The organism is Dactylosporangium sp. NPDC051087, from assembly GCF_055586325.1.
Window position 1 is genome coordinate 32,995 of the sequence record NZ_JBVJIJ010000011.1, and the last position, 53,957, is coordinate 86,951.

45 protein-coding genes and 1 pseudogene are annotated in these 53,957 nt (G+C 72.7%); 16 read left to right on the plus strand and 30 right to left on the minus strand.

Features of this window, described 5'->3' with window-relative positions; all coding sequences use genetic code 11:
* Positions 1-100: 100 nt before the first annotated feature.
* The 4 genes from ACZ6TV_RS21640 to ACZ6TV_RS21655 all read right to left on the minus strand — a co-directional run bounded on the left by ACZ6TV_RS21640 (position 101) and on the right by ACZ6TV_RS21655 (position 3,770).
* Positions 101-460, minus strand: a complete 360-nt coding sequence (locus ACZ6TV_RS21640) for a hypothetical protein (RefSeq protein WP_465299011.1) — start codon at positions 458-460, stop codon at positions 101-103.
* 16 nt (positions 461-476) lie between these two features.
* Positions 477-2,348, minus strand: coding sequence for an endonuclease/exonuclease/phosphatase family protein (locus ACZ6TV_RS21645; RefSeq protein WP_465299012.1), 1,872 nt, complete (start codon positions 2,346-2,348; stop codon positions 477-479).
* On the minus strand, positions 2,311-2,982 hold the full coding sequence (locus tag ACZ6TV_RS21650) for a winged helix-turn-helix domain-containing protein (RefSeq protein WP_465299013.1): 672 nt from the start codon (positions 2,980-2,982) through the stop codon (positions 2,311-2,313). The genes ACZ6TV_RS21645 and ACZ6TV_RS21650 overlap by 38 nt, the downstream gene beginning before the upstream one ends.
* Positions 2,983-3,356: 374 nt before the next feature.
* Positions 3,357-3,770 carry an NYN domain-containing protein gene (locus ACZ6TV_RS21655; protein WP_465299014.1) on the minus strand — a complete coding sequence of 138 codons (414 nt, stop codon included), beginning with the start codon at positions 3,768-3,770 and terminating at the stop codon, positions 3,357-3,359.
* A gap of 80 nt (positions 3,771-3,850) precedes the next feature.
* Here ACZ6TV_RS21655 and ACZ6TV_RS21660 point away from each other — a divergent pair, with 80 nt between their 5' ends.
* Positions 3,851-5,884 carry a diguanylate cyclase domain-containing protein gene (locus tag ACZ6TV_RS21660; protein WP_465299015.1) on the plus strand — a complete coding sequence of 678 codons (2,034 nt, stop codon included), beginning with the start codon at positions 3,851-3,853 and terminating at the stop codon, positions 5,882-5,884.
* Positions 5,885-6,219: 335 nt separating this feature from the next.
* Here ACZ6TV_RS21660 and ACZ6TV_RS21665 read toward each other — a convergent pair whose 3' ends face one another.
* From ACZ6TV_RS21665 to ACZ6TV_RS21720, 12 genes are all read right to left on the minus strand, one after another.
* A complete protein-coding gene (locus tag ACZ6TV_RS21665) occupies positions 6,220-7,512 on the minus strand; it encodes an AAA domain-containing protein (protein WP_465299016.1) in 1,293 nt (430 codons plus the stop codon).
* Positions 7,513-7,748: 236 nt separating this feature from the next.
* The gene (locus tag ACZ6TV_RS21670) at positions 7,749-9,236 is read right to left on the minus strand and encodes a hypothetical protein (protein WP_465299017.1); all 1,488 of its coding nucleotides are present in this window, start codon (positions 9,234-9,236) and stop codon (positions 7,749-7,751) included.
* A gap of 158 nt (positions 9,237-9,394) precedes the next feature.
* Entirely contained in the window at positions 9,395-10,522 is a 1,128-nt protein-coding gene (locus tag ACZ6TV_RS21675) for a hypothetical protein (RefSeq protein ID WP_465299018.1), read from the minus strand.
* Between the two features lie 124 nt (positions 10,523-10,646).
* Entirely contained in the window at positions 10,647-11,441 is a 795-nt protein-coding gene (locus ACZ6TV_RS21680) for a hypothetical protein (protein WP_465299019.1), read from the minus strand.
* Between the two features lie 67 nt (positions 11,442-11,508).
* Complete coding sequence (locus ACZ6TV_RS21685) at positions 11,509-12,555, minus strand: acyltransferase family protein (protein WP_465299020.1); 1,047 nt, start codon at positions 12,553-12,555, stop codon at positions 11,509-11,511.
* A gap of 130 nt (positions 12,556-12,685) precedes the next feature.
* Positions 12,686-13,174, minus strand: coding sequence for a DsbA family protein (locus ACZ6TV_RS21690; RefSeq protein ID WP_465299021.1), 489 nt, complete (start codon positions 13,172-13,174; stop codon positions 12,686-12,688).
* A 29-nt stretch (positions 13,175-13,203) separates the two neighbouring features.
* Entirely contained in the window at positions 13,204-14,391 is a 1,188-nt protein-coding gene (gene tuf / locus ACZ6TV_RS21695) for an elongation factor Tu (RefSeq protein WP_465299022.1), read from the minus strand.
* 321 nt (positions 14,392-14,712) lie between these two features.
* Entirely contained in the window at positions 14,713-15,798 is a 1,086-nt protein-coding gene (locus ACZ6TV_RS21700) for an FHA domain-containing protein (protein ID WP_465299023.1), read from the minus strand.
* A 209-nt stretch (positions 15,799-16,007) separates the two neighbouring features.
* Positions 16,008-16,508 carry a DUF2199 domain-containing protein gene (locus ACZ6TV_RS21705; protein WP_465299024.1) on the minus strand — a complete coding sequence of 167 codons (501 nt, stop codon included), beginning with the start codon at positions 16,506-16,508 and terminating at the stop codon, positions 16,008-16,010.
* 9 nt (positions 16,509-16,517) lie between these two features.
* Positions 16,518-17,324, minus strand: coding sequence for a pyrroline-5-carboxylate reductase (gene proC / locus ACZ6TV_RS21710; RefSeq protein WP_465299025.1), 807 nt, complete (start codon positions 17,322-17,324; stop codon positions 16,518-16,520).
* A 71-nt stretch (positions 17,325-17,395) separates the two neighbouring features.
* A complete protein-coding gene (locus ACZ6TV_RS21715; RefSeq protein WP_465299026.1) occupies positions 17,396-18,424 on the minus strand; it encodes a 6-phosphofructokinase in 1,029 nt (342 codons plus the stop codon).
* Between the two features lie 152 nt (positions 18,425-18,576).
* The gene (locus ACZ6TV_RS21720; RefSeq protein ID WP_465299027.1) at positions 18,577-19,215 is read right to left on the minus strand and encodes a MerR family transcriptional regulator; all 639 of its coding nucleotides are present in this window, start codon (positions 19,213-19,215) and stop codon (positions 18,577-18,579) included.
* A gap of 82 nt (positions 19,216-19,297) precedes the next feature.
* Here ACZ6TV_RS21720 and ACZ6TV_RS21725 point away from each other — a divergent pair, with 82 nt between their 5' ends.
* Together ACZ6TV_RS21725 and ACZ6TV_RS21730 are read left to right on the plus strand one after the other, a co-directional pair.
* Positions 19,298-20,263 carry a hypothetical protein gene (locus tag ACZ6TV_RS21725; RefSeq protein ID WP_465299028.1) on the plus strand — a complete coding sequence of 322 codons (966 nt, stop codon included), beginning with the start codon at positions 19,298-19,300 and terminating at the stop codon, positions 20,261-20,263.
* Positions 20,263-20,706: an ABA4-like family protein gene (locus ACZ6TV_RS21730; RefSeq protein WP_465299029.1), complete on the plus strand. Its 444-nt coding sequence runs from the start codon at positions 20,263-20,265 to the stop codon at positions 20,704-20,706. The genes ACZ6TV_RS21725 and ACZ6TV_RS21730 overlap by 1 nt, the downstream gene beginning before the upstream one ends.
* On the opposite strand, the gene ACZ6TV_RS21735 is transcribed toward ACZ6TV_RS21730, so the two are convergent.
* On the minus strand, positions 20,687-21,187 hold the full coding sequence (locus ACZ6TV_RS21735; RefSeq protein ID WP_465299030.1) for a polyadenylate-specific 3'-exoribonuclease AS: 501 nt from the start codon (positions 21,185-21,187) through the stop codon (positions 20,687-20,689). The genes ACZ6TV_RS21730 and ACZ6TV_RS21735 overlap by 20 nt on opposite strands.
* 61 nt (positions 21,188-21,248) lie before the next feature.
* Complete coding sequence (locus tag ACZ6TV_RS21740; protein WP_465299031.1) at positions 21,249-22,013, minus strand: phosphotransferase; 765 nt, start codon at positions 22,011-22,013, stop codon at positions 21,249-21,251.
* A 444-nt stretch (positions 22,014-22,457) separates the two neighbouring features.
* On the opposite strand from ACZ6TV_RS21740, the gene ACZ6TV_RS21745 reads away from it, so the two are divergent.
* The gene (locus ACZ6TV_RS21745) at positions 22,458-23,150 is read left to right on the plus strand and encodes a Crp/Fnr family transcriptional regulator (RefSeq protein ID WP_033362537.1); all 693 of its coding nucleotides are present in this window, start codon (positions 22,458-22,460) and stop codon (positions 23,148-23,150) included.
* A 127-nt stretch (positions 23,151-23,277) separates the two neighbouring features.
* On the plus strand, positions 23,278-26,838 hold the full coding sequence (locus tag ACZ6TV_RS21750) for an AAA family ATPase (protein WP_465299032.1): 3,561 nt from the start codon (positions 23,278-23,280) through the stop codon (positions 26,836-26,838).
* On the opposite strand, the gene ACZ6TV_RS21755 is transcribed toward ACZ6TV_RS21750, so the two are convergent.
* Positions 26,825-27,526 carry a lysophospholipid acyltransferase family protein gene (locus tag ACZ6TV_RS21755; RefSeq protein ID WP_465299033.1) on the minus strand — a complete coding sequence of 234 codons (702 nt, stop codon included), beginning with the start codon at positions 27,524-27,526 and terminating at the stop codon, positions 26,825-26,827. The genes ACZ6TV_RS21750 and ACZ6TV_RS21755 overlap by 14 nt on opposite strands.
* 180 nt (positions 27,527-27,706) lie before the next feature.
* Here ACZ6TV_RS21755 and ACZ6TV_RS21760 point away from each other — a divergent pair, with 180 nt between their 5' ends.
* Entirely contained in the window at positions 27,707-28,540 is an 834-nt protein-coding gene (locus ACZ6TV_RS21760; protein ID WP_465299034.1) for a DUF308 domain-containing protein, read from the plus strand.
* Between the two features lie 55 nt (positions 28,541-28,595).
* Here the strand turns inward: ACZ6TV_RS21760 and ACZ6TV_RS21765 are convergent, their stop codons facing one another.
* The 6 genes and pseudogenes from ACZ6TV_RS21765 to ACZ6TV_RS21790 all read right to left on the minus strand — a co-directional run bounded on the left by ACZ6TV_RS21765 (position 28,596) and on the right by ACZ6TV_RS21790 (position 34,235).
* Complete coding sequence (locus ACZ6TV_RS21765) at positions 28,596-29,384, minus strand: alpha/beta hydrolase (protein WP_465299278.1); 789 nt, start codon at positions 29,382-29,384, stop codon at positions 28,596-28,598.
* A gap of 11 nt (positions 29,385-29,395) precedes the next feature.
* Entirely contained in the window at positions 29,396-30,799 is a 1,404-nt protein-coding gene (locus tag ACZ6TV_RS21770) for a flavin-containing monooxygenase (protein ID WP_465299035.1), read from the minus strand.
* Positions 30,800-31,701: 902 nt separating this feature from the next.
* A complete protein-coding gene (locus ACZ6TV_RS21775) occupies positions 31,702-32,376 on the minus strand; it encodes an endonuclease/exonuclease/phosphatase family protein (protein ID WP_465299036.1) in 675 nt (224 codons plus the stop codon).
* A gap of 82 nt (positions 32,377-32,458) precedes the next feature.
* Entirely contained in the window at positions 32,459-33,403 is a 945-nt protein-coding gene (locus ACZ6TV_RS21780) for an ROK family glucokinase (protein ID WP_465299037.1), read from the minus strand.
* A gap of 71 nt (positions 33,404-33,474) precedes the next feature.
* Positions 33,475-33,792, minus strand: a pseudogene (locus tag ACZ6TV_RS21785) (hypothetical protein); the annotation flags it as partial.
* Positions 33,789-34,235 carry an SRPBCC family protein gene (locus tag ACZ6TV_RS21790; RefSeq protein WP_465299038.1) on the minus strand — a complete coding sequence of 149 codons (447 nt, stop codon included), beginning with the start codon at positions 34,233-34,235 and terminating at the stop codon, positions 33,789-33,791. The gene ACZ6TV_RS21790 and the pseudogene ACZ6TV_RS21785, both read right to left, overlap by 4 nt.
* 85 nt (positions 34,236-34,320) lie before the next feature.
* Here ACZ6TV_RS21790 and ACZ6TV_RS21795 point away from each other — a divergent pair, with 85 nt between their 5' ends.
* The 3 genes from ACZ6TV_RS21795 to ACZ6TV_RS21805 all read left to right on the plus strand — a co-directional run bounded on the left by ACZ6TV_RS21795 (position 34,321) and on the right by ACZ6TV_RS21805 (position 38,436).
* Positions 34,321-36,099: an AMP-dependent synthetase/ligase gene (locus tag ACZ6TV_RS21795; protein ID WP_465299039.1), complete on the plus strand. Its 1,779-nt coding sequence runs from the start codon at positions 34,321-34,323 to the stop codon at positions 36,097-36,099.
* Positions 36,100-36,193: 94 nt separating this feature from the next.
* The gene (locus ACZ6TV_RS21800; protein ID WP_465299279.1) at positions 36,194-37,735 is read left to right on the plus strand and encodes a sensor histidine kinase; all 1,542 of its coding nucleotides are present in this window, start codon (positions 36,194-36,196) and stop codon (positions 37,733-37,735) included.
* 32 nt (positions 37,736-37,767) lie between these two features.
* Positions 37,768-38,436 (plus strand): response regulator transcription factor, encoded by a 669-nt coding sequence (locus ACZ6TV_RS21805; RefSeq protein ID WP_033362529.1) that lies wholly within the window; start codon positions 37,768-37,770, stop codon positions 38,434-38,436.
* 843 nt (positions 38,437-39,279) lie between these two features.
* On the opposite strand, the gene ACZ6TV_RS21810 is transcribed toward ACZ6TV_RS21805, so the two are convergent.
* The 4 genes from ACZ6TV_RS21810 to ACZ6TV_RS21825 all read right to left on the minus strand — a co-directional run bounded on the left by ACZ6TV_RS21810 (position 39,280) and on the right by ACZ6TV_RS21825 (position 44,299).
* A complete protein-coding gene (locus tag ACZ6TV_RS21810) occupies positions 39,280-40,419 on the minus strand; it encodes a glycosyltransferase family 4 protein (RefSeq protein WP_465299040.1) in 1,140 nt (379 codons plus the stop codon).
* 901 nt (positions 40,420-41,320) lie between these two features.
* Positions 41,321-42,577: a M48 family metallopeptidase gene (locus ACZ6TV_RS21815; protein ID WP_465299041.1), complete on the minus strand. Its 1,257-nt coding sequence runs from the start codon at positions 42,575-42,577 to the stop codon at positions 41,321-41,323.
* Positions 42,578-42,608: 31 nt separating this feature from the next.
* Positions 42,609-42,830 (minus strand): hypothetical protein, encoded by a 222-nt coding sequence (locus ACZ6TV_RS21820; RefSeq protein WP_465299042.1) that lies wholly within the window; start codon positions 42,828-42,830, stop codon positions 42,609-42,611.
* A 71-nt stretch (positions 42,831-42,901) separates the two neighbouring features.
* Positions 42,902-44,299, minus strand: coding sequence for an NYN domain-containing protein (locus ACZ6TV_RS21825; protein ID WP_465299043.1), 1,398 nt, complete (start codon positions 44,297-44,299; stop codon positions 42,902-42,904).
* A gap of 127 nt (positions 44,300-44,426) precedes the next feature.
* On the opposite strand from ACZ6TV_RS21825, the gene ACZ6TV_RS21830 reads away from it, so the two are divergent.
* Positions 44,427-45,374 carry a GAF domain-containing sensor histidine kinase gene (locus ACZ6TV_RS21830; RefSeq protein WP_465299044.1) on the plus strand — a complete coding sequence of 316 codons (948 nt, stop codon included), beginning with the start codon at positions 44,427-44,429 and terminating at the stop codon, positions 45,372-45,374.
* 38 nt (positions 45,375-45,412) lie between these two features.
* Positions 45,413-47,146, plus strand: coding sequence for a DEDD exonuclease domain-containing protein (locus ACZ6TV_RS21835; protein WP_465299045.1), 1,734 nt, complete (start codon positions 45,413-45,415; stop codon positions 47,144-47,146).
* Positions 47,147-48,209: 1,063 nt separating this feature from the next.
* Here ACZ6TV_RS21835 and ACZ6TV_RS21840 read toward each other — a convergent pair.
* A complete protein-coding gene (locus tag ACZ6TV_RS21840; protein ID WP_465299046.1) occupies positions 48,210-48,449 on the minus strand; it encodes a hypothetical protein in 240 nt (79 codons plus the stop codon).
* A gap of 762 nt (positions 48,450-49,211) precedes the next feature.
* Here ACZ6TV_RS21840 and ACZ6TV_RS21845 point away from each other — a divergent pair.
* The 5 genes from ACZ6TV_RS21845 to ACZ6TV_RS21865 all read left to right on the plus strand — a co-directional run bounded on the left by ACZ6TV_RS21845 (position 49,212) and on the right by ACZ6TV_RS21865 (position 53,870).
* Positions 49,212-51,023, plus strand: a complete 1,812-nt coding sequence (locus ACZ6TV_RS21845; protein WP_465299280.1) for a RelA/SpoT family protein — start codon at positions 49,212-49,214, stop codon at positions 51,021-51,023.
* An 18-nt stretch (positions 51,024-51,041) separates the two neighbouring features.
* Complete coding sequence (locus tag ACZ6TV_RS21850; RefSeq protein ID WP_465299047.1) at positions 51,042-51,557, plus strand: NUDIX hydrolase; 516 nt, start codon at positions 51,042-51,044, stop codon at positions 51,555-51,557.
* Positions 51,554-52,381, plus strand: a complete 828-nt coding sequence (locus ACZ6TV_RS21855; protein WP_465299048.1) for a nucleotidyltransferase family protein — start codon at positions 51,554-51,556, stop codon at positions 52,379-52,381. Before ACZ6TV_RS21850 ends, ACZ6TV_RS21855 begins: the two co-directional genes overlap by 4 nt.
* Before the next feature lie 36 nt (positions 52,382-52,417).
* Positions 52,418-52,705 carry an Lrp/AsnC family transcriptional regulator gene (locus tag ACZ6TV_RS21860; protein ID WP_465299281.1) on the plus strand — a complete coding sequence of 96 codons (288 nt, stop codon included), beginning with the start codon at positions 52,418-52,420 and terminating at the stop codon, positions 52,703-52,705.
* A 148-nt stretch (positions 52,706-52,853) separates the two neighbouring features.
* Positions 52,854-53,870, plus strand: a complete 1,017-nt coding sequence (locus ACZ6TV_RS21865) for an aspartate-semialdehyde dehydrogenase (protein ID WP_465299049.1) — start codon at positions 52,854-52,856, stop codon at positions 53,868-53,870.
* Positions 53,871-53,957: the final 87 nt, after the last annotated feature.

Sequence of the window (53,957 nt, forward strand, 5' to 3'; positions counted from 1 at the left end):
TCACTGCGCCCCCCCCCCCGCCCCCCCCCCCCCCCCCCCCCCCGCCCCCCCCCCCCCCCCCCCCCCCCCCCCCCCCCCCCCGCGACTGTGGGAGAGGAGGTTACCGCTTGACCCGTTTTCTCACGCTCTTGCTGGTGCTCCGCCAGGCGTTGACGGCCCGCTGACGCGGCGTCGGCTTCCGGCGGCTCCGCACGACCGTGACCACCGCGACGATCACGGTGGCGACCCCGGCCGCGGCGGCGGTCACCAGCGGGACGGGCCGACGACGTGCCACGTCCTTGCCCTGCTCGGCCAGTTCGGCCGCGCGCTGCTTGGTCTTGGCGGTCATCGTGCCGACCTTGTCGCCAAGGTCCTCGCGGGTGTCGGTGGCCGTTTCCGTCGCCAGGCCGCCGATCCTGCTCCCGTTCGCATGTGTGACGCTCATCGCTGCCCCTTTCTCTCTGAGCGTCAGGTTGCCCATCCACGGGCCTGCTCAATCACCGCAATGTTGTGACGATCAACGCATGGTCGGACGTCACTGCGGTGCCGACGCTGACATCGGCGCAGGTGAGGCCGCTGACCAGGACGTGGTCGATCTCCTTGACGGGCACGTCGGCGGGGAACGTGCGGACCGGGCGGAACGCCGCGAACCCGTCGGCGTACCCGGCGGCGGCGAACGCCCGCATCGACGCGTCACCCGGCTCGATGTTGAGGTCACCGGCGATGAACGTCGGCCGGCCCGCGCCGAACCGGGTCGCGAACGCCGCGATCTCCCCCACCTGCACCAGCGGCTCGGCGTCCGGCGGCGGCTGGATGTGCGTGGACACGACCGCGATCTCCCGCCCGCCGAACCGCACGACGACACCCAGGGCCTGGGCGCCGGTCGGCGCGCCGACGGCGGACAGCGCGACCGTCTCGACCGCGCCGACGGGCAGGTTCGTCAGCACCGCGTCGCCCCAGACGGCGTCGGCGGCGGGCGCGAACCAGGACCGCATCCCGAGCTCGGCGGCGAGGACCCGCAGGTCGTCGTGGCCGCCGTTGAGCAGCCAGGCCCGGTCCACCTCGGACAGGACCACGACGTCGGGGTCGGCCGCCGCGATCGCGCGGGCCGCGGCGCGCGGCTGGTAGGTGCCGTCGAGCCCGAAGCCCATGCGGATGTTGTACGCCACGACGCGCAGCCCCCGGCCGGGTGCGTCGTGCGCCGCGACCGCCGGGGTGCCGGTGACCCCGAGCAGCGGCACCAGGAGGCAGGCGGCGAGGGCCGCGAGCCCGGACCGCCGGGTCAGCCCGGCGGCGGGCGCGCCGGTGCCGGACCGCAGCAGGATCCAGGCCGGCGCGACCGCGACCGCGACCGGCACCCACAGGTTGGGGTAGCCGAGGTCGTAGGCCGAGTAGTAGGCGACGGCGGCGACCGCGAACACGACCATCCCGGCGACGGCGGCGTACCCCGACCGCGCGCCCCGACCGGCGTCGGCCTCCGGCTGGGCGTCGGCGTCCGCGGCACGGAAGGCCCGGCCGAGGGGGACGCAGCCGAACAGCATCGCGCCGAACAGCGCGGCGGATCCGCTCATGCCGAACCCGGCGGCCGCCACGACCAGCAGCAGTGCCGCGACGACCCGGTCGGGGCGGCCGGCGAGCCGGGCGGTGGCGCCGGCGAGGAACCCGGCGACGGCCAGGCCGAGCAGCAGCTCCGGGACCGCGACCGGGGCGGTCGACGCGACGGGCTCGAAGCGGTAGGACAGCGCGACGGTCGCGACCGCCGGGGACAGGACGAACATGCCCGCGAGCAGCATCGCCGGGCCGGTCAGGAACCAGGCCGCCGCTGAGGTCCGTCCGGGTGCCGTGCGGCGCTGGTACATCAGCAGCAGCAGACACTCGACCGCGACGAGCGGCGCGGCCCACCACCACGACTGCCAGGTCAGGTCGACGGTGCGCAACGCGGCGTGCTGCAGCGCCGCCGCGGCGAGGCCGAGCGGGACGCCGGTGCCCGCCGGGCCACCGCGGACGGCCGTCGCCGCGAGCCACGACAGACCGGCGAACAGACCGAGGGAGGCGACGTAGAGCTGCGGCTGTCCACCGTGGACGAACAGCAGCGCGAAGCGGGCGGCGGCGAGCCCGGCGGCACCGGCGAGCGCGACCTTCCCCGCGTCCCAGCGGGCGGCGAGGGGCACGACCGCGAACGGGACGACGAACCACAGCAGCGCGAAGGCGCCCATGAGCTCGGCCGGCGTCGAGGCGGCCTGCCCGAAGATCGTGATGATCGACGGGAGCCAGACCCGGAGCAGGTCGACCAGCAGCAGGATCCCCACGGCGAGCGCGGGGATCCGGGGGTCAGTCCTCGCGAACGACAACCTGGACGGCGGCGTCATCGTCGAGACGATAGCCGACGCCGCGCACGGTGGCGATGATCCGTGCCGCCTCGCCGAGCTTGACCCGCAGGCGCCGCACGTGGACGTCGACGGTCCGCTCGGTGCCGACCATGTCGTAGCCCCAGACCTGGCGCAGCAGCTGCGCCCGGCTGAACACGCGGCGCGGGTGCTCGCACAGGAACAGGAACAGGTCGTATTCCCGGCGGGTCAGCGGCACGGGCGCGCCGTCGCGCAGGACGAGCCGGGATCCGGTGCACAGATACAGCGACGGGGCGTCCGGGGCGGCCGCGCCGATGCGCTTGACCCGGGTGGCCTCGGCCGCCGCGCCGGTGCCGGTGTCGGTGGTCTCGACCAGGCGCAGGTTGCGCCCGGTGTGCTGGGACGGCCCGTGCTGCAGCGTGTGCGCCGGTGCGGTCGCGCGCTGCAGGGGTGCCGGGGTCTGCGGGCCGCGCTGGATCGCCGGCTGCAGCGCCGGCTGGATCTGCTGCTTGGCCTGGCTGGCGGCGAGCGCCTCAAGGTCGCTGATCAGGCGGGACGCCTCCGGTGGGAGCTCGTCACCGTTGAGGGTGATGTGCACGGTGATGGTGACCACCGATGGCGCAGCCTCGGGAGCGCCGACGACCGAAACGGCCATTTTCATTTCCTCTCGAAAAGCCTTTGCAATGACGCCGAATCAACGAACTGTCGCTCGACAAAGGCCGTCGAAATGGTGTGCACGTCGCGAGACCCACGCCGGGTCAACGTGTACCTCATGGCACATGGGACCGACCTTACCAGCATCGTCACGCCCTGCGACAGAGCTGTAACCTGCCGCACAGAATTGATCGATGACAATTTGTCTGATGTTTTCGGCCGACATTCACCGGCCATTCACGACACGTCTACGAGTCCAGCTTTGTCACCGTACGGCAACGGGTCAATCTCTTCCCGCATGATGAGACGAAGTGGGTCTTGATGGGCGGTCGACCCATGCCGAGGTGCGCACATGTTGCCGACAAATCCTATCCACTAGATAGAATCTTGCCGTCCACCATATGGGATCGACGCGCGCAACTCGCCGGTGCTGACAATACTCGCACCGAGCTCGCGCACCCGTTCGCGGAGCTCCCGGTCGGATGTGACCACGACAACCGGCCGGCGGCCGGCATTGTCCGCGACGAGCGCGACGATGTGGTCGTCACCGGACCGCGGGGCGTCCTCGACGTGCACCCCCGCGACCGGCGGCACGCCCCGGGCGGCGCCCTCCACCACCAGGGTGACCGCACCGAGCAGCTGGACGGGCAGCGTCGCGGGATCCCTGGCGGCGAGCGCGTCCCGCAGCCGGGTCGCGGCCCCGCGCCGGTCCCGCCACCAGCCGTCGGGCACGGATCCGACGACGTTCGCGCCGTCGACCACGACCAGCGGCTCCACATCACCACGCATGTGAGCAGTCTTACCCCGTCGATGGCCCGAACATCTCAGCAGCACCCGCACCGCGCCGATGTCGAGCACCGGAGGCGCTTGTGATCCAGCCACAGAAACAGCAGCAGGAACAGATCCGCGAGACGGCCGGCGTCACCCTGCGCGCCATTGTGCGATATGTGCGCGCCCGGGGTGGCGACGGCGCGGTCGCACACATGCTCAACCTCGCCGGCGAACACGAGCCGGCCGAGGCGTACGACGACCCCCGCCGCTGGTGGTCCTTCGAGACGAAGATCAACGTGTTCGCGGCCGCCGCGCAGACGCTCGGCGACGAGTCCGTCGGGCTGCACGTCGGGCAGAGCATCCTGTCGTACTCCGTGAACACGCCGCTGCGGCTCGGCCTGCTGCTGCTCGGCGGCCCCACCCAGCTGATCCGGCTCATCGCGACCACCAGCGCCAAGTTCAACGCGTCCGCCGACATGTCCACGCTGTCCACCGGGCACGGGACGGCGCGGGTGCAGTACCGGCTGCGCGCGGGCTACCGGCCGAGCCGCTTCGACTGCGACTACACCCGCGGGCTGCTGACCCAGCTGCCCGCGCTCTTCGGGCTGCCGGCCGCCACCGTCACCCACGACGTCTGCCAGGTCCAGGGCGCCGAGGCGTGCGTCTACACCGTCCGCTGGCGGCAGCGGCGGCTGCTGTCGTGGCTGTGGCCGGGCCGCCGCCGGGCCGCCGGCGACAGCTCCGACGACATCCTCGCCGGGCGGATGGAGCTGCTGCAGCGCACCGTCGCCGAGCTCGTCGCCGCCGAGCAGCCCGAGCGGGCCCTCGCCGTCGTCGCCGACCGGGCCGGGTACGCGGTCAACGCCCAGGCCTTCCTGCTCGTCGCCTCCCCGGCGCCGGACCTGCCCCGGCAGGTGCACGGCTACGGGCTCACCGACGCGGAGATCGCGGTGCTCACCGACGCGCCGCCGACCAGCTTCGCCGGCACGCTCGTCGCCGACATCGCCTCACCCAACCGGTACTACGGCTACCTCGTCGCCTTCTGCGAGGACTTCTTCGACGCCGAACGGCGGATGCTCGACGCCTACGCGAACCTCGCCGCCGTCACGCTCGACGCGCTGTCGGCCCTCGAAACCGCCGCGGAACGGCAGCGGACCGCGGAGAGCCTGCTCGCACTGGCCCGCAAGCTGACCGTGGCCCGGACCGCGACCGAGGTGGCCGAGGTGACCGCCGAGGCCGTGCGGTCCGTCATGGGTGCGGACTCGGCGACGGTACTGCTGCACCAGCAGGGCAAGCTGCGCATGGTCGCCAACTCGGGAGCCAGCGACAGCCGGCTGCGCAAGGCGCAGAACCTCACGGTCTCCCCGCAGGACACCGACCTCTTCGCCCGCTTCCGCGCCAACTCCGGCCAGCCGCGCGTGTACGACCGCACCACCGAGGAACCGTTCATCCGCGCGATGCTCGACAGCTTCGGCCACGACATGATGATCATCGTGGACATCGCGCTGCCGGACCACCCGTTCGGCATCCTCGTCGCCGCGTACGACACCCCGCAGGGCACCGCCCGCGCCCGCGAGATCACCAACCGGATGACCGGCGTCGCCGACCAGGCCGCGACCGTCCTGCGCACCTGCGAACTGCTCGAGGAGACGTGGCGCCTGGCCCACGTCGACGCGCTCACCGGCCTGGCCAACCGCCGGGCCTTCATGGCCGCGCTCGACACCGCCCTGGCCGCCGGCGACGGCGCCGTGCTGTTCATCGACCTCGACGGCTTCAAGACCGTCAACGACACCCTCGGCCACGCCGCCGGCGACGAACTGCTCACCGCCGTCGCCGGCCGCCTCGGCGGCTGCATCCGCACCGGCGACCTCGTGGCCCGCCTCGGCGGCGACGAGTTCGTCGTCCTCACGCACGGCGCCCTGGGCGCGGGCGGCGTACCGGACCTGGCGGAACGGATCAGGGTCGCGTTCACGGAGCCGATCGCGGTCCGCGGCGACACGACGATCGCCGCCCGCGCCAGCGTCGGCGGCACCTGCTTCACCACCTGCGAAGAACCCCAGCACGTCCTCCACCGCGCCGACACCGCGATGTACGAAGCCAAGCGCACTGTTTCTCGTCTGAGCTTCGCTTAACTAACCTCCCCACGCTTCGCGCGGGGCCCGCCGGGGGGATTCTCACCCCCGGAGCCCCCCAATGCGCCGCTCCGCGACGCACTGCCAGCGCGCAGAGCGCGGCAGCTTCCTACGCATCCGCGTGCCATCCCCGGTGCCTCCCGCCGCGCCTTTTCCATGATCCGGAAGACTTATGGTCGCCAGAGCGACGAAATCTCTACCGGATCATGGGTAAGGCCGGCCGGCCGCCGACTGGGCTGGACTGGGCTGGCTGGTTTCCATGATCCGGAAGACCTTGTGCACCCCTGGCTACGCAAAGTCTTCCGGATCATGGCGGAGGGAGGGGGTGGCGGGGGTCAGGGGGTTAGGTGGGCGAGCATGGCCTGGTTGGCTTCCCAGCCGTCGGGGAAGCGGACCGGGACGTTGAGGTGGACCGGTTCGGCGGAAGGGTGGGTGTCGAGGAGCTCGGCGATGCCGGCCCTGGCGACCACGATGCACGCGTGCCGGTGCCGGGAGGCCAGGACGCACAGGCGGCCCGCCTCCAGGTGGAAGGCGCTGGCGTCGCGGCGGCCGGACAGGGGGTGGAGGATGACGGTGACGTCGTACTCGCGGCCCTGCAGGCGGTTCGCCGTGTCGACCGTGACGTCGCCGGCGGCGGTGCCGGCCAGGGCCTGGCGGATGGCGGCGACCTGGTCGCGGTGGGCGGCGCCGACGGCGATCCGGTCGACGGTGACCGGGCTGCCGGACGGGGCGTGCTCGGAGTAGGCGACCGGACCGCGCTGCAGCAGCCTGGTCACCAGGGCGGCGATCGCCGCCACCGCCTCGCGGTCGGTGCGCACCGTGTGCCGGGCGGGGAGCTCGTGCAGCGCCCAGCCGGTGCGGCGGGCCGTCTCCAGGGTCGCGTCGAGGCCCGTTTCGTGGCGGGGGCCGCCGCCGAGCGCGCGGGCGGAGAACTCCAGGCGGCGGTCGTCGGGTTTGGTGCCCGCCTCGAAGGGGGTGAAGGGGTAGAACGCCGAGGACACCACCGACGCGGCCGACGGGGGCAGGCGCCACGACACGGGCAGGCGGTGGACGGGCAGGTCGGGGTTGTGCCGCAGGAGGACGGCGACGGCGCTCTGCATCGGGTCCCAGGACAGGCCCGCCCAGCGTTCCACGGCGACGACGGAGAAGGGGTCGAGCTGGCCGGGGTCGCCGACGAAGAGGGCGCGGGAGAAGCGGCCCGCGACGCGCAGCAGCATGTCGGAGCGCATCTGGTACGCCTCGTCGACGATCGCGCGTTCCCAGCTGCCGTCGGTGACGGTGGCCCACTTGGCGGCGGTGCCGATGGTGACGGCGCTGGCGTTCATGTCGCTGACGGCGCCGCTGACGGTGACGGTGCCGTGCTTGATGACACGCTGGGCCGGCACGTAGGTCGACGCGGACAGCCTGCCGATGGCGAGGGTCGGCGCGGCCGTGGCCAGCCGGTCGATGAGGTCGTCGACCTGCTCGTTGGTCTGGGCGACCACCATCAACCGTTCCCCGGCCTCGGCGAGTGTACGAGCGGCGCGCACGACCAGCGTGGACTTCCCGGCCCCGGGCGGGGAGTCGACGACGACGCCCCGTCCGGCGGCGGACCCGAAGTCCTCGAGGATCTTCTCGATGACGGTCATGCGTCCTCACTCCGTTCCGGGCGCCTGACCACAGCCTGACTCCCTGATGACCGGCCCGAGCCGCTCCGCTGGCCGGTCATGCGTCCTCACTCCGTTCCGGGCGCATGACCCATTGCTGACCCCATGATGACCGGCCCGAGCCGCTCCGCTGGCCGGTCATGCGTCCTCACTCCGTTCCGGGCGCCTGACCACAGCCTGACTCCCTGATGACCGGCCCGAGCCGCTCCGCTGGCCGGTCATGACCAGTCCTCCACGGCGTCGTTCTCGCCGCCGCCGTACTCGACGACCGGGGGCGGGCCGCCGTGCGTCCACGGCGTGTCGTCCCGGCTCGGGAAGCGGCCCGGCGGCTGGTAGGCGTCGGTGACGGGGCCGTACGTGACGCGCTCCCCCACCTCCGGGACGGTGCCCGGCGCGGGTTGTTTCGTCGAGCGGCCCATGCCCTTGGACAGTTCCAGGACGACGTCGACGCTGGACACCGACACGACCGTGGCCTGCTGGGCGAGGCGCGCCGGGGACACGAGACCCGCGCCGGGTTCGAGGCGCACCGGGTCGTCCGTCTGCACCGTGATGTGCGGGCGCAGCGCCGCCTTCTTGCCGGAGGTGTCGACCCGGTTCGGGGACGCGGCGACGACCGTGCCGGTGAACGCCTCCCCCGACAGCCGGAACTCGGCCATGACCAGGGGGTCGTCGAGGGCCCGCTGGGCGTCGAAGCGGGCCTGCTCGCGCTCCAGCCGGTCGAGGCGGCCGGCGGCGGCGACCGCGCTGTCCCGCCTCGGCTGCGGCAGCGCGGTCCCGTCGGCGAGGGCCATGTGGTACATCGTGAACACGTCGCGATCCATGGTCCAGCGGGTCTCCACGGAGGCCCCGGCGGGGCGCCCGCGCAGGAGCCGGACGGCCTGCCAGGTGAGGTCCCAGGTGGGCCGCATCTGGTCGGCGACGGCGGCGCTGAGCGCGGCGAGGGCCCGCTCCCGGGCGAAGTCGTCGGTGTCGGAGCGGGCGACCGCCGCGAGGGCCGGGGCGAGGATCTCGTTGTCGAACGTCGGGTCGGTGCTCGGCCCGGCCGGCGGGGAGCGCAGCGGGTCCTCGGCGAGCGCGGCGGCGGCGGCCCCGTCGAGGCCGCCCGGCGGGTCGATCCAGCCGAGCAGCGCGGCGAGGTTGGCGTCCTCCAGGCCGCTCTGGCCGGTGGCCCAGTGGTTGCCGAGGACCTCCGTCATGGCGAGGAGCATCGCGGAGCCGGGGTGGTCGGCGCGTTCCCGCAGGAACGTGAACCACTGGCCGAGGATCGGCACGGTGCGGTGCACCGGGTACGGCCCGAACGGCCGGCGGAACCGGGTGGACCGGCCGAGCAGCCGCACGAACTCGATCCCGCCCCGGTTGGGCACGATGACCTGCGGCGCCTCGGCGTAACGCAGCTTGGTGCCGGACGCGCCGGAGTCGACGGCGCGGGCGCAACCGTCCACGTAGGACAGCACGACCCGGGCGAGCTCGGCGACGAAGTCGAAGCGCTGGGTGCGGTCGCGCGGGTTGGCCACGACGAGCAGCCGCGGCTGCGCCGGGTCGGTGCCGACGATCGCGGCGAGGGGCGCGGCGGCCTCACCGGCGAGGCTCAGCGGCACCAGCACCAGGGGGTGCTCGGCGATGTGGGTGTGCCGCACGGTCGTCAGCGGCTGCGCGCGGCCGGACTCGACCGCCTCGGCCCGCGCCAGCGCGGTGAGGATGCTCACGGAGCCGACTCGCTTCGCTCCCCGGCACCGCGAGGCACCGCGCACTGCACCATGGCTCGCTCGCTCCGCTCCCTCACGTCCGCGACCCGCTTTCGCTCCCCGGCACCGTGAGGCACCGCGCGCTGCACCATGGCTCGCTCGCTCAGCTCCGTCACGGTTCAGCCGATGCCGTCGAGGCACTCGGTGCGCAGCTTGTGCGCGAAACGCAGCAGGCCCGCGATCTCCTCCTGGCCGGCGCCCGGCGTCAGCGTCCCCCGGGCCAGGCCGAGGACGGTGCCGATGCTCTCCACGCCGCCGAGGTCGTCGCGGACCGAACGGCCCAGCGCGGACGTCGAACCGGCCGCCTCGTCGCGGCAGAAGAACGCCATCTCGCACGTGCCGAGGCAGTCCGGGCTGTACCGGGCGTCGATCGTGCTGACCGCCTTGCGCAGCTCGTCGGCGGGGCGGGTCGGCTGCTGGTCGGTGTCGTAGGCGAGGTCGAAGGACAGCGCGGCGGGCAGCGCGTCGAGGATCGCCTCCAGGCGGGTGAGCCGGGACAGCTGCCGGCGCAGGACCGTCAGCTGCTTGCGCACGTCGACGAGGGTGGCGGTGGGCCGGTTGGCGAAGTTCTCCGGGCACACGAGCACCACGTTGTGCGACACCGTCTCCGGCGGGTGGCCGAGCTCGGCGAGCAGCTCGCGCATGGCCATGACGTACACCGCGGACTGGGTGGCGGCCGCCGCGGTCTTGCCCGGGTCGGCCTGCCCGTCGATGACCGCGAACGACTTGATCTCCACCACGTGGAACTTGCCGCCGGCCCGGAAGGCGATGAGGTCCGGCTCCAGGTACGCGTAGTACCCGGCGATCTCCAGGCGCAGCATCGGGTGGTCGAACAGCGTCCCGGCGTCGTCACGGTCCGACGCGGCGCGGGCCAGCAGCGCCTTCGTGCGGGCGTAGCGGACCTCGCGGCTGGCGTTGCCGCCGACGTTGGACAGGTCGTCGTAGGCCACCTCGGGGATCGCCAGGCCGAGCCGCTCGCGCAGCAGCTGCAGCAGCTCGGCGGCGCCGTCGGCCTTGACCTGCGCCTCGAACGCGTTGCCGCGGGCGATCGCGAACCTGGACTGGCCGAAGCCGGCGGGGAAGCCGAGCTGCCCGGCGACGGCGCCCTTGTTGACCCCGGCGGCGTCCATCAGTCCCCGGCGGCCGCACCCCGGGTTGCTGGTGAGGGCCGCGATGGTGCGCGCGTTGTGGTTGCGCGGCGCCACCGTGCCGCGGATGCGGTCCAACCGGTCGACCAGTGGGTCCATGAGCGGTCTTCTTTCGGGGAAGCGGTTCGCGGTCTCTTGCTTCGGCGCGGCACGCCGCGGGCCGGCCGGGGGGTTCCCACCCCGGAGCCCCCCATGCGCCGCTGCGCGACGCACTCGTGCCTGTTCATGCTTTGCTCGCGGTACGACGGAGGCGCTGCAACCTGGCACCGAACAGCGCCTCGGATCCGTCCAGGCGGTCCTGTGCCCGTTCGGCCGCCGTGGCGCGGTCCGCGGTGTCGGCCTCCAGGTGCACGTCCAGCTCCGCCTGGGCCAGGCCCGCGACGGTGACCGGGGTGATCCCGGCGCCACCCGCCCCGGGGATGCTGGCGGCGAAGCGCCACAGCAGGCGCTGGGCGTCGTGGGCGTCCTCGGGCAGCTGCGCCACCCGCTCGGCCACCTTGATCGCGCCGATGAGGAAGTCGACGCGGGCACTGAGCGGCCCGACCACCCGCGTCTGCAGGGGCCAGGTGGACAGTGCGAGGAGCCCGCGCGCCGGCGACAGCAGGTCGGCGGTGAGCGCGGGACACAGGTAGTACGGCCGGCCGAACGGCTGGACGCGGAACGAGCGTTCCTCGTCGCGGCGCAGGCTGGTGAGGCGCGCCGCGACCAGTTCGCCGGGGAAGAAGGCGTCGTGGACGGCGATGATGAGCTTCGGCGCGGCCGGGACCGTGAGCAGGGTCAGCGCGTGGTGCACCTGCTCGCGGATCGACAGCATCGGCTTGTGCACGGGCTGCGGCGCGGGCCTGGCCTGGTCCTCCAGGTCGGCGAGGGCGTCGTCCCAGGCGTGCTCCGCCTGGCGCAGCTCGGCCCGCAGGGACCGGGCCAGCATCCGGTCACCGGTGGTGGCGGCCCGTCGCAGCTCGCCACGCAACCGGTCGATCCGCCGCTCGAGCATCTCGATGGTGATCGGTTCGGACACGAACGGAACGGTAGACGCTTCCAGCAAGTTCCAGCAAAGACCAGTGTCGGCGTGTCGTGTTGCATTTCTACGCCGGTACTGGTTGCGCCTGTTCCTCGAGTCGTCGCGCCGGGGTCCGGGCGGGCAGCGGGATGAGCTTCGGCTTGCGCCTGGCGGCCAGGTCCTCGACCCAGCCGAGGGCCAGCACCACCAGTGCCACCACGGCGAACACGAGCACGAGCTGCAGCAGCCCGCCGTACGGGCCGAGCAGCGACACGCCCGCCGCGACGGCCGCGAGCCGGATGGCGGTGATCACGGCCTCGTGCCAGAGGTAGATGGTCAGCGCCCGCCGGTTGACCGCCTCGACGGCCGGTTCGGCCGCGCCGAGGCTCAGCGCCGCCGGCGCCGCGTTGAGCATCACCAGCAGGAACGCGGTCGACCACAGCACGTCGGCGACCGGCAGGTCGTTCATGTCGTACCCGCGGGGGCCGGGGCTGCTGTAGAGCATGGCCAGGCCGATGCCGCCCATGACCAGGCAGGCCGGCCAGAGGACCTTCCGGGAGAACCGCTGCAGGGTGCCGTCGTGGTGGGCGAAGCCCAGCATCCACATCGGCGCGTACATGAAGAAGTCGCGGACCATGCCGCCGGTGCCGTTCCCCGTCTCCCACATCGCGACGAGGATCCCGAAGGGGACGAGCACGGCGGGGATCGGCGCCTTGCGGAAGAGCCACAGCATGACCGGCGACAGGATGATGAACCACAGGTAGGAGCGGACGTACCAGATCTGGCTGAACCAGACCCCGCCCTTCTCCGACGTGGGCGGGTCGTCCAGCGGCAGGAACCACAGGACGAGCCGCCAGGTGTGCTCCAGGCCCCCCATGGCCGTCATGAGCACCAGGGCGAACGCCCCGAGCACCCAGAACGGCACGATGATGCGGCGCATCCGGCGGCCGATCGCCTTGAGGCCGATCCCGTCGGCACGGTCGAGGGAGGCGGCCATGAGGGAGCCGCCGAGCGCGAACATGAGGCCCATGGCCGGGAACGCGACGGTCAGCCACGCGAAGCCGAGGGTGTGGTAGGTCACCACCCGGACGATCGCGACGGCTCGCAGGAGGTCTACGTACCGGTTCCGCATCCCCTACAGGTTGCCCTGCCGGCCTTAGCGGCAACCTTGGTTCAGCTCAAAATTGGCTGTGTTTATTCTCAAAGATCCTAGGGAGTGCAAGCCGTAACCCTCCCGGCAATCGCCGCTGTTCACCCCAATCTCACCCGATTGCCACTTTATCGAGCGCCTCGCGCAGCGACTCGAAGTCGAATCCGCCGTCGTGCGGCACGCCGTTCACGTAGAACGCGGGCGTCCCGCGCACCCCTGCGGCACGCCCGGCGGCGAGGTCGGCGTCGACGCGTTCGTAGTGGGCGCGGGTACCACCGGTGCCCGGCAGGCCGAACTGCCCGGCGTACCGGGCGAGGTCGGTGTCCTGGAGGCTGTCCTGGTGGGACAGCAGCAGCGCGTGCATGCCCCAGAACGACCCGGCGTCGGCGGCCGCCTCGGCGAGCAGCGCGGCCGGCATCGCCCGGGGGTGCTTGTCGACGAGCGGGAAGTGCCGGTAGGCGAAGCGCAGCCGCCCGGCGAAGTGCAGCTGGAGGCGCTCCACGACGCCGAACGCCCGGCCCGTGTACGGGCACTGGTAGTCCCCGTACTCGAGCAGGGTGAGCGGTGCGTCGGCCGGTCCTTGCACATGGTCGGTGTCCATGCCGACGCACCTGCCCACCCGTCGGTCGTCTAGTCGAGCAGTTCCGTGACCGTGCCCGCGCCGACGGTGCGGCCACCTTCGCGGATGGCGAAGCCGAGGCCGGTGGTCATGGCGACGGGCTTGCCGAGCTCGACCGTCAGGTCGACGGTGTCGCCGGGCATGACCATGCTGACCTCACCGAGGTCGACCGCGCCGACCACGTCGGTGGTGCGGAAGAAGAACTGCGGCCGGTAGTTGGCGAAGAACGGCGTGTGCCTTCCTCCTTCCTTCGTGGTGAGCGCGTAGACGTGCGCGGTGAACCGGCGGTGCGGCGACACCGAGCCGGGCAGGGCGACGACCTGGCCGCGCTGCACGTCGCCGCGGCGGATGCCGCGCAGCAGCAGCGCCGCGTTGTCGCCGGCCTCGGCCCGCTCCAGCTGCCGGCCGAACGTCTCCAGGCCGGTGACGACCGTCGACCGGGTGGGGCCCAGGCCGACGACCTCGACGGGCGCGTTGAGCTGCAGCGTGCCGCGCTCGACGGCGCCGGTGACGACGGTGCCGCGGCCGGTGATCGTGAGCACGTTCTCGATCGGCATCAGGAACGGCTCGGCGAGCACCCGCTCCGGCACGGGGACGTACCGGTCGACGGCGTCGAGCAGGTCGAGCACCGATCGCACGCCGGCCGGGTCGCCTTCGAGCGCCCGCAGCGCGGACACCCGGACCACGGGGACGTCGTCCCCGGGGAACCCGTACCCGGTGAGCAGCTCACGGATCTCCAGCTCGACGAGGTCGAGCAGCTCGTCGTCGTCGACGGCGTCCGCCTTGTTCATCGCGACCACCAGGTGCGGCACGCCGATGCGCCGCGCGAGCAGCACGTGCTCCCGCGTCTGCGGCATCACCCCGTCGACCGCGCTGACGACCAGGATCGCGCCGTCGACCTGCGCCGCGCCGGTGATCATGTTCTTCACGTAGTCGGCGTGGCCGGGCATGTCGACGTGGGCGTAGTGCCTGGTCGCGGTCTCGTACTCGACGTGGGCGATGTTGATGGTGATGCCCCGGGTGATCTCCTCCGGCGCCCGGTCGATCCCCTCGAAGGAGGTGTACCGGTTGACGCCGGGGTAGCGCTCGGCGAGGACCTTGGTGATCGCGGCGGTCAGGGTCGTCTTGCCGTGGTCGACGTGACCCATGGTGCCGATGTTGAGGTGCGGTTTGTTCCTCGTGTACGTCTGCTTGGCCATCTGACACTCCACAGTGGATGTGTGGTGGGTGTGCGGAACCGTGCGGCCACCTCGTGAGGGTGGCCGAGCCACCCTCCTCCGTCGGTTACCGCAGGACAGGCTGCGGGAGGAGGGTCAGCTTCGCAGGGCCGAGGCGCACGCGACCGCGGAGCCGGCCGATAGGCCTGACTCGAAGACGGCGGTCACGATGATCACGCTGGAAAGATAGCTCGCCGTCGTTGCGGCGGCAAACGGTTTACCGTCTCCAACTCCCCGGGCTTCGCCCGCGGTTTCGTGGGGGGTCCCCACCCCACACCCCCCACGCGCCGCTGCGCGCCGCGCTCAAGCCTGCTTGGGCAACCTCAACGCGATCGTCGGCGCGTCGGCCATGACGGAGTTGGGGGCGCCGCCCTTGGCCACGGACGACGGCGGGCGGTCCGCGCGGCCGACGGTGACCTCCGGATAGAGCTCGACCTCGTCCCACTCCCCCATCGCCTTGGGCTCACCGCGGTGCAGGTCGACCTCGCGGGGCGGGACCGACGAGCCGGTGCGGGCCAGGACCGCGGCGCCGTTGGTGCTGACGTCGGTGACCAGGACCATGCCGTCGCGCAGCTCCAGGCGGACGTGGTTGCGGCTGACCCGGCGGGTCGACTCGTCGTCGAGCCAGTTGCCGATGGTGATGCCGCCCGGCTCGTCCGGTGCCCGGCCCACGACGACGGGGCGGGCCGCGGTCAGCGGGAAGCGGGCGCGGACGGTGCCCTTGATCCGCACCGCCATGGTCGTCGCGGGCGGGCGCGGGCCGGCGTCGATCAGCCGCTCGCCGTGCCGGGGGCACAGCGGGGCGCCACTGGGCAGCGCGGGTGGTGGCTGCCCGGCACCGGCGGCGGGCTGCCGGCCGAACGTCGGGCAGTCGGCGGCCGGGCAGCGCCAGAACCGGGCGAGCACGGGGTGCGGCCGCGGCGACGAGCCGGTCGACGGGGCGAGGGCCAGCTCCATCCCGCCGGCCGCGCCGGTGGTGAGGTAGACCGGGCCGGGGTGACCGGGCAGCGGCGTGCGGCTGATCACCGGCAGGCCGGTGAGCCCGGCGGCCTCCCGGACCCGGGCGCCGGTGCGGGCGCCGGGCGGCAGCATCTCGATCAGCCCGTCGTCGGACCAGCGGCGCAGGACCATCCGCTCGTTGGAGGTGAAGTCGGTGTCGGACATCGCGCCGCGCTCGGCCACGGCATACAGGCCGGCGCCGCCGTCGCCGAGCTGCCGGCTGAGGGCGTCGACGAACATGCCGAGGCGCAGCAGGGCGGCCGGGCGGCCGCCGTCGAGGTCGACGCTGCGGGCAGCCTCCACCAGATCGATGACCCCGCCGACGGCGAGTGGGTCGACGCTCAGTCTCCGCTCGATCGCGTCGAGCGCACGGCTGGTTTCGAATCGCACCCGGTTATCATGCCGCAAAGCCGCCGTCGACCACCTCTGCGGCCGACGGCGGGCTTCACGCCGCGCTCCTCGGCTGGGGAAGGCACCGAGCGCGGGACCCGCGACGGGCGGGGGGCCACCCGGTCGCGGTATACATAAGCTTCACTGCATGTAACGGTACGGGCACGACCTGGTGCCGGATACCGGTGAATAGCTGAATGAATCAGGCCTCAGGCGCCGCAGGCCGCCGCGACCGCCGGCAGCTCGTGCGCGTCGATGCCCTCGCGCTGCCACACGGCCAGGGGATGTTCGTGGGCCCGCAGCTCGACGAGGGGGCGCAGGCCGGGCCGGCGGGTGTGCACCCGGACCCGCAGCCGCAGCGTCTCGGGGTGGCCGGGGATGCGGTTGGCGAGCTGGCCGAAGAACGGCGGCTCGGTGGCCCGCTCCGGGTCCTCCCACTGCTCGACGGCGCGGGTGAAGCCGGCCGCGCTGAGGCTGACCCAGACGCTGTAGGTCAGCGCCTCCGGCATCCCGCGGACCGGGACCTCGATCAGGCCGCGGAGGAAGAAGTGCTGCTCGTCGAGGTCGGGGAGTTCGACGAAGCAGAGCTCCTCCTCCAGGAACGACGCCCCGCCGACGCCGGGGACGGCCCAGGTGTCCGGCGCGGAGAACGACCACATGCTCGGCACGTCGCCGAGCTCCACACCGCAGCACGTACAGGTGACGGTCACGGGCACGATTCAACCACTCTGCGCGGCGAGCTCCCGGGCGCGGTCGCGGGCGGCTTCGAGGGCGGCCAGGAGCGCGGCCCTGACCCCGTGGTTCTCCAGCTCACGGATGGCGTTGATCGTGGTGCCGGCCGGCGACGTCACGGCCTCGCGCAGCTTGACGGGGTGCTCGCCGGACTCGCGCAGCATCACCGCGGAGCCGATCGCGGTCTGCACGATGAGGTCGTGCGCGACCTGGCGGGGCAGGCCGAGCAGGATGCCGGCGTCGGTCATCGCCTCGACGAGGAAGTAGAAGTAGGCGGGGCCGGAGCCGGACAGGGCGGTGACCGCGTCCTGCTGCGACTCGGGGACCCGGATGGTGCGGCCGAGCGGGCGGAACATCTCCTCGGTGAGCGCGAGGTGCTCGGCGGTGGCGTGGGAGCCCGCCGAGATCGCGGTCATCGCCTCGTCGACCAGCGCCGGGGTGTTGGTCATGACCCGGACGACCGGGGTGCCCTCCGGCAGGTGCCGGGCGAAGAACGACGTGGGCAGGCCGGCGCAGAGCGACACGACCAGCTTGCCGGCGGGCAGCTTCGGGCCGAGCTCGGCCAGCAGCGCGCCGGCGTCCTGCGGCTTCACCGCGACGGTGAGCACGTCGGCCTCCAGCAGCGCGGTCTCGCTGTCGACGACCCGGATCCCGTAGCGCTCCTGCAGCTCCTTGGCCCGCTCGGGGCGCCGGGCGGTGGCCAGGAGGCGGTCGGCGGACCAGCCGGCCCGCAGCAGCCCCGACAGCAGCACCTCACCGAGCTTGCCGGCACCGAAGACGGCGATCGTGCGCACTGACCCACTCCCCAGATAGACGCGACGAGAGACCCGGCCCCTCGGGTGAGGGGCCGGGTCGCACGGGTGGCTCAGGAGCCGAAGAAGACCTCGGCCTCGGTGTAGCGCTCGACCGGGACGGTCTTGAGCTCACGGGTGGCGTCGGCGAGCGGGACGCGGACGATGTCCGTGGACTGCAGCGCGACCATCTTGCCGAAGTCGCCCTCGTGGACGGCGTCGATCGCACCCAGGCCGAAGCGGGTCGCGAGGACCCGGTCGAACGCGGTCGGCGTGCCGCCGCGCTGGATGTGGCCGAGCACGACGGTGCGGGCCTCCTTGCCGGTCTTGGCCTCCAGCTGCTCGGCGAGCCACTGGCCGATGCCGCCGAGGCGGACGTGGCCGAAGGCGTCGAGCTCCTGGTTGTGCAGGACCATCTGGCCGTCGAGCGGCTGGGCGCCCTCGGCGACGACGACGATCGGCGCGTACTGCGTCTGGAAGCGCTTCTCGACGTAGCCCGCGACCTGCTCGACGTCGAACTGCCGCTCCGGCAGGAGGATGACGTTGGCGCCACCGGCGAGGCCGGCGTGCAGCGCGATCCAGCCGGCGTGCCGGCCCATGACCTCGACGACGAGGGTGCGGTGGTGCGACTCGGCGGTGGTGTGCAGCCGGTCGATCGCCTCCATGGCGATGTTGACCGCGGTGTCGAAGCCGAACGTGTAGTCGGTCGCGCCGAGGTCGTTGTCGATCGTCTTCGGCACGCCGACGACGTTGACGCCCAGGTCGGTCAGCTTCGCCGCGACGCCGAGGGTGTCCTCGCCGCCGATCGCGACGAGCGCGTCGATGCCCAGGTCGGCCAGGTTCGACTTGATCTTCTCAACGCCGCCGTCGATCTTGAACGGGTTGGTCCGGGACGAGCCGAGGATGGTGCCGCCGCGCGGCAGGATGCCACGGACCTGCGCGATGCCCAGCTCGCGGGTGTTGCCCTCGAGCGGGCCACGCCAGCCGTCGCGGAAGCCCACGAACTCGTGACCGTAGGTGGAGATTCCCTTGCGGACCACGGCCCGGATGACCGCGTTGAGGCCGGGGCAGTCGCCGCCCCCGGTCAGTACGCCGATACGCATGCTAGATCTTGCCTTCCTGGTTGCGGTGCTGCTCGCCCGGCCTGACGGGGCATGGCCGAGCCGGAGGGTCCCTGTGGCGACGCTGCCGATTCACAGCGCACTGTAGTCGCTCCGCCGGAAAGCGCCGACGTCGCACCAGCCGGACCTGCCGTCTAACAATTGTCGTCCCGGATGCCGAACATCTTGGCCGACTCGTGCTCCTGCGCCATCCGCCGCAGGGCCGCGAGCAGGGAGTCCCCGAGGATCGAGCCGACGACGGCGGCGTGCAGCTTGCCCTCGTTGTCCCCCGCCTGGGCGACGAAGCGCAGGTCGTGCACGGCGATCGCCTCGACCAGATCCGCGTAGTGCTCCAGCAGGTGCTCCACATCGGCTCCGACCTGCGCGAACGCGGCGACGACCTCGGCCGCGGACTGCCGGGTGCGGGCGTTGTCCGAGACCAGCCAGCCGCGCTGCCGGATCAGCAGGCGTACCCGTTCGTGGGCCGCCTCGAGCATCGCGGGGTCGCTCGTCTCGCGGGTGCCGACGGTCGCCGGCAGGGCCCGCCCGAGCACCTCGTGCACGTCGGGGTCCGGCCGGTCCAGCTCCGTGAGCAGGTCGCGGATGGTGGCGATCGGCAGCCGGCCGATGTCCAGCAGCACCCGCACCAGCCGCAGCCGCTGGACGTGTCGATCGTCATATCTGGCCTGATTGGGGCTGGTCAGTTCGCCGGCCGGCAGCAGTCCCTCACGCAGGTAGTACTTGATCGTCGGCACCGGCACGCCGGTCGTCTGGCTCAGTTCCGCGATGCGCATCAGGGTCCTTTCAGGGTTGACATGGATAGTCTAACTTTCCAATAGTGGAGAGCACAACTATCCATACTGCTGGGAGCTTCTGATGCGTCTCGCACAGCTGCACCGCCCACTCGTCGTCAGCGCGGCGGCGCTGACCGTCCTCGCGGTCCTCACCGGCGCCGGCGTCTTCCTCGACGACCGCGAGCTCGTCGGCGCGCCGCTCTGGCTCAAGCCCTTCAAGTTCTCGGTCTCCATCGCCGTCTACTCCGTCACCATCGCCTGGATGCTCTCGCTGCTGGACCGCCGGCAGCGGCTCGGCTGGTGGCTCGGCAACATCAGCGTCGGCGCGCTCACCACCGAGATCGTGATCATCGTCGCGCAGGCGGCCCGCGGCCGGCAGAGCCACTTCAACAACCAGACGCCGCTGGACTCGACGCTGTACAGCGTGATGGGCGCCACGATCGCGGTCGCCTGGGTGTGCACGCTCATCCTGGCGGTCCTGCTGCTCATCCAGCGGCTGCCGGACCGGGCCGACGCCCTCGCCGTGCGCTTCGGCCTCCTCGTCGGCCTGGCCGGCATGATGGTCGGCTTCCTGATGACCATGCCCACGAAGGCGCAGCTGGACCTGCCCGAGGGCGAGGCGCCCACGATCGTCGGCGCGCACAGCGTCGGCGTGGCCGACGGCGGCGCCGGCCTGCCCCTGGTCGGCTGGAGCACCACCGGTGGCGACCTGCGCGCCGGGCACTTCATCGGCATGCACGCCCTGCAGGCGCTGCCGCTGCTCGGGTTCGCGCTGGCGCTCGCCGCCGGGCGCTTCGCCCGGCTGCGCCACGACCGGGTCCGGGCCCGACTGGTGATCGTCGGCGGCGTCGCGTACGCCGCGCTCACCGGCCTCCTGACGTGGCAGGCCCTGCGCGGCCAGTCGATCGCGCACCCCGACGCGCTCACCCTCGCCGCCCTCGGCGGCCTGGCCCTGGCCGTCGCCGGCGGCACCGTGTGGGCGCTGGCCCGGCCCCGTACCGTGGCATCGACCGCTGTCACCGAACCGGCGCTGAGTGGGGTGCACTGATGGCAGACACGCTGTTCGGGCTCGCGTTCCTGGTGGTCGTGCCCTTCTGGGCGCTGATGATCGTCGCGCCGGGGTGGCGCTGGTCGCGGCGGATCGCCGGGTCGATCTTCATCGCCCTGCCGGCGCTGGTCGTCTGGGCCTTCGCGATCTCGCCGGTCCTGCCGGAGTTCGCCACGGAGATGCTCGACCCCGACCTGGCCGGCGTGCGCGCCCTCTTCGCCGACGACGACGTGGTCGCCGCCGTGTGGGCGCAGGTGCTCGCGTGGGACCTGCTGGTCGGCCGCTGGATCTACCTGGACAGCCGCGAGCGGCGGGTCCACCCGCTGGTCATGGCGCCGGTCATGGTGCTGACGATCCTGCTCTCGCCGATCGGGCTGCCCCTGTACCTCGCGCTGCGGATCCCGCTCACGAGCAAGCCGCTGGTCACGACTCCGGACGCATGACCGCCCACCGGGCGAGATTGTGCCGGGCGTCGACGAGCGCGTCGTGCCGCCCCTCCGCCGCCGGCAGGGGCGGCCGGCCCGACTCGTCCCAGAGCTGGCGCAGGTCCTTGGTGAACCTGGGGATCTCCCGGGGCAGCGTCGGCATCGGGCCCCACAGCTGGGCGAGGGCGACGTGGTCGTAGGCCGCATACCAGGCCCAGAGCTCCAGCTCGTCGGCGTCGCCGGTGCGCAGCGGCTCGACGAGGAACTCCAGGAGCTCCTCACGGATCCGCTCGCGGGAGCGCCACGCCTTGTCGGCCGGCGACGGCAGCTTGTCCAGGACGTTGCGGCGCACCCACGGCACGGCCCGCGACCCGTCGAACTCCGTGGAGACCGCGTAATACTCCCGGCCGTGCTCGTCCACCACGCCGATGGAGACCAGGTCGATCAGGCGACCGTCCTCGATGAACTCACAGTCGTAGAAGTAGCGATAGGCCGACACCGGTCCCATCCTGCCCCGTCGCGGCCGGACGACCCAGCGGCAGGGTAGGGCCGCAAGGTCTTCAGCGCAGCAGCGCCGCCATCCGGGTCAGCTCCGCGTGGTCCTGGGGGGTGCCGCCGCCGTCGTGGATCTTCGCGGCGACGCCGGCGGCCCGCGCGGCGGCCCGCAGGGCGAGCATGGCGGGCAGGACCGCCGCGCACTCGTCGGCGGGGACCGGGCCCGCCCGCACGTAGGCCTCGACGAGCGCGTCGGCGCCCGTGCCGCCCGCGCACAGGACGGCGTGGGCCAGGTCGTACAGCAGCGGCCCGGTCCCGGCGGCGGCCCAGCCGACCAGGCCGACCCGGCCGGTGCCGGGGTCCAGGCGGAAGCGGGCGGCGGCGGGCGCGCCGTGCCGGACGCCGTAGGTGAGCTGGTCGGTGACCATGATCCGGCGGACCACGGCCGCGGTCTCGGTGACCGCCGGGCCGAGCCAGGGCTCCGCCGCCAGGTGGGGCGCCGCCGCCGGGGCCGCCGCCACCTGGAACTTCGCCAGGTCGGGGTGCGTGAAGCGGCGCAGACTGCGGTGCGCGGCGCCCAGGGCACCGCCCCACCACGCCTGGTCCAGGGGGTCGTCGGCGCGCAGCGGGCGGCCGGGCACCAGGCACAGCAGCGCGAGGACCCCGTCGCCCGCCCGGTCGCCGGCTCCCGCGGCGAGAGCGGTGGTGAGCGCGCCGTCGGCGGCCCGGACCGGGCGGCCGGCGCAGACGCCCGACGCATCGACGTGTTCCGCGGCACACAACCCGGCCTCGAAGCCGCGCCGCGCGGCCGCCGGAGCCCATTTCACCACGAAATGGGTGTCATCCCGCCGAGACGTATCGAATTGGCAATCGTCAATCTCGACCCGCCAGGAGGCCGCACCGACAGGAATGCACGGACCGGGACTGCACTGCCAACTCCTGCGCAGTGTCGTGTGCACCTGGTCGGCAGCGGGGGCCACGCTGCGCATTATGCGCGCACATCGGCGTCCGTGTCCGGAGAACGGCGAAACCCGGGGCGGCGGTGCTCGCACCACCGGCGCCCCGGGCATCTCGACACCAACCCCGCCCCCCAGCGGTTCTCGTGCTGGCACTAGCCTGCCTGCGTGCTCATGCGCGGGCTGTCGGTGAGCCGATGCGGGGGATGTACAGACTCCGACACGCGCGTCATGATCTGGTAGAAGTTCCGTACTGTGCTCGTGATCACCTACGGTGATCAAGAGTCCGATCAACGCTGCACCGGGAGGGGTTTGACCGTGGAGGGTCGGCTGCCAGATCCCGGCGACGCACTGACCGGTGTGGAAATGTTCAGTGGTCTGGAGCCCGATGTGCGTCAGCGGGTCATCCAGGCGGCGGTGCCACGGACATACCGCAAGGGCCAGTTGCTGTTCGTCGAAAACGATCCGGGCGAATCACTCATCGTGCTCAAGCGCGGTGCGGTGATGGTCTTCCGGACCGCGCCGACCGGCGAGCGCGCGGTCCTCTCGGTGGTCCGCCCGCCCGACACGCTCGGCGAGGTGTCGCTCCTGGACGGCGCGGCCCGCTCCGCCTCCGCCGAGGCGATCGAGGACTGCCAGGCCCTGGCGCTGTCCCGGCACGCGTTCATCGAGCTCGTCCACGCCAACCCGCGCATCCTCGACGCGGTCATGCGCTCCCTGGGCGCGCTCATCCGGCGGCTCACCGAGCAGAACGCCGACCACGTCTTCCTCGACCTGCCCGGCCGGGTCGCCAAGACCCTCGTCCGCCTCGCCGGCGAGACCAACGCGCCGATGGTGACCATCGAGCTCAACCAGAGCCAGCTGGCGGAGATGGCGGGTGGCTCGCGGCAGAGCGTCAACCAGGCGATCGGGTCGTTCGCCAGCCGCGGCTGGCTGCGCACCGAGGGCCGGCGGATCGTCGTCACCGACCTCAGCGCCCTGCGCCGCCGCGCCGGCATGACCGACCGCTGACCCGCGGCCCGCACCACCTGGACCGCCATCCTCAGGGCCACCCCCGGGGCCACCGTGCCGCGTGACGCAACGCGGTGGCCGGTCGGGTCCCCGGCGTGTGAGGATGTGCGGGGACCTGAGTCAGGGAGTGTCGGCGATTTCCAGTCAGTGCGCACGCTGCGGCCGCCAGTCGGGCGACGGTGACCGGTTCTGCGGTGGATGCGGCGCCGAGCTCAGCCCTGCCTGCGCGACGTGCGGCCGCTCGCTGAACCCCGACGCCTCCTTCTGCACCGGCTGCGGCACCCCCCGCGCCGCCTCCGGCGGCGCCGGCGGCGGGCAGGGGCGCTCCGACCGTGGCGGTGGTCACATCGGCCGCTCCACCGTGCCGATCCCCGTCACCCGCAGTGAGGACCGCCGCCGCATCAGCGTCCTCTTCGTCGACCTGATCGACTTCACACCCTATGTCGAGCGCGCCGACCCGGAGCTGGTCCGCGAGCTGCAGAAGGGCTTCTTCTCCACCGCGCGCGAGGTCATCGGGCAATACGGCGGGGTGGTCGAGAAATACATCGGCGACGCCGTGATGGCCCTCTTCGGCGCGCCCGTGGCGACCGAGACCGACGCCGTGCGCTGCGTGCGGGCCGGCCTCGAGCTGCAGCGGGTCCTCGCGCGGTACGCGAGCACCGGCGAGGGCGAGCGGGCGCTGCGCTTCCGCGTCGGCGTCGCGACCGGCGAGGCCCTGGTCGACGTGGCCGCGGCCCGCGACGGCGGCCAGGCGATCGTCGCCGGCGACGTGGTCAACACCGCCTCCCGGCTGCAGTCCCTCGCGCCGCCCGGCGGGGTCCTCGTCTGCGGCAGCACCTATGCGCTGACCAAGTCCTCGATCCGCTACGAGGCGCAGCCGCCCGCCACCCTGCGCGGGCGCTCCACCCCGACCGAGGTGTGGCTCGCGCTCGCGCCGCTGCGGCGCAACCACCCCGACCGGGAGGCCGGCTCCACGCCCCTGGTCAACCGCACCCACGAGCTGAGCCTGCTGGTCAACGCCCTGCACCGGGGCCTGCGGGAGCGCACACCGCAGCTGGTGACCGTGATCGGGCACGCCGGGATCGGCAAGAGCCGCCTGGTGCACGAGCTCTTCCTGCACGCCGAGCGGCTCTTCGACGCGCCCGTCGCGTGGCGGACCGGGCGCTGCCCGCCCTTCGGGGAGAACGTGACCTATGCCGCGCTCGCCGACATCGTCAAGGCGCAGGCCGGCATCCTCGACACCGACAGCGCCGAGACCGCCCGGGAGCGGCTCGACACGGCGCTCAGCGTGATCGTCACCCCGTCGGAGGCGGAGCGGCTCGCCGACGCGCTCAGCCCGCTCGTCGGCCTGCCCGGCCCGAAGCTGGCCCCCGACGAGACCGAGTCCGCCTGGCGGCGGTTCGTCGTCGCGCTCGCCGCCCACCGGCCGACCGTCCTGGTCTTCGAGGACCTGCACTGGGCCGACGAGTCGATGGTCCGGTTCGTGGAGCGGCTCGGGGCGTCGGTGCGCGACGTGCCGCTGCTGCTGCTGTCCACGGCCCGGCCCGAGTTCCTGGAGCGCAACGCCAGCTGGGCGGGCGCCATCGCCGGGTCGGTCACGATCACCCTGCCGCCGCTGCGCGACGCCGAGATCGCCACCATGTACGCGCACCTGCTGGGCCAGGCGGCGTTCCCCGGGCACTCGCTCAACTCCCTCGTCGAGCTCGCCGACGGCAACCCGCTGTATGCGCTGGAATACACCCGCATGCTCGCCGAGCAGGGCAACGTGCGCACGTCGGACACCCTGGCGCGGGTGCTGCCGATGCCCGACAGCGTGCACGCCGTCATCGCCAACCGGGTCGACCTCCTCGAGGCCGCCGACCGTGCCGTGCTGCAGGCCGCCGCCGTCGTCGGGATGAACTTCTGGCCGGGTGCCGTCGCGGCCGCGATGAGCCGCCCCGCCGACGGCATCGAGCGCTCGCTGCGCCGCCTGGAGCAGCGCGACCTGATCCACGAGCAGGCCGCCTCCACGATGGAGGGGCAGACGGAGTACCGCTTCGGCCACGTCCTCGTCCGGGACGTCTGCTACCAGCGGCTCCCCCGCACCGAGCGGGTCGCCCGGCACGAGCTGACCGCCGCCTGGCTGGACAGCGTCGCCGCCGACCGGGACACCGACCTCGCCGAGGTGGTCGCCAACCACCGGTACACGGCCTACGAGATCGCCGGGTCGCTCGGCCTCGACGCGCCCCGCTACAGCGGTCCGGCCCGCGACGCGCTGCACCGGGCGGCCCGCCGCACGTATGCGCTGCACGCCCTCGACGCGGCCGCCGCCCACGCCGGCAAGGCCCTCGCGCTCTGCGACGACAGCACCGACCAGGGTGAGCGGCTGCGGATCGAGCTGCTCGCGACCGAGATCGCCTTCTACGCCGACCCTGACGCGTTCCTCGGCACCGGCGGCACGGATCAGCTGTCCGGCCTGGCGGAGCGCCTGTACGCCTCCGGGGAGCAGGCCAGCGCCGCCCGGGCCTGGACCATCCGCGGGCAGGCGGCGTGGCTGCGCGCCGACCGGCTCGGCGCCCTGTCCTGCCTGGACCGGGCCGTCGAGCTCTTCGACGAGCTGCCCGACGCGCCGGAGAAGGCCGACGCCTACGCGGAGCTGGGCCGGCTGCACATGTCCAACTTCGAGGTCGAGCCGGCGGTCGCCGCGGCCAGCGCCGCCGCCGAGATCGCCGACCGGCTCGGCCTGATCGAGGTCGCCACCAGCGCCCGGATCACCATCGGCACCGCCCTCTTCCAGGCCGGTGACCGGTCCGGCCTGGTCGAGCTGCAGGCCGCCCTGGAGGTGTGCCGGGAGCGGCGGCTGCTGTCTGAGCACCGGGCGATGCGCAACGTCGCCTGGGCGCTGCTGGAGGACGGCGACTGGACGGCCTCCGCCGCCATGTACGAGAGCACCCGCCACACGGTCCCCGGCAGCCACACCCTCGCCACCGGCTACTCCAACGTGGCGCAGGTCGCCTACTTCACCGGCGACTGGGCCACCCTCATCGACGTCGCCGAGCGGGCGCCCGCCTCCGAATGGGACCTGCAGGTCCGCGGCGCGCACGCCTGGATGAAGATCCTGCGCGGCGAGCCCTGGATCAACGCCGAGGAGATCGAGGACCTGGTCGCCGCGGGCCGGCGCAGCGGCTTCTACCGCCTGCAGTGGACCGTGCTCGGCCACGGCGCCCTCTGCCGGGCGCTGCAGGGCCGCGCACGCGACGCCGAGGCGCTCGTCGTCGAGCTCGCCAAGACGTGGCGGGAGGTGCGGGCCATCGCCAGCGGCGAGTGGATCGACGCGACCGCGCACGCCGCCGTCCTCGCCGGGCGGGTCGCGATGATGGCGATCCGCGACATGCTCGCCGACGTGCCGCACCGCACCCCGTGGGTCGAGGCGGCGATGCGGACGATCACCGGGGCGATCGCGTTCGTCGACGGCGACTTCGCCCGCGCCGCCGACATGCACCTCGCCGCCGCGGAGCTCTACGGCGAGATCCCCAACGCCTCCGCCCGCATCCTGTCGCTGACGTGGGCGGTGCAGGCGCTCGGCCGGCTCGGCCCCGCCGCGGCCGACCGGCTCGAGCCGTGGCGCAGCGAGCTGGTGGCCTTCTCGACCCAGGCCGGCGCGCCGCTGCTGCTGACCCTGGCCGAGCTGCCGCCTACGCCGCTATAGGCTGCTTGTCGGGCTCCGGCGCGCTCTTCACCTTCTGCGCGTACATGTCGATGTACTCGCGGCCGGACAGGGTCATCAGCTCATACATGATCTCGTCGGTGACGGCGCGCTCGATGAACCGGTCCCCGGCCATGCCCGCGTAGCGGGAGAAGTCCAGGGCCGGGCCGAAGCGGATGTGCACGCGCTTCAGGTTCGGCAGGATCTGCCCGATCGGCTGCACTTTGTCCATGTTCATCATCGCCACCGGTACGACCACGGCACCGGACTCCAGCGCCAGGCGCGCCACGCCGGTCTTGCCCCGGTAGAGCCGGCCGTCCGGGGAGCGGGTGCCCTCCGGGTAGATGCCGAAGACGCCACCCTCCCGGAGGATCTTCAGGCCGACCTCCAGGGCGGCGCGGGCCGCCTTGCCGCCGGACCGGTCGATCGGGACCTGGCCCGTGCCGGCGAAGAACAGCTTGACCAGCCGGCCCTTGATCCCCTTGCCGGTGAAATATTCCGCCTTCGCCGGGAAGGTGACCCGCCGCTTGACGCTCAGCGGCATGAAGATCGAGTCCGCGAACGAGAGGTGGTTGCTGGCGATGATCACGGGCCCCTCGGCGGGGACGTGCTCCAGCCCCTCCACCCTGGGGCGGAAGATGAGCTTCAGCACAGGCCCGAGGACGATGTACTTGAGGAACCAGTAGAGCACCGCTCAACCTTCCAAGATCTGCCAGACAATCGGTGATGACCGTCGCAAAGAGCCTACGAACCAGTTCGGCACACCACAACGCACTCCCGGAAGCACCGTCGCTCGTGTCAGGATTTCGGTCAGCGGTTTTTTCGCGGCGGACCCGGTCGTCGCGGTGTCGGCCGCGGGGAGGGGCAGGCGGTGCCAGGGGGTGGGGCGCGGCGCGGCCGGCGCGACAACGGCCTGGTGGCGCAGGAATATGCGGTGGTCGGGGACGTTGATCCGAGGGTCGGCGAGCATCTGCTGGACGTGCTGGCGGCGGGCGGGATCGCCGCCTATCTCCAGCCTGCCACCGATCTGCACCCGGTGACGCGCACCACGACCCTGCCCGCCAGACCCACCGACCGGCTCTACGCTGATCGTGACCACCTCGCCACCGCCCGCGACTACCTGAGCCAGCTCACCGCCGTACCAGAGCAGCACACCCCACCCGCCGAGGCCCCGCAACCGGCCAAGGCGACCCCCGCCCCGGAGGCCAAGACGAGCCGCAAATCGGACGACGAGACGTTCGCCAGCATCATCGCCGGCTTCCACACGACCGTCGATCCGACCAGCGCGCCCTGGCCCGCCGCCGAGGACCTCGACTCGTCGGGCTCCGCCGCCGCCGACATGGACACCGAGCCGGCCCCGCGCACCCCGCTGCGCCGCGCCTCCGACGCCGTCGACCGTTCGCTGCTGGACAGCCTCGACTCGTTCGGCGCCGACCTGCCCGACGACGAGGACGACGAGGCCGGCTACACGCCCCCTCCCCCGCCGCCGCTGCCGCGGATCGCGCCGTCGACGCTGGTCGCGGTCGTCGCCCTGGTCGCGGGCCTGGTCCTGCTGATCTGGCCCGACCTGCTGCCGGTCTTCGGGCCGCAGTCGACCCTGTTCCTGGGCTTCGCGCTGCTGCTGAGCGGCTTCGTGACCCTGATCCTCCGGCTGCGCCCCGGCGACGAGGAGGACGACGACCCGGACAACGGCGCCCGCGTCTGAGGCGTGTCCGGCAAGTGCCCGGCAAGTGCTCGGCCTCCACCTGACCGGGCGCGTCTCAGGTCCCGGGCTTCTCGAGCCAGTCGAGGATCGCGTCGATGGGCTCCTGCCAGCGGGCGTCGAGCATCATGTCGTGGCCCATGCCCGGGAAGAGCAGCGGGGAGCCGCCGTAGCGGCGGGCCACCCACTCCAGGGCGGCCGCGGACACGACGCGGTCGTCGGGGCTGCCGGCGACCAGGACCGGCGGGTTGCCGACCGGCGGCTCCGGCTCCTGGCGGCGGACCAGCTGCCGCTGCGCGCCGGCCGGGACCCGCTGGAGGCGGGCCGTGTAGGACTGGGCCGCGCCCGCCGGCAGGGTGCGGCTGAACAGCTGCGACTGGCGCAGCGCGACCCGCCCGCCGAACAGGCCGGGGACCGTCCCGGCCGGGTTGCGGCGCAGCAGGCCCAGCGCGGTCGCCGGGCCGCCGAAGACCGGGGCGACGAGCACGCCGGCGCGGGCCGGATACCGCGCCATGGCCATGGCGACGACCAGGGCACCGGCGCCGTGCCCGACGAGGACCGCCTGCCTGGGCAGGGCCGCGGCGACCTGGGTGACGTCGTGGACGTAGTCACGCAGGCGGGCGTCGGGGTCGGGGCCGCTGCCGCCGTGGCCGCGCAGGCTCATCGCGGACGCCGGGAAGCCCCGCTGGGCGGTGTGCTCCAGCCAGTGCTGGGCGAAGGCCCAGGCGCCGTGACCGTACCCGGGGACGAACAGCACCGGCGGCCGGTCCTCGGGGTGCTCCGGCCGCTCGGTGAGGACCTCGCGGCGGACCGGCTTCGGCGGGTCGGACCACTCGTCGGAGCGCATGACACGGGTGGTCAACGGACGGCCTCCAGCTCGTGCAGGGACTTCTCCAGCTCCCGCAGGTACACGAAGTGACTCACCTCGAACCAGTGCCGGGTCGAGTCGGTGACCTTGCCGGCGGTGAAACGGCGGTCACCGTCCTGCCGCAGCCTCGCCCACAGGGCCTGCGCCTTCGCGGGTGACGCGTCCAGCACGCGCAGCCACTGGGCGATGAACACGGTCTGCCAGTGCGAGAGGGTGAACACGCCCGAGTCGGGCTGCAGCAGCCCGGCGACGGCGAGGGTCGGGTGGGTCCGGGACAGCATCTGCAGCGCGAGCCTCGGGCGGCCCGCCGCATCCGTCGACAGCAGCTCCGGCGCGAGGAAGTCGAAGCTCGGCACGTACCCGGTGGCGAAGACGACCAGGTCGGGCTCGACGGTGCGGCCGTCGGCCAGGACGACCTCGGTGCGGTCGAACCGTTTGATGTCGGGCAGCGGGGTGATCCCGCCGTGGCCGAGATAGTAGGGCAGCTGGCTGTTGACGAGCGGATGCATCTCGAGCAGGCCGTGGTCGGGCTTCGGCAGGCCGAAGCGGGTCAGGTCGCCGACCGTCATGTTGATCGTGCGCTGCAGCAGCCACTGGCGCAGCCGGAACGGCAGCCGCATCGCGAGGATCCGGTCGTTGACCTGGTCGGCGGGCTTGCCCAGGGCGTACTTCGGCGCGTACCAGTACCCACGGCGGGTCGAGTGCCAGCACTTCGCGGCCTGCTGGGCGGCCTCGACGGCGATGTCGCAGCCGGTGTTGCCGGCGCCGACGACGAGGACCTTGCGCCCGCGCAGCTGGGCCGCGTCCTTGTACTGCCCGGCGTGGATGACCTTGCCGCGGAAGTCCTCCAGCCCCTCGTAGTCGGGCATCTTCGGCGACCAGTTGTGCCCGTTGGCGGCGACGACGGCCGCATACCGCATCGTGCGGGGCGCGCCGCCCCGGGAGCCGCGCACCGTGACGTCCCAGCGCGGCGGACCGCCGGCGGGGTCCTCGGCGGGCTCGACCTTCGACACGTCGGTGCCGAACCAGATGTGCTCCCGCAACGAGAAATGGTCGGCATACCGCTCGAAATACGCCAGCAGCTGCGAATGGTGCGGGTAGTCGGGCCAGTCGTCGGGCATCGGGAAGTCGGGGAACTGGGTGAACGGCTTCGAGCTGATCAGGTGGGTGCTGGCGTAGACGGGGCTGCGGTCGTGCCGCCAGTTCCACCCGCCGCCGACGCCGGTCTCGCGCTCGTAGCAGTCGACGCCGAAGCCGGCCTCGCGGAGGTTCTTGATCGCGGCGAGCCCGGTGCCGCCGGCGCCGATGACACAGACGGTGTCGCCGCGGTCGTAGACGGGCTCACCGTCACGCCAGTGGGTCGCGCCGCCGTCCAGCTGGTCGAAACTTGTCACCCGCGTCGTCTCCCCACTGCACCGCGCATGCTGTGTCGCGGCCAGATCCTCGTCCGCTCGGCGCTGGTTTGTCCAGTCCCGCACGTCACGACGCCCGCCCCAGCTCCCGATCCGTTCCCGCTCCCCGCTCCCGTGATCCGGAAGAGTTTTGGTCCCCCGCTCCCGTGACCCGGAGGATTCCGCTCCCGATCCGTTCCCGCTCCCCGCCCCCCGTGATCCGGAAGAGTTTTGGTCTCCCGCTCCCGTGACCCGGAAGATCCCGCTCCCGTGACCCGGAAGATCCCGCTCCCGTGATCCGGAAGGTCCCGCTCCCGTATCCGGGAGGATTCGGCTCCCGTGATCCGGAAGAGATCTGGTCTCCCGCTCCCGTGAACCGGAAGACCCCGCTCCTGCAAACCGGAGGATCCCGCTCCCCGTGATCCGGAAGAGATTTCGTCGCTCTGGCGACCAGAAGTCTTCCGGATCATGAGAATCGTCAGCCCCCGGTAACCGGGAGCGCGGCCGCGACGTCTGGCAGCTCGTCGACACCGGCACCGACGCGATCGGCGGCCGGTTGAGGACGGCGTCGATCCGCACGACGACGTTCCGGATGGTCCGCTCCGGGAGTCGGTTGCCCCGCTCGGCACGACCGGGGCGGGGCGGGGAAGGTGGCCCGACCCGCCGGCCGCGGGTTGGTCACGACCGGCAGGTCGTGTCGCGGCCGGTCACGGCCGCGCGGGCAACTACCGGCGGCGGGAGAGGGAAGGCCGTCCACGGCCTGACCGGCGGCTGACGGGAGCAACGGACCCCGGCCACGACGAGCCGGAGCAGGGAGCTCTTCGCTCTTCGCTCTTGGCTCTTCGCTCTTCGCTCTTGGCTTTTCGCTTTTCGCTCTGGCGCTTCGCTCTTCGTTCTGGCGGTCGCTATTCGGGCAGGTCGAGCTCGACGACGACCGGGAAGTGGTCGCTGGCCTGGCGGGCGGCGGGGGTGTCGACGATCTCGTAGGACAGGACGGTGATGCGGGGGTCGACGAAGACGACGTCGAGGCGTTCCCGCGGGGCGGAGCACGGGAACGTGTGGCGCTCGTCGGCGCCGGCGGAGTCGAGCAGGCCGTCGGCGAGGGTGCGCCAGGCGGCGCCGCCGGAGTTCTCGTTGAGGTCGGCGGCGAAGATGACCGGCTCGGTGAGCTCCGACAACCGCTCCTTGAGCAGGGCGGCCTGGCCGGGGCGTTCGGTGGCGTCGGTGGACAGGTGCGAGCCGACGGCGGCGAACGAGGACCGGCCGACCCGGCAGCGGACGAACGCGGCGCCCCGCATGTGCCGGCCCGGGGTCAGCGGGTAGCGCATGTCGAAGGCGTCGAAGGCGCGGACCCGCAGGTTGGTCAGGACGAGGTTGCCCAGGGACGGCAGGCCCCCGCCGCCGATGACGAGCTCGAAGTCGCGGGCGAGGGCCGCCGACTTCTGCCGCCACCGGAAGCGGCGGGGCGCCTCCTGCAGGATCGCCACGTCGGGCGCGATCTCCCGCACGACCTGCGCGAGGGCCCGGCGGTCGTCGCGCAGGCTGTGCAGGTTGTACGACAGGACCCTCAGTTTGCTCATTCCGCCGCCTGCGCTGCGCTCCGGCGTCGGCCTGAGCCCATCCGCACACATGATGAGCGGCCCGGGCCGCTGCGCCGGCCGCTCATACGCGCGCCAGGTCGGCGGCTCCGACCACTCCCGCGAGGTTGCCCATGAGGGCGGGGCGGACCTCGGCGACGGGGAGCCGGCCGCGCTGGGCGAGCTGGTCCTCGTAGCTGGCCCTGGCCGGCTTCATCAGCAGGTCGCCGGCGTCGATGACGCCGCCGCCGAGGACGATGACCTGCGGGTCGAGGATCTGCACGATGTCGGCGAGGGCGACGCCGAGCCAGCGGCCGATCTGCTCGAAGGCGCCGGTCGCGACCGTGTCGCCGAGGCGGGCGGCCTGGGTCACGGCGTGCCCCCGGATGGCGTCGGGGTCGCCGCCGACGAGGCCGAGGAGCTGCTCGGCGAGCTCGGGCTTCTCCCGCGCGTCGGCCTTGGCGAAGCGGACGAGGGCGTTGCCGCTGGCGTACTGCTCCAGGCAGCCGAACCGGCCGCAGCCGCACGGGTGGCCGCCGGGGACCATCGTCATGTGGCCGAGCTCGGCGGCGATGCCGTTGGTGCCGCGGATGAGGTTGCCGTTGATGACGATGCCGCCGCCGATGCCGGTGCCGACGGTGAAGAGCACCATCGAGTCGCTGGCGTCGCGGCCGGCGCCGAACTGGAACTCGGCCCAGGTGGCGGCGTTGCCGTCGTTCTCCACGACGATGGGCAGGCCGACGGCGGCGGTGATCTTCTCGCGCAGCGGCTCGTTGCGCCAGGCGAGGTTGGGGGCGAACTGCACGATCGAGCGGGTCGCGTCGATCCAGCCGGCCGCGCCGATGCCGACGGCGTCGACGGGGTGGCCGGCGGCCAGCTCCTTGATCACGTCGATGATCCGGTCGGCCGTCTGCGACGGGTCCTGGGCCGGCGTGTCGCGCCGGGTCTGCGCGAGGACGTCACCCGCGGAGTCGACGACCCCGCCGAGCACCTTGGTTCCGCCGATGTCGACTCCGATGGTCAATCCCACCGCGTCTGTCTCCTCTCGCACAGGCGCTATGCCTCGGGATCAATCTTGGGTTTGACGGCCTTCTTGGCCATCGGTTTCGGCGACTTCGGTGTCTCCGTGGTGGCGTTCTGCCAAACGTCTTCTGGTTCCTGTGGTGGTTCCGGTGTACGGGTCCCGAACGCCCTGAGCACGCCCGCGAGCCCGACGGCCAGGTCGCCGACGCCCGTGGCGAGCCGCTCGGCGAACTCGGGGTCGGGGTCGCGGGCCGCGGCGATCGCCTTGCAGACCGGGCAGACGCAGCACTCGGCGGAGCCGGTGGCGAAGCCCGCGGTGCTGTTCGCGGCGACGGACAGGGCGGCGAGCGCGGTCGCCACCAGGCGTTCGGCCTCCTCGCGCGGGTCCCGGGTCACGCCGGCCCCTCCACGCGGCGCTTGAGCTCCTTCAACGCCGTGTCCATGATCATCTTCTCGGCCTTGCGCTTGAACATGCCGAGCATGCCGATCGCCAGCTCCACGGCGAGGGAATAGGTCACCGTGGAGGTGCCGTCGCCGTTGGCGGTAATGTCGTACGAGCCGTCCTGCTGCTTCTGCATCTTCGACGGCGCGACCAGGCTCCACTCGATCCGGGTCAGGTCCTCGGCGTATTCGTACTGCAACGTGTATTCGTCCGAGACCGGGCCGGAGTCCAGCACGAAGCTGACCTGACTGGCGTAGCCGTCCTCGTATTCCTCGACCACCTCGACCGACTTCACCGCGGCGACCCACTCGGGGTATCGGGCGAAGTCGGCGATGACCTCGGCGATGCGCTCCGGGGGCGCGTCAATGACGATCGACTGCGTCGAAGTGTCGGCCATGCGTGGCAGGCTACCTCTGCGGTGCGCCTGACGATCCGTCGGCAGGGTAGGTTCCCGAATACGGGTTGAAAGTAAGGAGTCGTACGTGCGCGAGTTCACCGTGCCGCCAGCGGTCACCGTCGGCGATCACGCCACGCTGACCGACCCCGTGTGGGACAACGCGGCCGAGGCACCCGGCGCCGTGCAGTTCCAGCGCTTCGTCTCCGGCGGCTGGCAGGACGTGACCTGCGGCCAGTTCCACGACCAGGTCCTCACGCTCGCCCGGGGGCTTCTGGCCGCGGGCGTCGAGCCCGGCGAGCGGGTCGCGCTGATGAGCAAGACGCGCTACGAGTGGACGCTGATCGACTACGCGATCTGGTCCGTCGGCGCGGTCACCGTGCCGATCTACGAGACCTCCAGCGACGAGCAGGTGGCCTGGATCCTCGAGGACTCCGGCGCGGTCGCGATCTTCGTGGAGACCGACGCGCACCGCGACGCGGTCGCCGCGATCCGGCCCTCCTCGGTCGAGCACGTCTGGCAGATCGACGGCACTCCCGGATGCGTCGACGTGCTGGCGGCCGACGGCGCCGCGGTCCCCCGCGAGGACGTCGAGGCCAGGCGCACCGCCACGAAGGCCGACGACCTCGCCACGATCATCTACACCAGCGGCACGACCGGGCGGCCCAAAGGCTGCATGATCACGCACCGCAACATGCTGTCCGACATCGTCAACGCGATCCCCGAGCTGCAGTCGCTGTTCCACCAGGGCGCCCGCACGCTGCTGTTCCTGCCCCTCGCGCACTCGTTCGCCCGGCTGATCCAGATCGGTGTCGTGCAGGCCCGCGCCACGATGGGGCACACCGCCGACACGAAGAACCTCGCGGCGACCCTGCAGAGCTTCAAGCCGACGTTCGTGCTGTCGGTGCCGCGCGTGTTCGAGAAGGTCTACAACACCGCGAAGCAGCGCGCCCACGCCGACGGCAAGGGCGCCATCTTCGACCGCTCGGAGCGGGTGGCGATCGCCTGGTCGCAGGCCGACGGCAGGCCCGGCCCGCTGCTGAAGGCGCAGCACGCGTTGTTCGACCGCCTGGTGTACGGCAAGCTGCGGGCCGCGCTCGGCGGGCAGTGCTCGCGGGCGATCTCCGGCGGGGCGCCCCTCGGCGAGCGGCTCGCGCACTTCTACCGCGGCATCGGCGTGACCATCTTCGAGGGCTACGGGCTGACCGAGACGTCGCCGGCCACGAATGCCAACCGGGACACCGGCGCGCGCATGGGCACCGTCGGGCGGCCGCTGCCCGGCGTCACGATCCGCATCGACGACGACGGCGAGATCCTCGTCCAGGGCGACATCGTCTTCCAGGGGTACTGGAACAACCCCGCCGCCACCGCGGAGGCGATCGACGGCGACGGCTGGTTCCACACCGGCGACATCGGCGAGCTCGACGACGACGGGTATCTGCGGATCACCGGCCGCAAGAAGGAGCTCATCGTCACCGCCGGCGGCAAGAACGTCGCCCCGGCCGTGCTCGAGGACCGGGTCCGCGCGCACCCCCTGGTCAGCCAGTGCATGGTCGTCGGGGACCGGCAGCCGTTCATCGCCGCGCTGGTCACCGTCGACCCCGACGCGCTGCCGGCCTGGGCCCGCTCCCACGGCAAGCCCGACGACTTCCCGTTCGTCGACGACCCCGAGCTGCGCGCCGAGATCCAGACCGCGATCGACGAGGCCAACACCGCCGTGTCGAAGGCCGAAGGGATCAAGGTGTTCCGGATCCTGCCGCAGGACTTCACCGAAGCGACCGGAACGCTCACTCCGTCGTTGAAGGTGAAACGGAACGTCGTCCTGAAGGAGTACGCCGCAGACATCGCCGCCATCTACGAGCGCTGATGCTGTCACCCACGGTAGGGAGGACCATTCGTTGACCGAGCTGACGGTGCTGGGCGACCGCCCCAGAAGCGCCGTGATCACGGTTCGTGTCCTGATGCTCGCGCTCGTCGCGGCGCTCCTGCTCATCGACGGGGCGCGCGCGCCGGAGCTGCTGTGGCTCGTGCTGCTGCTGCTCGCCGTCGCGATCGCCACGGTCGCGCCGCCCGGGCACCGGGTCGCGCAGCTCGGCCGCGCCGCCGAGGTGCTCATCGTCGCGCTCGCCGCGTCGACCGCCGACACCGTCTTCCTCGTCTACCTGCCGGTGCCCGTCATCGGCGCGGCGCTCGCCTCCGGGCTGGTCGTCGCCACCGCCCACCTGGCGGCCGCGGCGGTCGTCCTGGCCGCCGGCGGGGCCATCGACGGGGTGCTCGGCGACCGCCCGTACCTGAGCAGCTGCCTGCAGTGGCTGGTCTTCGCCGGGATCGGCGCCTACCAGGCCGGGATCCTGCAGCGGGCCTTCCTCGCCCGGCGCACCGACGAGACGCCGCAGCCCTACGTGGAGGCGACCCGGCTGCTCACCCAGCTGCGCAGCGTCGCCCGGCAGCTGCCCGGCGCCACCCTCGACCCCGGCGGCCTCGCCGAGCACCTCCTCGACGAGGTCCGGGCGATGGTCCCGTCCTCGCGCGGCGCGGTGCTGTCCGGCAGCGGCGGCGGCCGCCTCGTCGTGCTCGCCCAGGCCGGCGTGGAGCGCCTCGACTGGGAGACCGCCCTGGACACCGAGAGCTCCGTCGCCGACGCGTGGGCGACGCAGCAGCCGGTCGTGTCGGGCCGCTCGCAGGCCCGCTCGGTCGCGCCGAGCCGGGACATCTCCTCGATGGTCGTGCCGCTCGTCGCCGGCGTCCGGACCGTCGGGCTCATCATCCTGGAGAGTGACAGCGCCGGCGCGTACCCGCCGGCCGTCCTCGCCCGGGTCACCGGCCTCACCGGCGCGGCCGCGCTGCGCCTGGAGGCCGCGCTGCTCTTCGACGAGGTCCGCTCCCTCGCCACCACCGAGGAGCGCCAGCGGCTCGCCCGTGAGATCCACGACGGCGTCGCCCAGGAGCTCGTCATGGTCGGCTACGGCATCGACAACGCGGTCGCCGCGCTGCCCGACGCCACCGCCGCCGAGGAGGAGCTGCGCATCCTGCGCGCCGAGGTCACCCGGGTCATCACGGAGCTGCGGCTGTCGCTGTTCGAGCTGCGCAGCGAGGTCGACCGGTACGGCGGGCTCACCGCCGCGATCGCCGACTACGCGCGCACCGTCGGCGCCTCGGCCGGGCTGCGCGTGCACCTCTCGCTCGACGAAACCACCGCCCGACTGCCCGCCGCGGTCGAGGCAGAACTGCTGCGCATTGCCCAGGAAGCCATCACGAACGCGCGGAAACACGCCGGCGCGGAGAATCTTTGGGTAACGTGCGCGGTCGATCCACCGTTCGCACAGGTAGAAATCTCCGACGATGGAAGCGGCATCGGTGAGAACCGCCCTGACGGACGCTATGGTCTTGCGATCATGGCCGAGAGAGCGGAACGTATCCGAGGCCGGTTGGAGATCACACCGCGCGTGCCGAATGGGACAACAGTGGCGGTTGTGCTCGGAACCGCACCGCGTGCGCGGTAGCGTGAAGGCACCAGAGGGAGAGAGCACCGGGAATGTCGACTACCGCGACGCCGACGACGCGCACCAAAGTTCTGCTCGTCGACGACCACGATCTCATCCGCAGAGGACTGCGGCACGCCTTCGAGCGTGACCGTCAGTTCGAGGTGGTGGGTGAGGCCGCGACGGCCGCCGAGGCGATCCGCCAGGCCGGCGCCCTGCAGCCCGACGTGGTCATCATGGACCTGCGCCTCCCCGACGGCAGCGGCCTCGAGGCGACCAGGGCCCTGCGCAAGACCAGCAACACCATGGGCATCGTGGTCCTGACCATGTATGCCGGGGACGACCAGCTCTTCGGCGCCCTCGAAGCCGGCGCGTCGGCGTTCGTGCCGAAGACCGCGCCCGCCGACGAGGTCGTCGCCGCAGCCCGTCACGCCGCGTCGGCGCCCTCCGCGTTCACCGCGGCGGACCTCGCCGAGGCGATGAAGCGGCGCCTCGCCCCCAGCGGCCCGCAGCTGTCCCCCCGCGAGGGCCAGGTGCTGCGCCTGCTCGCCGACGGCATGAGCGTCGCGGGCATCGCCAAGCAATTGTTCGTCTCCGAGTCCACCGCGAAGACGCACATCTCGAAGCTGTATGAGAAGCTCGGCGCCGCGAACCGCGCCCAGGCCCTCATGACCGCGCTGCGTCTCGGCCTCCTCGAAGCCCCGGACGCCCCGAAGTTCTGACCCGTTCCTCCGGTTCCCCGACTTTTCGATAGGCGCTGGCCGATCTGCCCCCAACCCCCAGAACGGCCAGCCTGTCGTTTCCCCGGGCACGCATGACCTCCCGTGCGGCATTGACCCTGGTCGCGGCGACAGGACCGCAGTGAATGTCTTCCTGGTGCCGCTTTCTCGTTTCCCCGCCCCGTCTCCCCACGGAATGCGGGGTGCTCTTCCCGGCGGGCGACCGTCCGTCGCACGCCGTCAGCACGAGACCCGGCACGCCCGGCCAACCCCGGATACCGGGCGCCTGACCGGGCGCCGGGGCCGGATATCGGCTGGTCAGGCAATGCGGTCCGGAATGGCGAGCAGGCCGCCGAGGTCTCCCGGCACCAGACGCCGTTCCCCAGCGACCAGTCCGTCCCACGCCCGGCGGCACGAGACCACGCGGACACGACCGACCGGCTGCCGGACGCGTGACCGGACACCCGGGTGAGCGGCCGGTCAGGCGATGCGGTCCGGGAACGGCGAGCAAGACGCAGAGGCGGGCCGCCGAGCCTCCCAGCAGCAGACGAAACACGGGGCGCTCTTCCCCGGGCAAGCAACCCGTCCGTCGCACGCCCAGCAGCACAAGACCCCGCGGACACGACCAACCGGGCGACGGGCTTATGACCGGGCGCCGGCTGGTCAGCCGAGCGCCGGCTGGTCAGGCGATGCGGTCCGGGAACGGTGAGCGGGGCGAAGGGGCGGTCCGCCGAATTCTCCCGACGCCAGACCGAATGCGGGGCGCTCTTGTCCGCACGCGACCGTCCGTCGCAAGCCCGGCACGAGACCACGCGGACACAACCGGGCCGGGTGCCGGGCGGGCGGTCAGGTGGTGCGGTCCGGGGGTGTGGTGAGCAGGGCGCGGAGGCGGTCCGCCTGGGTTTCCCAGCGCCAGTCCGACTCGACCCAGGCACGGCCAGCGGCACCCATCCTCGCGGCGAGGGCGGGGTCCAGCAGGAGGGTCGTGATGCGGTCGGCGACGGCGGCCACGTCGCGGCCCGGGACGACGAACCCGGTCTCCCCCTCACGGACGGCGTCGGGTGCGCCGCCGGAGTCGCCGGCGACGACGGGGAGCCCGGTGGCGGAGGCTTCGAGGTACACGATGCCGAGGCCCTCGACGTCGAGGCCGCGGCGCCGGGTCCTGCAGGGCATGGCGAAGACGTCGCCGGCGGCGTAGTGGGCGGGCAGCTCGGCCCACGAGACGGAGCCGGTGAAGACAACGTCGCGCTCGACGTCGTGCTCTCGGGCGAGGCGCTCCAGCGTGGCCCGGTGCGGACCGCCGCTGACCATCAGCAGGGCGGCACCGGGCACGGCGCGGCGGATCCGCGGCAGCGCCCGGATCAGCACGTCCTGGCCCTTGCGAGGCACGAGACGCGACACGCACACGATCACGGGGCGGTCGGTGAGCTGGTGACGGGCCCGGACCAGCTGCCGGTCGACCGACGGTGAGTACGCGTCGACGTCGACGCCGGGTGCCAGCCGCTGCAGCGACGTGAGCCCGTCGAGGGCCTTGGCGAGCCGGGTGCGGGTGTATTCGCCGAGGTACGTGACGACGTCGGCGCCTCGCCCGATGCGCCGCAGCAGCGTCCGGGCACCCGGCAGCGCCGCCCATCCGACCTCGTGGCCGTGGGTGAGCGCGACGACCCGCTCGACACCGGCCCGGCGCCGCAGCCCGTCGGCGAGCAGCCCGAGCGGCGCGGCCGCACCGAACCAGACGCTGTCGCAGCCGTGCGCCCGGGCGATCTCGGCCGCGCGCCGTGCCACGCCGGGCGTGGGCAGGAGCATGCCGGTCGACTCCCGCACGACCTCGAACGGCTGCTCGGCGTCGAACTTGTCCGCGTCCCGGAACGTCGAGCAGTACACGACCACGGAGCCCGCGGGCTGCCGCACCGCGAGGTTGTGCACGAACTGCTGGATCCCACCCGGCCTGGGCGGGAAGTCGTTGGTGACGAGCAGTGTGGTCATCGCCGCCCCGCCCGGCTGCTCCGTGCCCCGGCCCCCGCCACGGCGCCGGGTCCACGGCCTGCGGCGCCGCCGCGGCACCGCTGCCCGCCGCCCTTCCCGGTGTGGGTCGAGCAGGGTCGGGCAAGGTCGATCGTGTCAGCCGGGCACCGGCGCTCCGGGCCTGGCGTGAGAGCACCAGCGGCGGTCGGCGCCGTTCCCGCAACCCGGACAGCCGCTCCGCAGCGAACTCCCCCGCGACCCGGAGCACCGCCCCCGGCGCCCGGACGCACCACACAGTCGCCCACGAACCGCTGCGCACCAGGCATCGCCGGCCACGCGCGTTCACCGGTCGCGGCCGCTGTGCGTCGAACCGCTCCATGGCACGAAGCATCGGCGCGGGAACCGCCCCGCGCCCCCAGACGCACCACGCGGACGCCCACGAACCGCTGCGCACGAGGCATCGCCGGCCAGATGTCTCCACCGGTCGCTGTACGTCGAACCGCACCATGGCACGGAGCGACGGCGCGGGGACCGCCCCGCGCGCCCAGACGCACCACGCGGTCGCCGCCGAACCAGTGGGCGCCGGACGTCGCCGACGGCGTGCCACCGCCGGTCGCACCCCGAACAGCCACCCGGCGGCGCACGGCTGCGCGACCCGAAACGGCAGCACGACCCGAAACGGCACGACCCGAGATAGCAGCACGACCCGGAACAGCAGCACGGCCCGAAACGGCAGCACGGCCCGAAACGGCAGCACGGCCCGAAACGGCAGCACGACCCGAAACAGCAGCACGACCCGAAACAGCAGCACGACCCGAAACGGCAGCACGACCCGAAACAGCAGCGCAACCCGAAACAGCAGCGCGGCCCGAAACAGCAGCGCAACCCGAAACAGCGGCGCGGGGCGGCAGGGTGAGGGTGGTCATCGCTCGCCCCTCGCCCAGGCGCGGGCCTCGGCCATGCGCTCGACGGCGGTCGGGTGGGAGCCGAACAGGAACTGCTCGACCGGGTTGGGGTCCGGGTCGCCGAGGTTGACCAGGGAGAGCCTGCCCTGCATGGCCTCGAAGCCGGCCGGGTCGCCGGTGAGCTCCAGGGCGTGCCGGTCGGCGCGGGCCTCGACGCGGCGGGACACGAACGCCTGCACCGGGCCGGCGAACAGGCCCGCCACGGTGGCGACGGCGAGCAGCAGGGCGACCGCGCGGGGCTCGCCGATCGTGTCGACGCCGGCGCGGCGCAGCAGCGCGCCCCACGAGCCGAGCAGATAGAGCGCGCAGACGGCGGCGGCCGCGCCGAAGGCGCCGAGCAGCGTGCCGGTGAACACGTCGCCGTCCTTGGCGTGGCCGAGCTCGTGCGCGACGACCGACTCGACCTCCTCCGGGGGTGCCTTCTCCAGCAGGGTGTCGTAGACGACGATGCGGCGGGTCGGGCCGAGGCCCGAGACATACGCGTTGACCGCGCGGGTGCGGCGGGACGCGTCGGCGACGAGCACGTCGCGGACGGGGACGCCGTCGCGCTCGGCCATCGCCATGAGCCGGGTCCGCTGCTCGCCCTCGGGCATCGGGGTGAACTTGTTGAACACGGGCTCGACCAGGACCGGGAAGATGAACGACAGCAGCACCGTGAGCAGCGCCGCCCCGGCCGCCGCCCACACCCACCACCAGCGGGGCGCGAAGTGGGTGACGGTGAAGAAGCCGACGAGCACGACGGCGCCGATCACCGCGCCGACGGCATAGCCCTTGAGCATGTCGACGGTCCAGGCGGACCAGTCCTGCGTGGAGAGCCCATAGCGTCTGAGGATGGACTGGCGCCAGGCGGCGACGGGCAGCGTCACGACCTCGCCGGCGAAGACCACGGCGAGGCCGCCGAGCAGCGCGCGGGCGAGCCAGTGGCCGCCGAACGGCCGGGACACCTGCTCGACGATCCACGCGCCGGCCGGGGTCAGGCCGAGCAGGAGCGCGACGAGCAGGCCGAGCGCGAGGGACAGATAGGTGCCGGGGCGCAGCGCCGAGTGGAACGCCCTGCCCTTGGCCACGGCGTCGGCTGACAGCGTGTCGAGCGCGGCGAGCTGGTCGGCGCGCGGTGCCGGAGGCGCGGACCACGGCACCCGCAGCGCCGCGACCACCGCGACCGCGACGAGCAGTGCCGCGAGGGTGATCGCCGCCCATGCGCGAGGGGTCACGCCGCACCTCCTGGTCGGAAACTCCGCAAGCTTATGCGGCGCGGTGCCGCCTCGACCGGCGTGGTGCCGGGGCCTCGACGTGGGTGGGGTCGAGCACGGTGACGTCGAACCCCGCCCGCTCGAACACCTCGATCGCCCGGACCTCGGCCGCGCCGAGCTGGTGCACGGCTGGTGGGGCGTCGAGCAGCAGGGTCACCACGCAGCCGCCGCAGGCGTTGCCTCGCACTGAACAGGTCTCGCAGTCGACGAGCATCGCTCCTCCTCCGTTGACCGTCTGTAGCTCCACGGTAAGCGGGGGGTATGACAAAAACGCGTTTCCGCAGGTCAGGAGCGTGAAAGGCGGCGAAGCAGGGTGTCGTTGCCCAGTGGGTACGCGCCGTGGCGCCGCACACCGTCGATGACCTCCTTGTCGGAGGAGATCACCACGACCGGCCGGCCGGCGGGCTCGGCCCTGACCAGGCGGCGGATCAGCTCGTCGGCGGTCTCGCCCTTCTTGGAGAAGAGGACCCGGACGCCGCGGGGCGCCGGCGGCAGCCCGACGACCCGCTCGGCGCCGTCGAACACGACGGTCACCTCGGCCCTGGTCTGCGCGACGAGCCCGCCGACCCCGGCGACGAGGCGGTTGCGCTGCTGCTCCAGGGAGAGCTCGCCGTAGCCCTTCTTGGTGACGTTGTACCCGTCGACGATCATGTGCGCCTTCGGCAGGCTCAGCAGCTGGTCGAGGCGGGCGGGGTCGTCGGCGTCCAGGGCGCGGGCCGCGGCGGCGCCGGGCGCGTTGTCCGGGCGGTCGGCGTCGTGGTCGGCGACGAAGTCCGCCGGCAGCCGCTCGGTGGGGTCGAGGGCCAGCTCACGGCGCAGCCCGACGGCGGCCTGCCCGATCGTCTCCAGCAGTAGCCACAGCCGGGCGTCGTCGACGGCGCGGGCGTCCTTCGCGCTCTGCCGCTGGGCACCCGCCGCGGTCTCCGCCTCGGCGAGCCTGGCGCGCATCCGGCGCAGCTCGGCGTCGTGGTCGGCGGTCGCCCGGGTGGCCCGGCCCTTCTCGCTGGCCAGCATGTCGGTCGCCTTGCGCTCCTTGGCCTGGCTCTCGCGCAGCGCCTTGCCCAGGGAGCGGACCTCCTCGCGCAGGCCGGCGGTCTCGTCGCGGAGCCTTGCCAGCTCGTCGCGGAGCTTGTCGGCCTCCACGCGGGCGACGGCGCGGTCGTGCTCGGCGCGGGCGAGGCGCTGCTCGACGTCGCGGACGCGCTCGGACGCGGCGGCACCCTGCGCTTCGGCGCGGACCGTGTCGGTGGCGTGCTCGACCAGGTCACGCCAGCCGTCGGGGCGGGCGAGATAGGCCAGCGCGGCGACCTCGACCGGGTCGGCGGCCGGCGGCGCGACCCCTTCCAGGATCGCGGCGCCCAGGTCACCGGCCTCGTTGACGACCCTGGTCGCGAGGCGCTGGCGCAGCAACGGGTCGCCGGACAGCTGCATCGCGATGACGGGACCGCCGAGGCGGGCGCGCCGGTTCGGCGCGAACTTCGCGACCCGCCGCAGCGGCATCGGCAGCTCGTCGAGGGGCAGGCCGGTCATGGCGCCGGCGGCCAGCGAGATGACCCGCTGGCGGATGGCCTCGGGCAGCACCGGCTCGATCCCGCCGTCGGCGTCCGGCAGGTCGAGCTCCTCCGGCGCAGACGTCACCGCGGCCTCGTCGTCGAGGTCGTCCGGAGCGTCGTGCGCGGGCATCAGTCCAGTGTCGCATTGTCGACCAGATTCGCCCCGGATGACCTCCAGGAGCGCGGGCTTCCCTCGAAAGGCTAAAAGCTGACATATCATTATTTCACCCGATTGGGAATGCAGCGAGGAGGTACACATGCAACCGCCGGTGCCCGAGAACGAAGCGGAGCGGATCTCGACGCTGCAGGGCCTGGCGGTCCTGGACACACCACCCGAGACGGACTTCGACGACATCGTCCGGATCGCATCGGAGGTCTGCGGCGCGCCGATCTCCCTGGTCACCCTGGTCGACACCCAACGGCAGTGGTTCAAGGCCAAGACCGGCATCGAAGGGATGAGCGAGACGCCCCGCGAGGTGGCGTTCTGCGCCCACGCGATCATGGGCCGCGACCTGATGGTGGTGCCGGACGCCACCGCCGACGCGCGCTTCGCCGACAACCCGTTCGTCACGGGCGAGGACGGCATCCGCTTCTACGCCGGTGCGCCCCTGCTGACCAGCGAGGGCGCCGCCCTCGGCACGCTGTGCGTGGTCGACCACTCGCCGCACCGGCTCAACCTCGACCAGATGCGGGCCCTGCGCGCGCTCGCCAAGCAGGTCACGGAGCTGCTCGAGCTGCGCCGCCTGGTCGCCACCTCCGTCCTGGAGGGCAGGCCCGAGCAGCGGTCAGTGGATCTCACCTATCTCACGGAGGCACGGATCCGTGAGCTGCGGCCGATCGCGGACGCCCGCAACATCGCCATCACCCTCGGTGTGACCGATGCGGCGTCGGTACAGGCGGATCCAGGCAGACTGTCGCGGGCCCTCGACTACGTGGTCTTCTCGGCCCTGAAGGTCGCCCCGGCGGGCGGCAGGGTCGCGGTGCGGGTGATCAGCGCACCGGCGCCCACGGTGCAGATCAGCCACGCGGGCGGCTCGATCGCCCCGGAGTGGCAGGCCGACCTCGACGGCACGCGCGAGGCGGACGAGCTGGTCCCGCGGGCCGTGGCGGAGATCCTGCGGGACCACGAAGCGACCGTGGTCAGGACGAACGCGGCCGTCGGCTCGCCGGACGTCCGGTTCGAGCTGCGCTTCCCGCCGCACTGAGGCGATTTTTTGTCACACCCTGGTCGTAGTGTGCGCGCGTGGCCGACTACCACCAGGAAACGCTCGATGCCCTGTTCGACGACCCACGCGCGGCGACGCTGTTCAGCTCGACGTTCGTGGTCGTCGACCTGGAGACGACCGGCGGCGCGCCCGACGGCGGCGGCATCACCGAGATCGGCGCGGTCAAGGTCCGCGGCGGCGAGGTCCTGGGCGAGTTCGGCACGCTGGTCAATCCCGAGGAGCAGCTGCCGGCGTTCATCACCGTGCTGACCGGCATCACCGAGGCGATGCTCGTCGAGGCGCCGAAGCTCGACACGGTGCTGCCGGCGTTCCTCGAGTTCGCCGCGGGTGCCGTGCTGGTCGCGCACAACGCGCCCTATGACACCGGCTTCCTCAAGGCCGCCTGCGCCAAGCACGGCTATGCGTGGCCGAAGCCGATCGTGCTCGACACCGCCGCGATCGCCCGGCGGGCCCTGGTCGCCGACGAGGTGCCCAACAACAAGCTGTCCACGCTCGCCCGGCACTTCCACGCGAGCACCCAGCCGATCCACCGGGCGCTGGACGACGCCCGCGCCACCGTCGACGTCCTGCACGGGCTGATCGCCCGGCTGGGCAGCCACAAGGTGCACACCATCGGCGACACGATCGAGTTCGTCAAGGCGGTCAGCCCGGCCCAGCGGCGCAAGCGCCACCTCGCCGAGGGCCTGCCCGACGCGCCGGGCGTCTATGTGTTCCGCGGTCACAAGGACCGCCCGCTCTACATCGGCACCAGCTCGTCGATCGCCACCCGCGTCCGCAGCTATTTCACGGCCGCGGAGAAGCGCGCCCGCATCGACGAGATGATCAACGCGGCGCAGCGGGTCGAGGCGATTCTCTGCGCGCACTCCCTGGAAGCCGAGGTCAGAGAGCTGCGGCTGATCGCCGCGCACAAGCCTCCGTACAACCGCCGCTCCAAGTTCCCCGAGCGCGTCATCTGGCTCAAGCTCACCGGCGAGACCTATCCGCGGCTGTCCGTGGTGCGCGAGGTGCAGCCCGACGGCGCCGCCTATCTGGGCCCGTTCAGCTCGCGGCGCGGCGCCGAGCTCGCCGCCGCCGGCATCTATGACGCGCTGCCGATCCGCCAGTGCACCCACAAGCTGTCCCTGCGCACCAAGACCCCCGCGTGCGCGCTCGCCGAGCTCGGCCGCTGCCCGGCGCCGTGCGAGCACCGCATCTCCCCCGGCGACTACGAGACGGCGGCCGCCGAGCCGTTCCGCACCGCGACGACCGGTGATCCCGGCCCCGTCGTCCGCGGCCTCATGGCCCGCATCGAGGCCCTGTCCGCCGCGCAGCGCTTCGAGGACGCGGCCACGATCCGCACCCGGCTGATCACGTTCCTGCGCGCCGCGATCCGCATGCAGCGGCTCGCCTCCCTGACCAGCCTGCCCGAGCTGATCGCCGCCCGCCCGTCCGCGAAGGGTGGCTGGGAGCTCGCGGTGGTCCGGCACGGCCGGCTCGCCGCGGCGGGCGTGTCACCCCCCAGGGTGCATCCACAGCCGACGCTGGATGTGGTTCTCGCCACAGCTGAGACCGTCCAGCCGGGCCACGGGCCGACGCCACGGGCGACGCCCGAGGAGACCGAGCGCATCCTCGCCTGGCTCGAGCGACCGGAGACGCGGCTGGTCAAGGCCGATATGGGCTGGTCCTCCCCGGCGTCCGGCGCCGGGCGATGGCGCCCGTTCCTCACCCGCGCGGAGGCCGCCGCGTCGGTCCGGATCGACTTGGAAGGCTAAGCACATCGGACGATCGCACATACTCAAATGACCGATCGGATGCCACGAGGGAAACTAGGCTGGAACCTACCCAAACCCAGGCCCGCCCGGCCCGTCGGTGAGGAGGTGCCGCATGGAGCCCGGTCTGCATCAGTCCGGCGCGCCCCTGGATGCTGGCCCCTCCACGGTCACCGGCGCTGAAGGTGCCAACTCCGGGTCCGCGTCCGCGCACAGCGAGTTCATGTTGGACCCACTGACGCCCGGGGGCAAGTCCACCGAACCGGCGGGTTTTGTGCACACGCTGCCGACGGGGTTCACGGTCGGCGGGGCGGCGCCGCAGACTCCCGGCACCACCGACGCGCACCAGCTGCGCGACGCGGTGGGCGAGGTCCTGCTCGGGCCGCGGGGACTGCCGACCGCCGCGATCAACGTGCCCGCGTCCCCGGCCCGGCGGCGCCAGCCCGCGCACCCGGCGGAGCGCCACGCGGACCGCAACACGAGGGACAGGGTGCAGCAGGACCGGCAGCGCGACCGGGCGTATGCGGACAGGTCCCCCACCGACCACGCCGACCCCGACCGCCACCCCGCGGACCGCTACGACGCGGGCAGCCACGACCCCGCCGGTCATGACACCGCCGGTCGCGACGCAGGCGGTCGTGACTCAGGCAGCCGCAACTCGGGCGGTCACGACTCAGCCGGCCGCGAGCCCGCCGGCCACGACCCAGGCAGTCGCAATTCGGGCGGTCACGACCCAGCCGGTCACGACCCAGACGATCGCGAGCCCGCCGGTCACGACTCGGGTGGGCACCGGTCGGGCCACCACAACCCGGTGCCGCACGACAGGACCCCGCACGAGCCCCCGCAAGGCAGAGCTCCGCAGGACGGGCCCCCACCGGAGAAGGCACCGCGCGACGGGTCGGGCGGTCGTGGCACGGAGCATGACGGCGCCTCGCACGACGGAGCTCCGCATGCTGGGGCGCCCCGGGACAGCACGTCACAGGACGAGTCCGGCAGGCATGGCACGGAGCATGACGGCGCCTCGCCCGACGGAGCTCCGCATGCTGGGGCGCCCCGGGACAGCACGTCACAGGACGAGTCCGGCGGGCAAGGCTCGGAGCATGGCGGCGTTGCCTCGCGGGAGAGGGATCAACGGGACCAGGACCGGCAGGGCGAGGAGCCGCGGGACGCGGGTTCGCTGGGTAAGAGCCCGCAGGACGGGGCCGCCCAGGACCTCCACGAGCGCGACGCGGAGCCCCCGGGCGGGGCCGGCCGGCGCGAGGTCGAGGGCGTGACCGCGGAGCCCGGCGCAGGGCATCGCGAGCACGGCAGGGGTGTGGTGGACGGCCGTGCACAGGTGGGTGTGGTCGGGGCGGAAGAGCGCTCGGTGGCGTGGGACGACACCTTGAGCGACGCGGCGCCCGGGCAGCGGGTGCCGGTGGAGGACGAGCGCCGCTCGGACGGCGGGCCGGTCGAGTCCGGGGGTGCGGCGGGTTCCGCCGGTGAAGGCGTGCCGGGGCAGCCCGGAGCATGGCGGGTGTCGCGGGACGAGCAGGAGACGGCCGCGTTGTGGGCGGCGCAAGGGCAGCGGGTGCCGCAGGGGCAGCGGACGTCCCAGGATCAGGGCGACGGCCGCAGGGACTGGCCGGCCAACGAGCGGCCGCCGGCGGCACGCCCCGCGGGTGAGCGGCCCAGGAACGAGCGGTCCGGCGGCGAGACCGCCACCGGAAAACCCGCGGACACGACCGCCGGAAGACCTGCGGACACGACCGCCACAGCCAGATCCGCGGACACGACCGCCACAGGCGTGGACACGACCGCCACAGGCAAGCTCGCGGACACGACCGCCGGCGAAGGGCCGGCGAAGGGCGCGGAACAGGGCGCCGGCACGACCGCCGAGAGCGACCCGGCGAAGGCCAAGGCCACGGACGCGGCCGCCGGCAAGGGACAGGCCAAGAGCGACGCGGACGGCGCGGCCGCGACGGCCGACGCGGGCAGGGCCAGGCGGGCGGCGGGGGTCGACGACCGGTTCGCGGCGCCCCGGGCCAGGTTGACGGCGCCGCCCACCGAGGACACGCCCGTGCCGCCGGTGCCGTCGTCGTACTCGGCGCTGGTCGGCGGGGCGGTGCCCGGGGATCCGACGTCGACGTACTCGGCGATCATCGGCTCGCGGCTGCGGGCGATGCTGCCGTGGCAGTCGACCGAGGACCCGATGGGCAACGTGCTGCGGTCGCACAGGACGATCCACCCGACGGGCGACGTGGCGTTGCTGCGGCGGGCGTACTCGACGGCCGAGCAGATGCACCGCGGGCAGATGCGCAAGAGCGGCGAGCCGTTCATCTCGCACCCCCTCGAGGTCACCGAGATCCTCGCCGACCTCGGGATGGACACGACGACCCTCGTGGCGTCGCTGCTGCACGACACGGTCGAGGACACGGACTACACGCTCGGCGCGCTCGAGCGGGACTTCGGCGGGGAGGTGGCGCTGCTCGTCGACGGGGTCACCAAGTTCGACAAGATGTTCTACGGCGCCGACGCCGAGGCCGAGACGATCCGGAAGATGATCGTCGCCGCCGGGCGGGACGTCCGGGTCCTCGTCATCAAGCTCGCCGACCGGCTGCACAACATGCGTACCCTCGACGCCCGGTCGATCAAGTCGCAGGTGCGGATCGCGACGGCGACGCGGGAGGTGCTGATCCCGCTGTGCGAGCGGCTCGGCATCCAGGCGCTGAAGCGGGAGCTCGAGGACTGGGTGCTGCGGGCGGTCAGCCCCGGCGGGTACGCGCTGATCGACGAGTTCGTGCGGCAGCGCACCGGCTGGGACGGCTACCTCGAGCGGGTCATCACCGCCGTCAACGCCGACCTGAAGAAGTTCGGCATCGACGCGCAGGTCTCGCCGCGGCCGCGGCACCTGTACTCGATCTGGAAGGACACCGTCGACGGCAACTACGAGGACCCGCACGACATGCCGCGGGTCGTCATCATCGTCGACGGGCCCGAGACCGACTGCTACGCCGCGCTCGGCGCGGTGCACGGCAAGTGGCGGCCGGTGCCGGGACGGTTCAAGGACTTCATCGCCACGCCGAAGGGCAACAACTACAAGTCGCTGCACACGACGGTGTCCGGGCCCGAGGGCCGCTCCCTCGAGGTGCTGATCCGCACCGAGGAGATGCACCAGGCCGCCGAGTACGGCATCGTCGCCAACTTCCGGTATCCGCACGCGGCGGCCAGGTTCGGCCCGGCGTCGAAGGCCGAGCAGCTCAACTGGCTGCGGCGGCTGCTGGACTGGGAGGCGGCGGCGTCCGACCCGTCGCAGTTCATCGCCTCGCTGCGGTGCGACCTCGCCGAGGACCAGATCCTGGTGCTCGCCGAGGCCGGCGGCCGGCCCGTGCTGCTGCCGCAGGACGCGACGCCGGTCGACCTCGCGTACATCCTCGGCGCGGACGTCGGCAACCGATGTATCGGCGCGAAGGTCAACGGGCGGCTGATCGCGGTGTCGTCGCCGCTCGCCGACGGTGACACGGTCGAGATCATCACGCGGACCGGGCAGCGCGACGAGTTCGACTTCGACGCCGACGCCCCGGCGCGGGGGCCGTCGTCGGAGTGGCTGGACTTCGTGAAGACGCCGCACGCCAGGCTGCACATCAGCCGGTGGTTCGAGGCGCACGAGGCACCCGCGATCACCGTCGCCAACAAGGTGCGCCTCGGGCGGCTCGCGATCGGGCTCGCGCTGCGCCGGCAGGGCCGCGGCCTGGCCAGCGACCTGCCGCTGGTGCGCCTGGCGACCAGGCTCGGATACCCGGACCTCGAAACGTTGCTCGTCGCTGTCGCCGACCACAGCCGGACGGCGGACGAGGTGGTCGAGGAGTTGATCGCCCTGGTCGACCACTCCCCCAGGTAGGCGGCTAGCCTTTCCGGGATGGCGGTAAAACAACAACTGCGCATGGTGGCGTACCGGACGTTCTACCGTCTCCCGGCCCGCTGGAAGCGCCGCATCGTGCGCACGTTCCAGCCGACGTACACCATCGGCGCCGTCATCCTCGTGCGCGACCCCGAGGCGAGCAGGATCCTGCTGCTGCGGCAGCCGCCCGGCGCGGGCTGGTCGCTGCCGGCGGGCCTGATGGACCGCGGCGAGCGGCCGGTGCAGACCGCGGCGCGTGAGCTCGCCGAGGAGACCGGGATCGTGCTGCCGCCGGAGCGCTTCCGCCCGGCGAACCCCAACGCCGTCGTGCACACCCGCGGGCAGTGGGTCGACATGGTGTTCGAGACCGAGGTCGAGCCGTCCGACGAGTTCACCATCGACGCCGCCGAGGTCATCGAGGCCGCCTGGCACCGGCTCGACACGCTGCCGCCGCTGACCGTGTCGACGTCGCAGCTGCTCGCGCACTACGGGATCGGCCCGTACAAGGACTACCCCGAGGTACTGACGAAATGACGGCGATCTGCGCGGTGATCCTCGCCGCCGGTGAGGGACGGCGGCTGCGGCCGCTGACGGAGCACCTGCCGAAGGCGCTGTGCCCGGTCGGCAACGTGGCGCTCCTCGACAGGGCCATGGCCAGGGTCGCGGCGCTCGGCATCGCCGGCCCGGCCGACCTGGCGGTCAACGCGTGCTACCTCGCCGGGCAGGTCGTCGCGCACGTGGGCGACCGCGCGCACCTGTCGGTCGAGCCGGGCGACCCGTTCGGCACCGCCGGCGGCGTCGCGCTGCTGAAGGACTGGATCGCCGGCCGCGGCGTCCTCGTCGGCAACGCGGACGCGTACCTGGCACCGGCCGGGGAGGTGGCGGGTTCCGACATCGCCGGGCTGCTGCGGGACTGGGACGGCACGACCGTGCGCATGCTCGGCGTGCCCGGGCCGCCGAAGGAGTTCGGCGAGCATCGCTTCGCCGGGTTCTCCCTGCTGCCGTGGGACCTCGTCAAGGGCCTGGAGGCGGTCCCGTCCGACCTGGTGCGGACCACGTGGCGGCCCGCGGAGCGGGAGGGGCGCCTCGAAGTGGTCGAGTACGACGGCACCTACCTCGACACCGGCACGCCGCGGGACTACCTGAAGGCCAACCTGCACGCCGTACACCAGCGGAACCTCATCGCCGGGGACGCCGTCGTGACGGGGGTCGTCGAGCAGGCGGTCGTCGGGAGCGGGGCCGTCGTCGCCGGGCGGGTCAGCCGGGCGGTGGTGTGGCCGGGCGCCGAGGTGCGCGAGGGCGAGACGCTGCGCGACGCGGTCCGGGTCGGGCGGGAGCTCACCGTCGCCGCCGACTAGCATGACGATGTCCACATGCTGGAAGGAGCACCGCAGGTGATCACCGCGATCGTCCTCATCGACTGCGCCACCGACTCGATCCCCGAGGTGGCCGAGAACATCGCCAACCTCCCCGGGGTCAGCGAGGTCTACTCCGTCGCCGGCAACGTCGACCTGATCGCGATGGTCCGGGTCCGGCAGTACGAGGAGATCGCCGACGTCATCGCCGGTGGCATCTCCAAGGTGCCCGGCGTCGTCGACACCGACACGCACATCGCGTTCCGCGCCTACTCGCAGCACGACCTCGAAGAGGCGTTCTCGATCGGCCTTCCCGACACGGACTAATTTCCGGGTTTTTTGCCGCGCCTCGCAGAAAGCCGTGCGTCCCTTCGGCGGCAGGACCGCAAGAAGCCCCTGTTTGTCCTGCTGACAGCGTCGGGAGTGCGGCAAATCGCATCGAACGTGCCGCGGTGACGCGGTAACCTCGACGCCCATGAGGATCGGCATCGTCGGAGCCACGGGCCAGGTGGGCAGCGTCATGCGCCACATCCTGGCCGAGCGTCAGTTCCCCGTCACCCAGTTGCGCCTGTTCGCGTCCGCCCGCTCCGCCGGCCGGCCGATCGACTGGCAGGACCAGCAGATCACGGTGGAGGACGCGGCGACCGCCGACTACTCCGGCCTGGACATCGTGCTGTTCTCCGCGGGCAAGGGCACGTCGAAGGAGCTCGCGCCGAAGGTGGCCGCCGCCGGTGCCGTCGTCGTCGACAACTCGTCCGCCTGGCGGATGGACCCCGAGGTGCCGCTCGTCGTCGCCGAGGTCAACCCGCACGCGATCGCGGACCGCCCGAAGGGCATCATCGCCAACCCCAACTGCACCACCATGGCCGCCATGCCGGTGCTGCGCCCGCTGCACGACGAGGCCGGTCTGGTCGCCCTCGTCGCCGCCACCTACCAGGCGGTGTCCGGCGCCGGGCTCAACGGGGTCGCCGAGCTCGACGAGCAGGTCCGCAAGGTCGCCGACGGCGCCGCCGCGCTCGCGTTCGACGGGTCCGCCGTCGAGTTCCCGGCACCGAAGCAGTTCGCCCGGCCGATCGCGTTCAACGTGCTGCCGCTCGCCGGTGCGATCGTCGACGACGGTTCGTTCGAGACCGACGAGGAGCAGAAGCTCCGCAACGAGAGCCGCAAGATCCTCGAGATCCCCGGCCTCAAGGTCTCCGGCACGTGTGTCCGGGTGCCCGTGTTCACCGGCCACTCGCTGCAGCTCAACGCCCGGTTCGAGCGGGCGATCTCCGTCGCGCGGGCGCTGGAGCTGCTGGTCACCGCGCCCGGCGTCGTCGTCACCGACGTGCCGACGCCGCTGCAGGCCGCCGGCGCCGACCCGAGCTTCGTCGGCCGGGTCCGCGCCGACGAGACCGTCGAGCACGGCCTGTCGCTCTTCGTCTCCAACGACAACCTGCGCAAGGGCGCGGCCCTCAACGCCGTCCAGATCGCCGAGCTCCTGGTCAAGTGAGGTGGGGGGGGGGGGGGGGGGGGGGGGGGGGGGGGGGGGGGGGGGGGGGGGGGGGGGGGGGGAGGGGAGGGGGGGGGGGGGGGGAGA

What these genes read in the sequence shown, in the direction of transcription:
- ACZ6TV_RS21800 (WP_465299279.1), top strand. Translation starts at nt 36,194, where the DNA reads ATGCTCGCGCTCGTCGCGGCGCTCCTGCTCATCGACGGGGCGCGCGCG.
- ACZ6TV_RS21855 (WP_465299048.1), top strand. Translation starts at nt 51,554, where the DNA reads ATGACGGCGATCTGCGCGGTGATCCTCGCCGCCGGTGAGGGACGGCGG.
- ACZ6TV_RS21685 (WP_465299020.1), bottom strand. Translation starts at nt 12,555, where the DNA reads ATGCGGAACCGGTACGTAGACCTCCTGCGAGCCGTCGCGATCGTCCGG.
- ACZ6TV_RS21810 (WP_465299040.1), bottom strand. Translation starts at nt 40,419, where the DNA reads ATGACCACACTGCTCGTCACCAACGACTTCCCGCCCAGGCCGGGTGGG.
- tuf (WP_465299022.1), bottom strand. Translation starts at nt 14,391, where the DNA reads ATGGCCAAGCAGACGTACACGAGGAACAAACCGCACCTCAACATCGGC.
- ACZ6TV_RS21690 (WP_465299021.1), bottom strand. Translation starts at nt 13,174, where the DNA reads ATGGACACCGACCATGTGCAAGGACCGGCCGACGCACCGCTCACCCTG.
- ACZ6TV_RS21650 (WP_465299013.1), bottom strand. Translation starts at nt 2,982, where the DNA reads ATGGCCGTTTCGGTCGTCGGCGCTCCCGAGGCTGCGCCATCGGTGGTC.
- ACZ6TV_RS21675 (WP_465299018.1), bottom strand. Translation starts at nt 10,522, where the DNA reads ATGGACCCACTGGTCGACCGGTTGGACCGCATCCGCGGCACGGTGGCG.
- ACZ6TV_RS21720 (WP_465299027.1), bottom strand. Translation starts at nt 19,215, where the DNA reads ATGCGCATCGCGGAACTGAGCCAGACGACCGGCGTGCCGGTGCCGACG.
- ACZ6TV_RS21640 (WP_465299011.1), bottom strand. Translation starts at nt 460, where the DNA reads ATGGGCAACCTGACGCTCAGAGAGAAAGGGGCAGCGATGAGCGTCACA.
- ACZ6TV_RS21655 (WP_465299014.1), bottom strand. Translation starts at nt 3,770, where the DNA reads ATGCGTGGTGATGTGGAGCCGCTGGTCGTGGTCGACGGCGCGAACGTC.
- ACZ6TV_RS21765 (WP_465299278.1), bottom strand. Translation starts at nt 29,384, where the DNA reads ATGCGCTCCGACGAGTGGTCCGACCCGCCGAAGCCGGTCCGCCGCGAG.
- ACZ6TV_RS21645 (WP_465299012.1), bottom strand. Translation starts at nt 2,348, where the DNA reads ATGACGCCGCCGTCCAGGTTGTCGTTCGCGAGGACTGACCCCCGGATC.
- ACZ6TV_RS21790 (WP_465299038.1), bottom strand. Translation starts at nt 34,235, where the DNA reads ATGGCCGACACTTCGACGCAGTCGATCGTCATTGACGCGCCCCCGGAG.
- ACZ6TV_RS21730 (WP_465299029.1), top strand. Translation starts at nt 20,263, where the DNA reads ATGGCAGACACGCTGTTCGGGCTCGCGTTCCTGGTGGTCGTGCCCTTC.
- ACZ6TV_RS21665 (WP_465299016.1), bottom strand. Translation starts at nt 7,512, where the DNA reads ATGACCGTCATCGAGAAGATCCTCGAGGACTTCGGGTCCGCCGCCGGA.
- ACZ6TV_RS21820 (WP_465299042.1), bottom strand. Translation starts at nt 42,830, where the DNA reads ATGCTCGTCGACTGCGAGACCTGTTCAGTGCGAGGCAACGCCTGCGGC.
- ACZ6TV_RS21775 (WP_465299036.1), bottom strand. Translation starts at nt 32,376, where the DNA reads ATGAGCAAACTGAGGGTCCTGTCGTACAACCTGCACAGCCTGCGCGAC.
- ACZ6TV_RS21850 (WP_465299047.1), top strand. Translation starts at nt 51,042, where the DNA reads ATGGCGGTAAAACAACAACTGCGCATGGTGGCGTACCGGACGTTCTAC.
- ACZ6TV_RS21725 (WP_465299028.1), top strand. Translation starts at nt 19,298, where the DNA reads ATGCGTCTCGCACAGCTGCACCGCCCACTCGTCGTCAGCGCGGCGGCG.
- ACZ6TV_RS21830 (WP_465299044.1), top strand. Translation starts at nt 44,427, where the DNA reads ATGCAACCGCCGGTGCCCGAGAACGAAGCGGAGCGGATCTCGACGCTG.
- ACZ6TV_RS21865 (WP_465299049.1), top strand. Translation starts at nt 52,854, where the DNA reads ATGAGGATCGGCATCGTCGGAGCCACGGGCCAGGTGGGCAGCGTCATG.
- ACZ6TV_RS21715 (WP_465299026.1), bottom strand. Translation starts at nt 18,424, where the DNA reads ATGCGTATCGGCGTACTGACCGGGGGCGGCGACTGCCCCGGCCTCAAC.
- ACZ6TV_RS21825 (WP_465299043.1), bottom strand. Translation starts at nt 44,299, where the DNA reads ATGCCCGCGCACGACGCTCCGGACGACCTCGACGACGAGGCCGCGGTG.
- ACZ6TV_RS21805 (WP_033362529.1), top strand. Translation starts at nt 37,768, where the DNA reads ATGTCGACTACCGCGACGCCGACGACGCGCACCAAAGTTCTGCTCGTC.